The organism is Rhabdaerophilum calidifontis, from assembly GCF_008641065.1.
In the GTDB taxonomy this organism is placed as follows: Bacteria; Pseudomonadota; Alphaproteobacteria; order Rhizobiales; family Beijerinckiaceae; genus Rhabdaerophilum; species Rhabdaerophilum calidifontis.
This window is the reverse complement of sequence record NZ_VTRS01000003.1, coordinates 280,052-336,678: the sequence shown is the minus strand read 5'-3', so window position 1 is coordinate 336,678 and position 56,627 is coordinate 280,052. Positions and strand designations below refer to the sequence as shown.

The window sequence follows — 56,627 nt, the reverse complement described above, 5'->3', positions numbered from 1 at the left end:
TCGCCGGTGCTGTGGCCGGATTTCGACGAGGCGGCGCTCGATGCCGCGCTCGCCGAATTCTCGCACCGCCATCGCCGCTTCGGCGGGCTCTGAGCCCGATGGGCGACGCCGGCATGCGCAGAGACCCGATCCATCCGCCTGCGGCCGGGCCCGGCCCGCTTCCCGCGATCCGGGGCGGCGGCCGATGAGCGAACTCGGCTTGCGGGTCGTCTCGGCCCTGATTCTCGCGGCGGCGGCGCTCGGCTCGGCCTATTGGGGCGGTACCGTGTTCGCGCTCGTCTGGGGGGTGCTGGCGCTGCTGGTGCTGCAGGAATGGCTGTCGGTGGTGCGCGGCAAGCCCGGCTTCGCGCTCTGGGGCGGGGCGGGGGTCCTCTATGCCGTGGCGCTCTATTATGCGGTGCTGATGCTGCGCGCCGATGGCGAGCGCGGCCTCCTCGCCATCCTGTTCCTGTTCGCGATCGTCTGGTTCACCGATATCTGCGCCTATTTCGCCGGCCGTGCGATCGGCGGACCCAAGCTCGCGCCGAGGATCTCGCCGAAGAAGACCTGGTCGGGCATGCTCGGCGGGGTGACGGGCGGCGTCGGGGCGGGGCTCGCGCTGCTCGCGGCAGCGGGGCAGGGGGTGCGTCCGGCGCATGCGCTTGTGGCGCTGGCGCTCGCGCTCGCCGCCGTGGCGGGGGATCTCTTCGAATCGGCGTTCAAGCGCCGGTTCCGGGTCAAGGATTCGGGGCGGCTCATTCCCGGGCATGGCGGCTTCATGGACCGGCTCGACGGTTTCGTGGCGGCGGCGATCCTCGCGGCGGCGATCGGCCTCGCGCGGGCAGAGGATGGTGCCTCGGCGGCGCGCGGGCTGCTCGATTGGTGAGGCGGGCTGGTGACACCCGGCCTTAACCATGCCCGGTGAAAGGCGCGGCCGCCGCCTTGTCTTGGCCGCAACTCGGTGGCACCCAATATTAAGACTTCCTTAACCCTTGCGATGCGCGCGTGCCGCGCGGCGCCCCAACGAGAGCAGAGGCCCCCTTGTCCAGCGTCCTCCAGGGTAGTTTCGACATCGTCTCGGGCCTTTTCGGCTATCTCCTGCCGTTCCTGTTCGTGCTGGCGATCGTCGTTTTCGTGCACGAGATGGGGCATTTCCTCGTCGGCCGGCTCTGCGGGGTCAAGGTCGAGACCTTCTCGCTCGGCTTCGGGCCGCGGATCGCGCGATTCTACGACCGCAGGGGCACCGAATGGGCCATTTCGGCGATTCCCCTCGGCGGCTATGTCAAGTTCAAGGGCGATCTCAACGCCGCGAGCGTGCCGGACCATGCCGGCATGGCGGCGATTCCGGCGGATGAGCGCGGCGATTCCTTCCCGCACAAGCCGGTGGCGCAGCGCGCGGCGATTGTTGCGGCCGGGCCGCTGGCGAATTTCGTGCTTGCCTTCGTCATCTTCACGCTGAGCTACATGCTGGTCGGCCGGACGCTGATCGCGCCGGTGATCGGCGCGGTCAACGAGGGCTCGGTCGCCGCCGCCACCGGCTTCCAGGCAGGGGACCGGGTGCTGGCGATCGACGGCGAGCCGGTCGGGAGCTTCGACGAGATCGCCCGCAAGGTCTCCGTCAGCGAGGGCCAGCGGCTGATCTTCCGTATCGAGCGCGCCGGGCGGGAGATCGAACTCGCGGGCGAGCCGGCCATCATGTCGCGCAAGACCGTGCTCGGCACCGACCGGCGCCCGGTGATGGGCTTCGTCGCCTCGCGCGATCCGGCGCATTTCTTCCGCAAATATTACGGCCTCGGCGAGGCCTCGACGACGGCGATCGGCGAGATCGTCTTCGTCATCGACCGCACGGTGCATTACGTGTCGGGCCTCGTGGCCGGGCGCGAGCGCGCCGATCAGCTCTCCGGCCCGACGCGGATCGCCTATATCTCCGGCAAGGTCGCCGAATCCGGCATCGCGCCGCTGCTGATGCTGGCCGGCATTCTCTCGATCTCGATCGGGCTCATCAACCTGCTGCCGGTGCCGATGCTCGATGGCGGGCATCTCGTCTTCTATGCGATCGAGGCGATCTTCGGCCGGCCCGTGAGCCCGCGCGCGCAGGAGATTAGCTTCCGCGTCGGTTTTGCGCTGGTCATCATGCTGATGCTGTTCTCGACCTGGAACGATCTCGTCCACCTGACCGGTTTCGCGCTCTGAAGCCGGGCCACGACGAGGACGGGCCGGTGCACGCCCCGGTTTTGTCCGTTGCGGAGGTGTCACGGAGATTAGGAAATCGTAACCGATCATGGCCTTGCCGGTTGCAATGGCGGGATGATTGGCTAGAAGCATTGCCTGGTGGTGGTGTGCCTTCGGGCGCGGGCATCCTTTCTGTGCGCCCTTTTTCGGAAGGGTTTGCCCGGAAACGCCGATAATCGGGGTAGGTCTACGGAATGTCTGGTTTCTCTGTTCGCGGCGGCTTGATGGCCCATATCCGGCTTGTCCTGTCCGCCATCGCGGCTCTGGTCCTGGCCGTTTCGCTCTCCGTTCCGGCGGCCGCGCAGAACGTGACGGTGCAGGGCAACCAGCGTGTCGACAGCGAAACGATCCGCTCCTTCGTGCGCCTGGCACCCGGCGACAGCTACACGCCGGCGCGAATCGATCAGGCGATCAAGGACCTTTTTGCCACGGGCCTGTTCGCCGATGTGAAGATCCGCCGCGCCGGTTCGGGCATCGTGGTTTCCGTCGTCGAGAACAACCAGGTCAATCGCGTCACCTTCATCGGCAATTCCAAGCTCAAGACCGAGGTGCTGACCGGCGAGGTCCAGACCCGGTCGCGCGGGCCGTTCAGCCAGTCGATCGTCGATCAGGACGTGGCGCGCATCCGCGACATCTACGGCCGCACCGGCCGCGCCGCCGCGACTGTCAATGCCGAGGTCACGCCGCTTGCCGACGGGCGCGTCGATGTCGTCTTCCGCATCAAGGAGGGCGACAAAACCGGCGTCAAGGCGATCAATTTCGAAGGCAACCGCGCCTTCTCGGCCTCGAAGCTGCGCGGCGTGATGCAGACGACCGAATCGAACTTCCTGAGCTTCCTCAAGAGCTCGGATATCTACGATCCGGAGCGCCTCGCTGCGGATCTCGAACTGATCCGCCGTTTCTACCTCAAGAATGGCTACGCCGATTTCCGCGTGGTCTCGTCCAATGCCGATTATGACGCGGCGCGTGGCGGCTATATCGTCACCATCGTGGTGGATGAGGGCGAGAAATATTCGGTCGCCGGGGCCGATGTCGAATCGCGCATCGCCGATGTCGACGTCACCCGCCTGCGCTCGCAGGTCCGGACGCGCGTCGGCTCGACCTATAACGCCGAGGATGTCGAGAAATCGGTCGACGCGATCAACCGCGAGGTTGCGCAGCGCGGCTATGCCTTCGCGCAGGTCCGCCCGCGCGGCGACCGCGACCCCGCCTCGCGCACGGTCCGCATCGTCTATTCGGTCGAGGAAGGCCCGCGCGTTTATGTCGAGCGCATCGTCGTGCGTGGTAATACCCGTACGCGCGACTACGTGGTGCGCCGCGAGTTCGATATCGGCGAGGGGGATGCCTACAACAAGGCGGCGGTCGATCGCGCCGAGCGGCGGCTGCGCAATCTCGGCTTCTTCAAGACCGTGAAGATCACCAACGAGCCGGGCTCCGCGCCGGACCGGGTGGTCATCAATGTCGATGTCGAGGATCAGGCGACCGGTTCGTTCTCGATCGCCGGCGGCTATTCGACCTCCGAAGGCTTCGTCGCCGAGGTCTCGCTCCAGGAAACCAACTTCCAGGGCAAGGGCCAGTTCGCGCGCATCTCGGTTTCCAACGGCCAGCGGTCGCGCGGTGCCGAGTTCTCCTTCACCGAGCCGTTCTTCCTTGATCGGCGTCTCTCGGCCGGGTTCGACCTGTTCTCGAAATTCACCGATACCACCGATTACACGCGCTACGAATCGCGCACTGCCGGCTTCACGCTGCGCATGGGCGTGCCGGTCACCGATGAATTCACGGTCGGCCCGCGCTATTCGTTCTACCAGCAGGAGATCAAGATCCCGAATTCGGGCTCGCGGCTCTACGCGGATTGCGCGGCCGGCGCGCTGGCGGGTGATTCCTGTATCGCGAATGGCGAGGCCTCGGTCGCCATCAAGGAAGCGCGCGGCACGCGCACCACCTCGCTCGTCGGGCTGACCTTCACCTACAATACGCTCGACAACAACCAGAACCCGACCAGCGGCATCTTCGCCGATCTCAAGCCGGAGATCGCGGGTGTCGGCGGGGATTCGCGCTTCGTGCGCGCCGTGGCCTCGGCCCGCTACTACTACCCGATCACCGACGACATCGTCGGGTTCGTGAAGGTGCAGGGCGGCCATCTCTTCGCCTATGGTGGCGAGAAGCTGCGCGTGCTCGACCATTTCTACCAGGGGCCGGATCTGGTCCGCGGCTTCGCACCCTCCGGCATCGGTCCGCGCGACAAGAACGGCGATTCCGGCGCGAACGCGGTCGGCGGTACCACCTATATCGGCGCCACCGCCGAGGTTCAGTTCCCGATCTTCGGCATCCCGCGCGAATTCGGGCTGCGCGGCGCGGTCTTCGCCGATGCCGGCACGCTGTTCGGCTATCGCGGCAAGAAGGTTCTCGACGTCAACGGCGACGGGCTGATCAATGGCGGCGCGGGCTGCGTGACCGGGCTTGCGCAATCGGAATGCCTCGATGTCCGCGACGAGAACCAGATCCGCTCGTCGGTCGGCGTCGGCCTGCTCTGGGCTTCGCCGCTCGGGCCGATCCGCTTCGATTACGCGCAGGCGCTCTCCTATGTCCGCGGCTCGGGCGGCGATCGCAAGCAGGCGTTCCGCTTCTCGGGCGGCGCTCGCTTCTGAGTACGGGGGCGGCTCGCCGCCCCGGTGCCGCCCCCGATGACTGGGCCGATGTTCTTTCCCGTTCCCGCGCCGATGGCGCTCGGCGCGCTTTCCGTCGCGCTCGACGCGGCGCTCGCCGACCCGGCCATGGCCTCGCGGGAGATCGTGGGGATCGCCCCGCTTGAGAGCGCGGGGCCCGGCGATCTCGCCTTTCTCGACAATGCGGCCTATGCGCGTTTCGCGACCGAGACGCGGGCTGGCGCCTGCCTCATCGCCCCGAAATTCGCCGGGCGGCTGGCGCCGGGAACGGCGGCCCTGATCACCGCCGAACCCTATCGCGCCTTCGCGCGGGCGACGGCGCTGCTCTTTCCGAGCTCGACGCGGCCGCAGAGCGTGTTCGGCACCATCGGCATCGCGGCAGGGGCCTTCGTCCATCCGACGGCGCGGCTCGAGGCCGGCGTCACGGTCGATCCCGGCGCGGTGATCGGCCCCGGCGCCGAGATCGGCCGGGGTACGCTGGTCGCGGCGCATGCCGTGATCGGGCCGGAGGTGCGGATCGGCCGCGATTGCGCCATCGGCCCGCATGCCTCGATCACGCATGCCCTGATCGGCAACCGGGTGATCATTCATGCCGGCGCGCGGATCGGGCAGGACGGTTTCGGCTTCGCGCTCGGGGCGCGGGGGCATCTCAAGGTGCCGCAGATTGGCCGGGTGATCCTGCAGGACGATGTCGATATCGGCGCCAACACGACGGTGGATCGCGGCGCCAACCGCGACACGATCATCGGCGAGGGGTCGAAGATCGACAATCTCGTGCAGATCGGCCACAACGTCGTCATCGGCCGGCATTGCGTGATCGTCGGGCAGGCGGGGGTCTCGGGCTCCAGCGTGCTTGAGGATTACGCGGTGCTGGCCGGGCAGGCGGGGATCGCCGGGCATGTCCGTATCGGCATGGGCGCGCAGGTCGGCGCCAAGGCCGGGGTTATGGCGGATGTCCCGGCGGGTGCGCGCATCATCGGTGCGCCGGCGAAACCCGTGAAGCAGTTCTTCCGGGAGGTTGCCACGCTCGAACGCCTGGCGCAAAAGGGCCCGGATACCAGGGAAAAACCGGATCAGGCGGGCGGGACAGACCCGGCCGGCGCCTGAACCCTGCAGGGGTGAGACAATGACGGAACAACACGGGGGTGCCGCCGCTGCGGGCGGCGCCGCGAGCGGTGCGCAAGGCGGTGGCGGAGCGGGCGGCGAGGTGCTTAACATCACCCGGCTGATGGAGGTCCTGCCGCATCGCTATCCTTTCCTGCTGGTCGACAAGGTGATCATGCTCGACGGCACCAACCGCATCCTCGGCATCAAGAACGTGACGTTCAACGAGCCGCATTTCGCGGGGCATTTTCCGGGGCAGCCGGTGATGCCTGGGGTGCTGCTGATCGAGGGCATGGCCCAGACGGCGGGCGCGGCCTGTGTCGGCTCCGGCGCCGCGAAGGGCCGGGCGAAGCTCGTCTATTTCATGACGATCGACAAGTGCAAGTTCCGCAAGCCCGTGACGCCCGGCGACCGGGTCGAATATCACATGACCCAGCTCAACCATCGTCGCAACATGTGGTGGTTCCGCGGCGAGGCCCGGGTCGATGGCCAGCTGATGGCGGAAGCGGAACTCTCGGCCATGGTGGTGCTCGAGTGACCGGCGCGATGGAAACGGACATCCATCCGAGCGCGGTGGTCGATCCTGCTGCCAATCTGGGTCGTGGCGTGCGTATCGGGCCGTTTTGCATGGTCGGGCCGGAGGTCACGCTCGCCGACGGGGTGGAATTGAAGAGCCATGTCGCGGTGGCGGGCCGGACTACGATCGGCGCCGGTACGCGGGTCTTTCCCTTCGCCTCGCTCGGCCACGAGCCGCAGGACCTCAAGTTCCGCGGCGAGGCCTCCCGGCTCGAGATCGGCGCGCGCTGCACGATCCGCGAAGGCGTGACGATGAATCCCGGCACCGAGGGCGGCGGGCTTCTCACCCGTGTCGGCGATGATTGCACCTTTCTCGCCAATGCCCATGTCGCGCATGATTGCATCGTCGGCAATCATGTCGTGTTCTCGAACAATGTCATGCTGGCCGGGCATTGCCGGGTGGGCAATTACGTCATCATCGGCGGCGGTGCGGGCATCCACCAATTCGTTCGCATCGGCGATCATGCCTTTATCGGCGGGCTCGCGGGGCTCGAGAACGACCTGATCCCCTATGGCATGGCGCTCGGCAATCGCGCCGCGCTCGCCGGGCTCAATATCATCGGCCTGCGCCGGCGCAATTTCACGCGCGAGCAGATCCACGAATTGCGCCGTGCCTATCGGCTGCTCTTCGCGCCGGAGGGCACGCTCAAGGAGCGCGTGGAGGATGTGGCGCTCGAATTCGACAGCCTGCCGCTGGTGCACGAGATTCTCGATTTCATCCGCGCAGGCGGCGACCGCGCGATCTGCATGCCGCGCGAGATGCGGCCGACCGACCCGGCGGAATAGGCGATGCGGCAGCCCCTCCGGCTCGCGATCGTGGCCGGGGAGGCATCCGGCGATATGCTTGGCGCGAGCCTGCTCGGGGCGCTCGCCGCGCGCGGCGTTGCGGTCGAGGCGATGGGCGTCGGCGGGCCGGCGCTGACGGAAGCAGGGCTCGCGACGCTGTTCCCGCAATCCGAGATCGCGGTGATGGGGTTCGGCCCGGTGATCCGCCGGCTGCCCTTGCTCATCCGGCGCATCCGCGAGACGGCGGAGGCGATCGTTGCCGCGCGGCCGGACGCGCTCGTGACAATCGACGCGCCGGATTTCTCCAAGCGCGTCGCGCGGCGGGTCCGAAAGGCGTCGCCGGATATTCCGACGCTCCATTGGGTCTGCCCCTCGGTCTGGGCCTGGCGCCCCGGCCGCGCCCCGGCGATGCGCCCCTATATCGACCATATCCTCTGCCTGCTGCCCTTCGAACCGGAGGCCCTGCATCGTCTCGGCGGACCGGAGGGGCATTATGTCGGCCATCCGCTGGTGGAGCGCATCGCCGAGATGCGCCCGGCCGGCGCGGCCGAGGCGGCGCGGCGGGCGGGGGGTGAAGCGCCGCTGGTGCTGCTGCTGCCGGGCTCGCGCATGGCTGAGATCCGCCGCAAGCTGCCGCTCTTTCTCGATGCGGCGCGGATCGCCGGGGCGGGAAATGGGGCGCACTTTGTCCTGCCGACATTGCCGCATCTCCTCGCGAGCGTGCGCGCCATGGTCGCGGCGGGCGGCCTGCCGGTCGAGATCGTGACCGGCGAGGCGGCGAAATACGCGGCCTTCCGCGCGGCGCGGGCGGCGCTCGCGGCCTCGGGCACCGTGACGCTTGAACTGGCGCTGGCCGGCATTCCCACCATCGCCGCCTATCGCGTCGCGGGCTGGGAGGCGGCGATCGCGCGGCGGCTCGTCACCGTGCCCTCGGTCATCCTGCCGAACATCATCCTCGGCGAGAAGGCGGTGCCGGAATTCCTCCAGGAAGAGGCGGTGCCGGAGCGGCTCGGCCCGGCGCTGCGCGCCCTGCTGCCGGACGGCCCCGCGCGGAATGCGCAGCTCGCGGCGTTCGAGCGGCTCGAGGCGCGCCTGCGCGCGGGCGGCGAGGCCCCGAGCGCGCGGGCGGCATCGCTCTTGCTTGACGTCGTGGCCAAAGCCCGCGACACAGGAGCCCGATGAGCGAGCCCGTCCACCAAAGCGACCCCGCCCTGCCGGCCCCGCCTCCGCGCGGGCTGAGCGGCCGGCAGCGGCTGCGCAATTACTTCCTGACCGGCGTGATCATCAGCGGGCCGCTGGTGATCACGGTCTATCTCTCGCTGTGGATCATCAATCTCGTCGATGGCTGGGTCAAGCCGCTCATTCCTTCGGTCTATCTGCCCGAGACCTATCTCCCGTTCGCGATCCCCGGCTTCGGCATTCTGGTGCTGGTGGTCGGGCTGACGATGCTCGGATTCCTGACCGCCAATCTCGTCGGGCGGACGCTGATCGAGCTTGGCGAAAGCCTGCTTGCGCGGATGCCGGTGGTGCGCGGGCTCTACCGCTCGGTCAAGCAGATCTTCGAGACGATCTTCTCGCAATCGGGCACATCGTTCCGCACGGTGGCACTGGTCGAATATCCCTCGCCGGGATGCTGGTCGATCGTCTTCCTCTCCGCGCCGCCGAGCGCCGAGATCGCCGCCGGCCTGCCGCGGAGCGAGGATTTCGTCGCGGTCTTCCTGCCCTGCGCGCCGAACCCCACCACCGGGTTCTTCTTCTACGCGCCGCGCCACAAGGTGATCGAGGTGCCGATCTCGGTCGATGACGCGGCGAAGGTCGTGATGTCGCTCGGCCTGCTCCGCCCCGGCGAGGAGGAGCCGCGAAAGGCTGCGCTCGAGGCGGTGGCCCTGCTCAACGGCCGCAAGAAGGGCAAGCCGTCGCCCGCGGCGGATGCCGCGCCGCCCTCCGCCTGATCCGCCCGACCTGACGTCACCCGGCGCCGATGAGGCGGATCGCCTCGTCGCGCTCGAAGAGATAGAGCAGGCGGCGGATAGCCGCGCCGCGCGGCGTCTCGAGCCGCGGATCGCGCGCGACAAGCAGCGTAGCGTCGTCGCGGGCGATGCGCAGCAGGTCCTGGTGCCGGTCGAGCCGGGCGATGCGGAAGCCGGGCATGCCGGATTGGCGGGTGCCGAGCACGTCGCCCTCGCCGCGCAGGCGCAGATCCTCCTCGGCGATGCGGAACCCGTCCTCGGTGCTGCGCAGGATCTCGAGCCGGGCGCGCGCCGTCTCGGAAAGCGGGCCGCGATAGAGCAGGATGGCGCGTGATTGCCCACCGCCGCGCCCGACCCGGCCGCGCAGCTGGTGGAGCTGGGCGAGGCCGAAGCGCTGCGCCTCCTCGATCACCATGACATTGGCCGCCGGGATATCGACGCCGACCTCGATCACCGTCGTCGCGACGAGCACGGCGAGATCACCGGCTGCGAAACGGGCAATCACCTCATCCTTCTCGGCGGCCGCCATCCGGCCATGGACGAGCCCGACCCGGCCGGGAAAATGCCGGGCGAGATCGGCGTGGCGCGCCTCGGCGGCGGCGGCGTCGATCTTCTCGCTCTCCTCGACGAGCGGGCAGACCCAGTAGATCCGCGAGCCGGCGGCGATGGCGCGGCCGAGCCCTTCGATCATCTCGGCGAGCCGCTCCTGATTGACGAGCCGGGTGTCGACGGGCTCGCGGCCGGGAGGCTTCTCGTCGAGCACGGAGATGTCGAGATCACCGAAATAGGAGAGGACCAGGGTGCGGGGGATCGGCGTCGCGGTCATCACCAGGAGATGCGCCGCCGGGCCGGCGCTGCCGCCCTTGTGCGCCAGCGCTAGCCGCTGATGTACCCCGAAACGATGCTGCTCGTCGACGATCGCGAGCGCGAGATCGCGGAAGACCACATCGTTCTGGAAGAGCGCATGCGTGCCGACGACGATGTCGAGTTCGCCCCCGGCCAGAGCGGCGAGCGTCGCGTTGCGCTCGCCGCCGGCGGCGCGGCCGGTCAAGAGGCCGAGGCGGATCCCGGCGGCCTCCGCGAGCGGGGCGAGGCGCTCGTGATGCTGGCGCGCGAGGATCTCGGTCGGCGCCATCATTGCCGCCTGATGCCCGCCCTCGACCGCGATCGCCATGGCGAGCGCGGCGACGATGGTCTTGCCGGCGCCGACATCGCCCTGGAGCAGGCGGAGCATGCGCTCCGGCCGCGCGAGATCGGCCTCGATCTCGGCGATCGCGCGTCTTTGGGCGCCGGTGAGGGCATAGGGGAGATGCGCGAGGATCGCCCGGCGCAGCCGCCCGTCGCCATGAATCGCCCGGCCGGCCTCACCCTGCTCGCGGGCGCGCAGCAGGCGCAACGCCACCTGCCCGGCGAGCAATTCGTCATAGGCGAGGCGGCGCCAGGCCGACGTTTCCTCCGGCGGAATGGCCTGGCGCGGCTGGTGCAGCGCGGCAAGCGCCGCGGTGAAATCCGGCCAGTTCTCGCGGGCGAGAAGGGCTTCGTCCTGCCACTCGGGCAGGGGGCGCAGCCGCGCCAGCGCCGCGCGCGCCGCCGCATTGACGCGGCGATGCGAGAGCCCTTCCGTCAGCGGATAGGCCGGCTCGAATGCCTCCGCCGGATCGTATTTCGCCGGCGGGAGGATGCGATCCGGATGCACCATCTGCCGCAGGCCGTCGAAAGGCTCCATCCGGCCCGAGACGATGCGCGTCGCGCCGAGCGGCAGCATCGCCTCGATCTGCGCCTGCGGCAGGCGGAAGAAGACCAGCGTCACGTCGCCGGTCTCGTCGCCGAGGATGACGCGATGGGGCGCCTTGGCGCGGCCGGGCGGGGCGGGGCGATGCGCCTCGACGGTGCCCCGCACGGTCGCGATCCCCTCCATTGGCGCGGCGGCGATCGTGGCATGCAGCGACCGATCGGTGACGGCGAGCGGGAGATGGAACAGCAGATCGAGGATCCGCGCCGGGCCGCCGCGGCCGGCAAGGTGATCGAAGAGCGGCGCGAGCTTGGGCCCGATGCCCGGCAGCCGCGCCACCGGCGCGAACCAGGGATCGAGATCGGAGGGCCGGAGCGACATGCTCCCAGCGATAGCAAGCGCGCGGCCGAACGCGAAGCGCCAATCCTGCCGGGCTCGCAGGCCCGGCATGCGGGCCGGCGCTTGACTTCGCGCGCGCCAGTGCCTTCTAAGCCCGGATACGCGGCCGAGCCGCCCTTCCGGAGCCTCTCATGACCGGCCTTTCCCGCACGAGTGCGGATCTCGATCCGCGTCGCAAGCGCATCCTGTTCCGTGCCTGGCATCGCGGCACGCGCGAGATGGACCTGCTCATGGGCCGCTATGTCGAGAGCGCCGTCGCCGCGCTGGCGGAGCCGGAGCTTGCGATTCTCGAAGCGCTGATCGAAGTGCCAGACCGCGACCTCTTCGCCTGGCTGACCGGTGCCGAGCCGGTGCCGGAGAATTACGACAGCGCGGTGTTCCGGGCGCTGAAGGCGTTCCACAGCCATGATGCGCCGCTCGATCTCTGAAGGCCAGTGATGACGGGGACGCTGCTGAAGGGCCTCGCGGCCCGTGCGCTCGGCGAAGCGCTCGAGGCGCGCGCGCCGGTGCTGCTCGGTGATGTCGCGGACGGCGCCATCGCGCTCGCCCTGGCCGAGATCGCGGCGCTTCGCTTCGCGGCCGGCGCGGACCTGCCGGCGCTCGCGGTGTTCGTGGCGCGCGACGGGCTGCGGCAGGCCGAGGTGCAGGGCGCGCTCGCCGCCTTCCATCCGGCGGTGGAGGTCTTGTCGCTGCCGGCCTGGGATTGCCTGCCCTATGACCGCGCCTCGCCGAACCCGGCCATCCTGGCACGGCGCATGGAATGCCTCGCGCGGCTCGTGCGTTCGCGGGGCGGGGAGCGGCCGCGCGTGCTGGTCACCAGCGTCAACGCCGTGCTGCAGAAGCTGCCGCCGCGCGACTTCGTCGCGCGGCAGAGCTTCTCCGCCGCGCCGGGCAATGCGCTCAATCTCGGCGAGGTCGCCGCCTGGCTCGATGCCAATGGCTATACCCGCGTCTCGACCGTGCGCGATGTCGGCGAATACGCCGTTCGCGGCGGGATCGTCGATCTCTTCCCGCCGGGCTTCGCCGATCCGGTCCGGCTCGATTTCTTCGGCGATACGCTCGAATCGATCCGGTCCTTCGACCCCGAGACCCAGCGTTCGGCGGCGCAGCTCAGGGCGCTCGACCTCGTGCCGATGAGCGAGTTCCAGCTCACCAGCGCCGCGATCGCGCGCTTCCGGCAGGGATATCTTGCGGCCTTCGGCGGCAATCTGCGCGGCGACACGCTCTACGAGCATGTGAGCGAGGGCCGGCGCCATGTCGGCATGGAGCATTGGCTGCCGCTCTTCCATGCCGGTCTCGACCCGCTCGACGCCTATGTTCCGCAGGCAAGCTTCGTCTTCGACCATCAGGCCGATGCCGCCGCCGAGGAGCGGCTCGCGCAGATCGCCGATTATTTCGAGGCCCGTCGCGGCGCGGCGGAGGAGGGGGGCGCCGGCGTGCCCTACCGGCCGCTGCCGCCGGACACGCTCTATCTCGGCCGCGCCGCCTGGGAGGGCTGGCGGAAGGTGGGGTCGGTCGCGCTTTCACCGTTCACGCTGGCACCGGGCGGGGCGGGGCCCGTCCTGTCCTTCGGCACCCGGCGCGGGCGCGATTTCGCGCCGGAGCGCAACGATCCGAACGCCAATGTCTTCGAGGCGGCGGCGGCACATGCCCGCGCGCTTGGCCAGGAAGGCAAGGCGGTCATCTTCACCGCCGCAAGCGAGGGCGCGTGCGACCGCCTCGCCGGTGTGCTCGCCGATCACGGCCTCGCCGGGCAGCGCGTGCTGCGCGGGCTTGCGGAGGCGGCGACGCTCGCCGCCGGCGAGATCGGGCTGATGCGCGTACAGCTCTCGGAAGGCTTCGAGGCCGCCGACCTCGCCGTGCTTTCCGAGCAGGACCTGCTCGGCGAAAGGCTCGGCCGGCCGCGGCGCGCGGCGAAGCGCGCCAAGGATTTCATCACCGAGCTTACGAGCCTCAAGGCCGGCGATCTCGTCGTGCATATGGATCACGGCATCGGCCGCTTCGTGGCGCTCACGGCCGTGACCGTGACTGGCGCGCCGCATGATTGCCTGGAGATCCATTACGCCGGCGGCGACAAGCTGTTCCTGCCGGTCGAGAATATCGAACTCCTGACGCGCTACGGCTCCGAGGAGACCGAGGCGACGCTCGACAGGCTCGGCGGCGGCGCCTGGCAGGCGCGCAAGGCCAGGCTCAAGGCCAAGATCCGCGACATGGCACGGGCGCTGATCAAGGTCGCGGCGCAGCGCATGACGCGCGAAGCACCCCGGCTCGTGCCGCCCGAAGGCGCCTATGAGGAATTCGTCGCGCGCTTCCCCTTCGACGAGACCGAGGACCAGCAGAGCGCGATCGACGCGGTTCTCGACGATCTCGCCTCCGGCCGGCCGATGGACCGGCTCGTCTGCGGCGATGTCGGCTTCGGCAAGACCGAGGTGGCGCTGCGCGCGGCTTTCGTCGCGGCCATGGCGGGCAGGCAGGTGGCGGTGGTCGTGCCCACGACCCTGCTGGCGCGCCAGCATTTCCGCACCATCCAGAACCGGTTCTCCGGGCTTCCCCTGCGGGTTGCGCAGGCCTCCCGGCTCGTCTCCGCCGCCGATCTGAAGCGGACGCGCGAGGAAATGGCGGAGGGGCGGGTCGATATCGTCGTCGGCACGCATGCCCTGCTCGCCAAGGGCGTTCGCTTCAAGGATCTCGGCCTGCTGATCATCGACGAGGAGCAGCATTTCGGCGTCGCGCACAAGGAGCGGCTCAAGGAACTCCGTGCGGAAGTGCATGTGCTGACGCTTTCCGCGACGCCGATCCCGCGCACGCTGCAACTGGCGATGACCGGGGTGCGCGAACTCTCGATCATCGCCACCCCGCCGGTGGACCGGCTGGCGGTGCGCTCCTTCGTGGCGCCGTTCGACCCGCTCGTCGTGCGCGAGGCGCTGCTGCGCGAACGCTATCGCGGCGGGCAGAGCTTCTATGTCGTGCCGCGCATCGACCAGCTCGGCGAGGTCCGGGCCTTCCTCGAAAAGAATGTGCCGGAGGTGCGGGTCGGGATCGGTCATGGCCAGATGGCGGCCGCCGATCTCGAACAGGTGATGGGCGATTTCTACGACGGTAAGTTCGATGTGCTGCTCTCGACCACGATCGTCGAGAGCGGGCTCGATATCCCGACCGCCAATACGCTGATCGTCCACCGCGCCGACATGTTCGGCCTCGCCCAGCTCTACCAGCTGCGCGGCCGTGTCGGCCGCTCGAAGACGCGGGCCTATGCGCTGTTCACCCTGCCGCTCAACCGCACGCTCACCGCCACCGCCGAGCGGCGGCTCAAGGTGCTGCAATCGCTCGACAGCCTGGGCGCCGGTTTTCAGCTCGCGAGCCATGATCTCGACATCCGCGGCGCCGGAAACCTGCTCGGCGACGAGCAATCCGGCCATATCCGGGAGGTCGGTTACGAACTCTACCAGCAGATGCTCCAGGAAGCGGTCGCGGCGCTCAAGGCCGGGATCGAACTGCCGGATGAAGAGACCTGGTCGCCAAACATCGCGCTCGGCACGCCGGTCCTGATCCCCGAGAGCTATATCGCCGATCTCGACATTCGGATGGGGCTTTATCGCCGTCTGGCGCAGGTGGAAAGCGAGGCCGAGATCGAGGCGTTCGCGGCCGAGATGATCGACCGTTTCGGGCCGTTGCCGCCCGAGATCGACCAGCTGATGAATGTCGTCGGGATCAAGCTGCTGTGCCGGCGCGCCAATGTCGACAAGGTCGATGCCGGACCGAAGGGCATCATCATCGGCTTCCGCAACAATGCCTTCGCCAATCCGAACGGGCTTGTGAAATTCGTCAGCGAGAAGGGCAGCACCGCCAAGGTCCGGCCCGATATGCGGGTGGTGTTCGCCGGAGATTTCGCCGATCCCGCGCTGCGGCTCAACGCCACGCGCAAGCTGATGGCCGAGATCGCCCGGATCGCCGCCAAGCGCGGTTGAACAGGACGCGCGGCTGAACGAGGAGGGCGCGCGGTCAGGCGGCCTTGCCGGCCGGGTTTTCCGTACGGTTCAGCAGCCGGGCGGCGGCGAACCCGCCGAAATCCTCGCCCGGCGCGGCGGGGATCGTCAGGAACGGCTGATCCTCCGGCAGGATCGTTTCCATCGGATGCGGCAGTGCGGCCGGCAGCGCGAGCCGGCCGTCAACAGGCCAGCGCCGCAGCGGCGCGAGGCCGCGCTCGTCGAAATCGACGATCAGCGCGCAATCGAGCGGCCCCGGCGTCAGGATCGCGGCCTCGCGTCCCTCCGCCCGCGCCAGGGCGGCGATGCCGGCAAGATTGCCGAGGCGCTGCGCGCCGAGCGCCTCGGGGCGCAGCCAGGCGGCGAAATGATCAGGGCAATAGAGATGCGCGGTCGGCGCCTCGTCGAGGATGACGGCAAGCAGGGCGGAATCATAGGGGCCGGCGAGGCGGATCTCGGCGCCGGCGAAGAGCGGCAGGATCAGCGCCCCTGCGACGCTTGCCGCCGCGCCGGGATGCATGAGCGAGACGAGGCCGCGTCGGCCATCGAGCCGCAGCACCGAGGAGATTGCCAGCGCCTCGGCGATCATCTGCCCCTCGCTGCGCAGCGCGGCGGCGAGCGTTCCCCCGGCGCGGGTGAAGGTGATGAGGCCAGCATCCGCCTGCCGGCGCGCGGCCTCGGTGAAGGGCATCACATCGTCTTCCGCCCAGCCTTCGAGTGAGACGAGTCCATCCGGCAGATCGAAGCCGAACCCGGCCGCCACCCGGACCGACATCACCTTGGCCGCGACCTGCCGCGCCTTTTCGCCGAGCGCGATCTCGCCGACCCGTGCCATGGACAGCACCATCACCGCGCCGCAGCGCTCGGCGGCATTGCGCAGCCGGTCGATAGTGTCGTCGGCGGGCGCAAGCGCGGGAACGGCGCCGGCGAGCTGGCAGGCGAGGATCGACAGGCCGACTTCGACGACATTGGGGAGGATGATCAGCACGGCCTCGCCGGGGCGTATGCCGAGCGTCACGAACTGGGCGGCGAGGAAACGGGCGCGGCGGAGAAATTCGTCGCAGGTCAGCGCCCGCGGTTCGACGCCGTTCCACGCCTCGCGCCAGGGACAATCACGGATCAGGATGCCTGCCGGCCGTTCCATCGCGGCCTTGATCGCCAGCGCCTGCATGGTCAGGCTCGTCCAAGGCTCGGGCAGTTCCGGCCCGTTCGGCCTGCTCATCCTGCGCAACTCCCCAAGGGCCGACCGCGCGCGCCTCGCGCCGGCTCAGGCCCACCGCGCCCCATTGTCACCGATTCGGCGCGAACCAGAAACTGTCGATGGGGATATCGTAACGTGCAAGCCGATCCGGCCGCGCGATATGCCGCCAGCGCGCAACCCAGCGCTCGGGCAGATGATAGAGCGGCAGCACGTAATGCCCGGCGATCAGCAGCCGATCGAGCGCGCGGACGGCAGCGAGATACTCCGGCTTGTCCGTCGCGGCGAGCAGGGCGGCGATGGCGCGATCGACCGCGGCCGAGCGCACCCCGGCCCAGTTGAGCGAGCCCGGCCGCTCGGCGGCGCGGCTCGACCAGCGGTTCGCCTGCTCCTGGCCGGGCGAGGGGCCGACGACATAGCCCTCGATGATCATGTCGAACTCGAACTGCCGGAGTCGCGCCCAATACTGGCTGGAATCGACGAAGCGGATCGCCGGGAAGATCCCGACCTGCTTCAGCACATCGGCGAAGGCGAGGGCGATGCGCTCCTTCTCCCGGTTCGTGACCATGATCTCGAAGGCGAGCGGTGCGCCGGTGTCGCGCCGGACCATGCGCCCGTCGCGGATCGCGTAGCCGGCGGCGTCGAGCAGCGCGATCGCGCGGCGCATCACCGCCCGGTCGCGGCCCGAGCCGTCGGTGACGGGCGGGCGCCATTGCCCGTTGCGCACCGTTTCGGGCAGCCCTTCCAGCGCCTCGCCCAGGATCGCCGCCTCGCGGGCATCGACCGGATGGCCGCGGAACGACAATTCGCTCTCATCGAAGAAGGAGCCGGTGCGGCGGTAGATGCCGTCGAACAGGCTGCGGTTCAGCCATTCGAAATCGAACAGGTGCAGCAGCGCCTCGCGCAGGCGCGGATCGGCGAAGACCGTGCGGCGCGTGTTGAAGATGAAGCCCGACATGCCTTTCGGCGCCCCGATCGGGATCGTGTCGCGGATGATCCGGCCGTCGCGCACGGCGGGAACATCATAGCCCTCGCGCCATTTCGTCGGGTCGATCTCGACGCGGTAATCGAGCAGGCCCGTTTTCAGCGCCTCGAACATAGCATTGGAATCGCGGAAGAATTCGAGGGCGATCGTGTCGAAATTATAAAGCCCGCGATGGATGGGCTTGTCCTTCGCCCAGTAATCCGCCCGGCGCCGCAAAACCACCCGCGTCCCCGGCACCAGCTCCTCGAGCAGATAGGGGCCGGAGCCGGTGAAGGCGGTGAAGCCGGGATTGGCGAAGGTCTCGGGATCGGTTGCATGCGCCGCCAGCACCGGCAGAAGCCCCAGGATCAGCGGCAATTCGCGGTCGCCGGCGGATTTGAAGGTGAAGCGGATCGTCATGGCGTCGCGCAATTCCACACGCTCGATCTTGCGTGCGGTTTCGATATGCCGGCCTTTGGTCGAGAACAGGGTCCAGGAGAACAGCACGTCGCGCGCCGTCACCGCGACGCCGTCCGAGAAGCGGGCGCGGGGATCGATGCGGAACTCGACGAAGCTCCGGTCCTCGGGCACGGCGATCGTTTCCGCGACGAGGCCATAGAGCGTGAACGGCTCGTCCATCGAGCGCATCATCAGCGGCTGGACGATGTAGGGAACCATGGCCGGCGGCGAATTGCCGCGATAGATCATGGTGTTGAGGCTGTCGAACGAGCCGGCGATTCCGTAGCGCAGCGCGCCGCCTTTCGGGGCATCCGGGTTGACATAGGGGAGATGCGCGAAATCGGCCGGCAGCGCCGGCTCGCCATGCATGGCGAGCGCATGGCGGTGCGCCGGCGGCTCGCTCTCCACCGCCTGCGCCGGTGCGGCAAGGCTTGCCACCAGACCAAGAACGGCCAGCCAGATACCGGCGCGACGGACCGCGCTCCTGCAGGGAGCGATGATTCGTGTTGTCATCATCGGCTCCAGAATAGGCAAGCCGGCGTCCCCGCACCATGGGGGATGCCGGTTTCGGCGGTGATGACCGGGCGGCGACATCGCCCGGTCACGCTTTGGCCGCATTCGCACCGGACGAGGCGAAGGGTGAAATTCCGGTTTCCACTTTGGCGCGCGATGCTCTAGAGGGATCGGGTTCGCCGGCCTCGCGCCGGTTCCGGGGATAGAATGATGAATTCGGCTCACAAGAGAGCGTGGCACGCCATGAAGGCATTTGGTTCTGTGAAGGCCCTTCGTCTGATGACCGGCGCGGCGCTCGCGCTCGCGGCCGGCTTTGCCGCTCCGTCCCTCGCGCAGCAGCGCCCGCCCGCCAGCCAGCCCGCGCCTGCCGCGCCGGCGCCGGCCGCGCCGCAGGGCGGCATCAAGGTGGCGCTCAAGGCCGCCCCCGAGCAGGCGGATTGGCTGAAGGTCTGCGGCGAGGATCCCGCGGTCAAGAAGCAGATCTGCTACACGACGCGCGATTTCGTCGCCGAGAACAACCAGCCGGTGATGGCGGTGGCGATTTACGCGATCAAGGACGATACGCGCCGCTTCGCGCGGTTCCTCGTGCCGCTGACCTTCATGATCCAGCCCGGCATCCGCTTCTCGGCGGAAGGCATGCAGCCGGTCAACGCGAAGTTCCAGATCTGCCTGCCGCAGGGCTGCTTCGTCGAGGGCGAACTCAACGACGCGATCATCGCCAGCCTCAAGAAGGGCACGGTCCTGCGCATCGACATGCAGAACCAGCTCGGGCAGGAGGTGAATTTCCAGGTTCCGCTCGCCGGTTTCGCCAAGGCGTTCGATTCCGCCGGAATCGATCAGGAGACGCTGCAGAAGATGCAGCAGCAGGCTGCGCAGCCGCAACAGGGCGGTGCGGCCCCGGCGCCGCAGGGCGCGGACGATCTCAAGCGCCGCGCCGAGGAAATGCTGAAGCAGCGCCAGGGCGGCGCCGCAGCGCCCAAGCCGTAACTGCTGGCCGGAATCGGCCCTGCCAGAGACAAAGCCCGGCGCAAGCGCCGGGCTTTTGCTGTCGATGGGGCGCGCTGTGGCCGTCGCGATGCCGCCGATCAGCTCAGTTCAGCAGCGCGTTGTTCTTCACCGCGAACTGGCCGTCGGCGCCCGGCTCGAACAATTCCTCGATCTGCGGGTGACGCAGCGGCAGGCCCGACCGGTCCGGAAGCAGGTTCTGCTCCGAGACATAGGCGATGTATTCGTTCTCCTCGTTCTCGGCGAGGAGATGGTAGAAGGGCTGGTCCTTGCGCGGGCGGACATCCTCGGGGATCGAGAGCCACCATTCCTCGGTATTCGCGAAGACGGGGTCGACATCGAAGATTACGCCACGGAACGGATAGACCCGGTGGCGGACCACCTGACCGATCGTGAACTTGGCCTGACGCGGTTTCATGCTCTGCACTCCAGAGACATAAAATAATCGCTTTTCGCGCTGCCACAAGGGTTGCGACGCCGCACCGCCATACCGCCATGCCTGCCAAATCTGCTGGCGCGGTTTCAACGCTCCCAACGCCGGTGGCCCCACATCCATTGTTCGGGCCGCGCCCGGATCGAGGCTTCGAACGCGGCCTGGATTGCAGCGGTCGTCGTCCGGAGATCCGCCTCGCGGTCGCCGGTGCGGGCGACGGGGATTTCGAGCGTCCGCACGGCAAAGGTCGCCCCCTGTTCCCGCAGCACCGCGCCGGCGAAGAGCGGCACGCCGCGCCCGCGCGCGAGCAGCGCCGGGAAGATCGTCGAGGGCGCCGGCCGGCCGAAAAAGGGCACTGCGACCCCGGACAGGTCGCGCAGATCGGCCATGATCGTCACCGTGCCGCCATCGGCGAGGATGCGCAGTAATCGCCGTGCGGTCTCGTGGCCTTTCGAGAACAGGCCGAGCCGGTAGAAGGGTGCCCGCGTGCGCGCGGCCATGGCATCGACCAGCGGGTTGCGCAGCCGCTGATAGACGCCCGCCACCGGCAGGCCGAGCGCGTCGAGGAGCGGCGAGGCGAGCTCCCAATTGCCCTGATGCAGGGAGACGAACACCGCGCCGTGCCGGCGCGCCGCCCGGACGGCCTCATGCGTCGCTTCGTCGATCACGAAACGCTCCTGCTCCGCGACGAGCCGGCCGAGATGGAAGGCCTCGGCCGAGGTCCGGCCGAGATTGTCCCACATGCCGGCGAGGCAGGCCGCCACGGCGTCGTCCGGCAGATCCGGCAGACTCGCCCGCAGATGCGCCCGCGCCCGCGCATGCCGCTTGTTGAGCGGCGCGAGTCGCCGCCACAGCAGGCCGGAGAGCGCGCCGGCACGGTCCGGCCCCAGGGCGCGGATCAGCCCGGCCGCGGCCGCGAACCCCGCCGCCTCGGCCCGGACTTGCAGCGCGGAGAGAAGGGCGGGTGCGGGCAAGGCTTTCCCCGAGAGCCGGACGCGGTCTTTTCTCTGGACGGCGGCGGCGAAGCTGGTAATCGAGGGCCTTGTTTCTGCTCCGGCGGCGTCCGTCAAGCGGCGCGCCCTGTCAAGGCCGTCTTTCCCCGCCCGCGATGAGCCCCGTTGTCACGCTCGCCTTCCCGTTCTTCGGCCTGATCCTGCTCGGCTTCGCCTGCGGCCGGCTGATGAAGATCGCCGAGCAGGGCCTCGCCTGGATGAATTTCTTCATCGTTTATGTCGCGCTGCCGCCGCTGTTCTTCAAGCTGATCGGGGTGACGCCGATCGAGGAACTCACCAACTGGCGTTTCATCCTGACGACGACGCTGTGCACCTATATCGTCTTCGTCCTCTCGTTCGGCATCGGCCTTCTTGCCTCGAAGGGCCATGTCCGGGAGGCGACGATCCAGGGCGTGTTCGGCGCCTATTCGAATGTCGGCTATATGGGCCCCGGCCTGACGCTTGCCGCGCTCGGGCCCGGCTCCTCGGTGCCGACGGCGCTGATCTTCGTGTTCGATTCGATGCTGCTGTTCACGCTGGTGCCGTTCCTGATGGCGCTCGGCGGCGCCGAGAAGGTGCGGTTATGGGCGACGACGCGGCTCGTGCTCACGCGCATCTTCACGCATCCGTTCAATGTCGCGACATTCTGCGGTGTGGCGGCCGCCTATTTCCACTGGCAGCCGCCGGCGGCGCTCGACACGATGTTGGTTCTGCTCAAGAACGCGGCGGCGCCGGTGGCGTTGTTCGCGCTCGGCGTCACGGTGGCGCTGCGGCCGCTGACGCGCGTGCCGGCGGAGATGCCGGCGCATCTCCTCGTGAAGCTCGTCCTGCACCCGATGCTGGTTTTCACCCTGCTGAGCCTGCTTGGCGGGTTCGATCGGATCTGGATCCTGACCGCGACGCTGATGGCGGCGCTGCCGCCGGCGCTCAATGTCTATGTGATGGCGCGCCAATACGAAACCTATGTCCAGCGTGCCTCCTCGGGCGTTCTGGTGGGGACGCTGGTCTCGATCGCGACGGTCACCGGCCTGCTCTGGCTGATCGCCGGGGACAGGCTCCCCGTCTGGTGATCAGCGCGTGCCGGCGCCATCCGCCCCGACCGCGGAGCCGAAAGGCGGGTTCCAGCCGCCGATCCGCATCGCCAGCCGGCGCAGCGGCGCGAGGTCGCGCAACGCCGCGAGGCCGAGGGCGCGGGCGAGATCGACGGGGAAGCGCCCGGCGATCAGCGCCGAGTTGAGGAGATCGACGCCGGCCGAGCGCAGTTCGACATCCATCCGCCGCGCGCGGGCATAGGCGGGCAGTGCCGCCGCCGGATCCTCGCCCCGCGCATGGGCGCCGGCCAGCATGCCGACCAGCGCCTCGACATCCTTGAGGCCGAGATTGAGGCCCTGGGCGCCGATCGGCGGGAAGGCATGCGCCGCCTCGCCGACCAGCGCGACGCGCGGCGCGGTGAGACGGTCCGCGACGAGCTTGCGCATCGGCACGGCCGCGACCGGCCCCTCGATCGTCACCGCCCCGAGGATCGACATGGCGGCGCGGGTGATCCGGGCCGCGAATTCCGCGCGCGACAGGGCGAGCATCGCCTCCGCCTTTTCGGGCCGCATGATCCAGACCAGCGCCGAGCGGCGCTCGCCCACCGGCACGAAGGTGAAGGGGCCCTCGCGGGTGTGGAATTCGAGACTGACATCCTCGTGATCGCGCGGATGTGCGAGCCGGCAGGTGATCGCCGCCTGCGGATAGGGCTTCTCGCGGAAGCCGATCCCGGCGGCGGCGCGGACGCGCGAGCGCTGCCCGTCGGCGCCGATGACGAGCCGTGCCGCCATCTCCCCGCCGCCGGCGATGCGCAGACGCGCCTCGCCGCCATCGACCTCGAACCCGTCCAGGAGGGCTGCGGAAACGGTCAGGCCCGGAATCGCGCGCGCGGCCTCGGCAAGCACCGCGACGATCGCGGCGTTGGGGATGTTCCAGCCGAAGCAATCCTGCCCGAGTTCAGCGGCCTTGAAGGTCACGGTCGGGGCGCGGACCAGCGCGCCGGTGACGTCGATCAGCCGGATGGCGCGCAGCGGTGCGCCCCTGGCCCGCAGCGCGTCCCCGACCCCGAGCCGGTCGAGGAAGGCAAGGCTCGATTCGAACAGGGCGGCGGAGCGGCCGTCGTCATGTGGGCTATCGGGGACGCCGAGGACGAGCGTCCGGAGTCCGGCCTGCGCGAGCCCGATGGCGCTCGCGAGCCCTGCCGCGCCGCCGCCGACCACCGCCGTGTCGAATTGCCGTTCCATGCGGACATCAAGCGCCAAAGCCCGCCGCGCGCAAGCCGTTTCAGCGTCGCATCCGCCGCGCGAGCCCGATCAGCGCGCCGAGCGCGAGCCCGACCAGGATGCCTTCCATCAGGTCGCGCAGGATCGTGACGAGGAAGGTTGCGGTGAAGACCAGCGCCGCGCCGCGCTCGTCCCGGAACAGGGCCACGACCTTGTGCCGCTCGGCCATGTTCCAGGCGACGAAGGTCAGGATCGCCGCGAGGCTCGCGAGCGGGATCATCGCCAGAAGCGGTGCCGCGATCACCATGAAGGCGAGCAGGTAGAGCGCGTGCAGCATGCCGGCGACCGGCGAGCGCGCGCCGGCGCGGACATTGGTCGCCGTGCGCGCGATCGTGCCCGTCGCGCAGATGCCGCCGAACAGCGCCGTGCCGATATTGGCGATTCCTTGCGCGACGAGTTCGGTGTTGGAGCGGTGCTGGCGGCCGCTCATCCCGTCCGCCACCACGGCCGAGAGCAGCGATTCGATGCCGCCGAGCAGCGCGATGGTCAGCGCGTCCGGCAACACCGCCAGCAGCCGCGCCTGGTCGAAGGCCGGCAGGGCAGGGGCGGGCAGCGCGGCCGGAATGCCGCCGAAGCGGCTGCCGATCGTCTCCACCGGCAGGCCGAGCAGGTGCACCAGCCCCGCCCCGAGCAGGGCCGCGATCAGGAAGCCGGGCCAGAGCGGGCGCCAGACGCGCAACAGCGCGATCAGCGCGATGCTGCCCGCGGCGAGCGCGAGGCTCGTGATATTGAGGCTCGGCAGCGCGCCGGCGAGCGCGCCGAGCTTGGGAATCAGGGCCGCGGGCTCCTTGCCCGCGAGCGTGAGCCCGAGCAGGTCGCGGATCTGGCTCGCGAAGATGATCACGGCGATGCCGGCGGTGAAGCCGATGATCACCGGATGCGGGATGTGGCGGATCAGCGTTCCCAGCCGCGCAAGCCCGAAGGCGAGCATGATCAGCCCGGCGAGGATGGTCGCGAGCAGCAGGCCGTCGACGCCGTGGCGGTCGATCGTCGCCGCCACGAGCACGATGAAGGCCCCGGCCGGGCCGCCGACCTGGAATCGCGAGCCGCCGAGCAGCGAGATCAGGAACCCGCCGACAATCGCGGTATAGAGCCCGCGCTCCGGTGCCGCGCCGCTTGCGATCGCGATCGCCATCGAGAGCGGCAGCGCGACGATCGCCACGGTGAGCCCGGCGATCGCATCGTGCCGGAAGTCGGTGGCCGAGTAGCCTTCGCGGAAGGTGGCCACGAGTTTCGGGGCAAAGGGCGAATTCAGATATTGCATGGTGCGGCCGGCGGGGAAGTGGGAGGATCGGACAGGGACGGAAAATCGGAGCGGCGAAGGTGGTCCGGTCCATGATGGACCCCGCCTGTCCCGCTTGCCAAGCCCGTGCGGCAGGGGATGGGCCGGGTGACGGGCGAGCGAGCCGCTTGAAATCGCCGGCGAATGATGCAGGTTCTCCGGCCAGGAAGGCGGGCAGGCCGCCGCAACCGGGATCGGAGACGGACATGGTGAAGGTGGTGCGGATCGCCGCCCATGGCGGACCGGAGGTGCTTGCCATCGAGGAGCGCGCGGTGCCGCCGCCGGGCCCCGGCGAGGTGACGATCGCGCAGAAGGCCATCGGCCTCAATTACATCGACGTCTATTTCCGCACCGGGCTCTATCCGGCGCCTGCGATGCCGTTCACGCCCGGCAACGAGGCTGCCGGCCTCGTCACGGCCCTCGGCCCCGGCGTCAGCGGCCTGCGCGTCGGCGACCGGGTCGCCTATGTCGGGCAGCTCGGCGCCTATGCCGCGGCGCGCAATATCGCCGCCGCGGCGCTGGTGAAGATCCCCGCCGAAATCTCCTTCGAGGCCGCGGCGGCAATGATGCTCAAGGGCTTGACGGCGGAATATCTGCTGTTCCGGACCTTTCGGGTGAAGAAGGGCCATGTCGTGCTGGTCCATGCCGCGGCGGGCGGCACCGGGCAGATCCTGACGCAATGGGCGCGGGCGCTCGGCGCCACGGTCATCGGCACCGTCGGCTCGGAGGAGAAGGCCGCGATCGCCCGCGCGCAGGGCTGCCATCACGTCATCAACTACGCGACCGAGAATTTCGTCGAGCGGGTGCGGGCGGTGACCGAGGGCGCGCTGTGCCATGTCGTCTATGACGGGGTCGGCAAGGCGACCTTTCCCGGTTCGCTCGATTGCCTGCGCAAGTTCGGCATGTTCGTGAGCTTCGGCAATGCTTCCGGCGCGGTCGAGGCTTTCAATCTCGGCCTGCTCGCGGGGAAGGGCTCGCTCTATGCCACGCGCCCGACGCTGTTCACCCATATCGCGGATCGCAGGACCTATGCCGCCATGGCGCGGCGGCTGTTCGCGGCGGTCGCGGCCGGAACGCTGGCGATCCCGGCCAGCAACCGCTTCCCCCTCGATCAGGTCGCGGAGGCGCATCGCGCGCTGGAGGCACGGCTGACGACCGGCTCGACCATCCTGGTGCCGTGAGGCCGGGCATGGCGCCGCGCGTCGAACTGGTCGGCATCACCCGTCGCTTCGGCGCGCTCACGGCCAATGCCGGGGTGGATCTGACGCTCGAATCCGGTGTCATCCACGCGCTGCTCGGCGAGAACGGCGCCGGAAAATCGACGCTGGTGAAGATTCTCTACGGCCTGCTGCAGCCGGATGCCGGCGAGATCCGCATCGACGGCCGCCCGGTGCGGTTCGACTCGCCCCGCGCGGCGCGTGCGGCGGGGATCGGCATGGTGTTCCAGCATTTCTCGCTGTTCGAGGATTTCACCGCGCTCGAGAACATCGCGGTCTCGATTCCCGGCGCGGTGGCGGATCGGCGGCTGCGCGCGCGGGTGGCGGCCAAGGCGGCGGAATTCGGGCTCGCGATCGATCTCGACCGGCCGGTCCATTCGCTTTCCGCCGGCGAGCGGCAGCGGATCGAGATCCTGCGCGCGCTGATGCTGGATCCGCGGGTGCTGGTGCTCGACGAGCCGACCTCGGTGCTGACGCCGGCGGAAACCGAGCTGCTGTTCCGGACGATCGAGGCCGTGGCGCGCGCGGGCGCGGCGGTGCTGTTCATCTCCCACAAGCTGGAGGAGGTGCGGCGGCTGTGTTCGGCGGCGACGATCCTGCGCGCCGGCCGCGTCGTGGCGCGGGTCGATCCGCGCGCGACGCCGGCCAAGGCGCTGGCGAGCCTGATGGTGGGCACGGGGATCGCCGATCTGCGCGCCGCGCCGGCGCATGCGCTGGGCGCGCCCGTCCTCGTGGTGGAGGGGCTTTCGGTCGCGCCGGAGGGGGCGCACGGCATCGCGCTCGAGCGCCTCGATCTTGCCGTGCGGGCGGGGGAGATCGTCGCGATCGCCGGGGTCGCCGGCAACGGCCAGAGCGAATTCTATGCCGCGCTCTCCGGCGAGGCCGGCGCGGTGCGGGCCGGGCGCATTGCCATTGCCGGGCTGGACGTGACCCGCGCCGGCATCAATGCCCGGCGGCGCGCTGGCGCGGCCTTCGTGCCGGAGGCGCGGCTCGGGCAGGCGACGCTGCCGCAGGCGAGCCTCGCCGAGAATGTCGCGCTCTCCTGGCATGCGACGGAGGATCTCGGCCAGCCTCTCCTCGATCGCGGCCGGCTCGGCGCGATCGCGCAGGCGGTGATCGGCGCCTTCGATGTCCGCCCGGCAGCGCCGGCGGCGCCGGCGGCGGCGCTTTCGGGGGGCAATCTCCAGAAATACATCGTCGGGCGCGAGATCGCGCGCGAGCCGGCGCTGATCGTGATCGATCAGCCGAGCTGGGGCGTCGATGCCCGCGCCGCGACGCATATCCGCCAGACGCTGATCGATCTCGCCGGGCGCGGCGCGGCGATCCTGGTCATCACGCAGGATCTCGACGAGGCGCTGGACCTCGCGGACCGCATCGCGGTGATGCGCGGTGGCCGGCTTTCCGTGCCGATTCCCGCACGGGGCGCGAGCCGGGAGACGATCGGCATGATGATGACCGGGGCACCAGCCGCCGAGGCGGTGCCGGCATGACGCCGCTTTTCGTGCTGACGCCGCGCCCGTTCGTCTCGCCGCTGCGACGCGTCCTGACGCCGGTCTGCGCGCTTGCGGCGGCTCTCGCGATCGGCGGGGTGATCGTGGCGCTGCTCGGCCGCTCCCCCGCGGCGGCGTTCCGCGTCTTCCTCGTCGAGCCCTTGACCGATCCCTGGGCCGCGCAGGAAGTGCTGCTCAAGGCGACGCCGCTGGTGCTGATCGCCACCGGGCTGCTGTTCTGCTTCCGCGCCAGCCGCTGGAATATCGGCGCCGAGGGCCAGTTCCTCGTCGGCGGCCTCTGCGGCGGCGGCATCGCGATCCTGACCCATGGCATGACGGGCGCGTGGATCCTGCCCGCGATGATGCTCGCGGGCGCGTGCGGCGGGCTCGCCTATGCCGCGCTGCCCGCGCTGCTGCGCGTCCGGTTCGGGATCAGCGAGATCCTGACCTCGCTGATGCTGGTCTATGTCGCCGATCTCTTGCTCGATTACCTCGTGCGCGGGCCGTGGCGCGACCCGAAAGGGTTCAATTTTCCGCAGAGCGTCGCCTTCTCGGATGCCGCGCTGCTGCATCCGCTTCTCGAAGGCGGGCGGCTCCATGCCGGGATGATCCTCGCGCTCGCCGCCGCGCTGGCGGCGGCGCTGGTCTTCCGGCGCACCCTGTTCGGCTTCGCGATCGCGGCAAGCGGCGAGGCACCCCGCGCCGCCAATTTCGCCGGGTTCAACGAGGGGCGGATCACGATTCTCGTGTTCCTGATCTCCGGCGCGCTGGCCGGGCTCGCGGGGGTGATCGAGGTTGCGGGGCAGGTCGGGCAGTTGCGGCCCGGATTCGGGCAGGGGCTCGGGTTCACGGCGATCATCGTCGCGTTTCTCGGGCGGCTGTCGCCGCTCGGCGCGGTGCTGGCGGCGTTGGTGATCGCGGTGCTGCTGATCGGCGCCGAGAGCGCGCAGGTGAGCCTGAAGCTGCCCCTCGATCTCGCGCGCTTCTTCATGGGGCTCCTGCTGATCTGCATCCTGCTCGGCGAGAGCCTCGAACGCTACCGCATCCGCTTCCGCCGCGCCGAGAAGGAGCGCCCGGCATGACCGAAACCCTGCCGCTCATCCTCGCGACGATCCTGACCGCGGCGACACCACTGATGATCGCGGCGCTTGGTGAGCATGTCGTCGAACGCGCAGGCGTGATCAATCTCGGGGTCGAGGGCATGATGATCGTCGGTGCCGCGAGCGGCTTCGCCGTCGCCGTGCTGGCCGATTCGAGCCCGCTCGGGCTTCTCGCGGGGCTGCTGGCCGGGCTTGGCCTTGCGGTGGCGTTCGGCCTCGCGGTGGTGGTCTTCGCGACCAACCAGGTCGCGACCGGGCTGGCGCTGACCATCCTCGGCCTCGGCCTTGCCGGGCTGGTGGGGCAGGGTTTCGTCGGCCAGCCGCGCGCGGCGATGGCGCCGCTGGCGATTCCGCTCCTGGCCGAGATCCCGGTTGTCGGTCCGGCGCTGTTCACCGGCGATCCGGTCTTCTTTCTCTCGCTGGGGCTCGTCGCGCTCGTGGCCTTCGTCCTGTCGCGCACGCGGCTCGGGCTGCTGCTGCGCGCGGCGGGCGAGAACCAGGATTCGGCGCATGCGCTCGGCCTGCCGGTGATGCGGCTGCGCTTCGCCGCGATCCTGTTCGGCGGCGCGATGGCGGGGCTCGCGGGTGCGTATCTTTCGCTCATTTATACGCGGTTCTGGTCGCCGGGGATGAGCGCGGGGCGGGGCTGGATCGCGCTGGCGCTCGTCGTTTTCGCGGGCGGGAAGGTCTGGCGGCTGGTCTTCGGCGCCTATCTGTTCGGCGGCATCACGGTGGCGCAATTGCACGCCCAGGCCGGCGCGATCGGGCTTCCCTCGCAGCTTCTTTCGGCGCTACCTTACGTCATGACCATCGCGGCGCTGCTGGCACTCTCGCTCGGCGGGAGGAAGGGTCAGGGCGCGGCGGGCTCGCTCGGCCAGCCTTTCGTGCCGGAGCGATGATCGGCCCGGAAGCCGTGGCGCGGGGCTTCCGGCATCGCGCAGGCCGCGCCGGATGACAGGCAGGATCGGGGACGCATATGGTTCGCATTTCCACCAGGCTCGCGGCTTTCGCGCTGGCGCTCGGCCTTTCCGGCGCGGCGGGCGCGCAGGAGAAGCTCAAGGTCGGTTTCATCTATGTCGGACCGGTCGGCGATTTCGGCTGGTCCTACCAGCATGATCAGGGCCGCAAGGCGATCGAGGCGGCGTTCCCGGGCAAGGTCGAGACGAGCTTCATCGAGAGCGTGCCGGAGGCGGATTCGGAGCGCGCGATCGAGCAGCTCGCCCGCACTGGGCACAAGCTGATCTTCACGACCTCGTTCGGTTATATGGAGCCGACGCTCAAGGTCGCGAAGAAATACCCGAACGTGATGTTCGAGCACGCGACCGGCTACAAGCGCGACAGGAACGTCGCCACCTATTCGGCCAAGTTCCACGAGGGCCGCTACATCATCGGCAAGATCGCCGGCCGGATGACCAAGACCAACACGATCGGCTATGTCGGCGCGGTGCCGATCCCGGAGGTGATCGCCGGCATCAACGCCTTCTATCTCGGCGCGAAAAGCGTCAATCCGGATGTGAAGATCAAGATCACCTGGGTCAACGAATGGTTCAACCCCGGCAAGGAGAGCGATGCCGCCAAGGCGCTGATGGACCAGGGTGCGGATATCATCACCCAGCACACCGACAGCCCGGCGCCGCTCCAGCAGGCGGCGGCGCGCGGCAAGTTCGCCTTCGGCCAGGCATCCGACATGACGCGCTTCGCCGAGAAGCATATCCTGACCTCGATCATCGACGATTGGGCGCCCTATTACGTGGAACGCACCCGCGCGGTGCTCGAGGGCAAGTGGCAGAGCCAGGACGTGTTCGACGGCCTCGCCAAGGGCAAGGTGAAGATGGGCCCTTACGTCAACATGCCCGACGACGTGAAAAGGCTCGCCGAGGAGACCGAGAAGGCGATCATCGCCGGCACGGCCGATCCGTTCCTGTGCCCGGTCGTCGCCCAGGACGGCAGGACGATCGAATGCAAGGGCGGGAACCGGCTCTCGGACGAGCAGGTCGTCGGCATGAACTATTTCGTGCAGGGCATCGAGGGCACGATCCCGAAATAGCGTGACGCTGCATGCCGGGGCGGGCGGGACCGTTCCCGCCTGCCGGATTGGCCATGACGCGCTTGGGCGCCGACCGGCCCGTAGGCCCGGGAACATGAACAATTGCTCATTTGACGGAAGGATGTCTCCCGAGCCAAACCGGTGCCGTTCTCTCCGCCCGGGGCCGATTCATGAAACCGCTGCTGCTCCGCCTGCACCGCTGGACGACGATTGTTTTTGCGGTTCCGCTCGCAATCGTCATCGTGACGGGCCTGATCCTGTCATTCGAGCCGATCCTTCAGGATACGGCCGCACGCGGGCTCACGCTGCCGGCGAGCCGGATCGTCGCGCTGATCGCCGAGCACGACCCGGAGGGCAAGGCGCGTGGGCTTGCAATCCGCGCCTACGAAGACCGGCTGGTGATCCAGGGTGTCGGAGAGGGCGGCTCCAAGGATATCGCGCTGTCAACCGGCCGAGAGGTCGATGACGGCGATCGCTTCATGCTCTCCGACCTGTTTGGCGAGTCGCGCTATATCCACGAGCATCTCTTGTTCGACCAGCGCTGGCTCGTGACCGCCACGACCATCGCCATGGTGGTGCTCATCGTGCTGGGCCTGTTGATGGGCTGGCCGCGCATCCGCAACACGATATCGGGCTGGCACCAGGCGACGGCGTGGTTTCTCCTCCCGCTCGTGATCCTCTCGCCTGTAACGGGGTTGATGATCGCCTTCGGCGTCACCCTTGCCGGACCGCAGCCGATTCAGGACCGCGCCGCATTGCCATCCATCCGCGAGGCCGTCGAGATGCTGGGCAGGGATCGCGATCTGGCCGGGCTTATCTGGCTGCGCAACCGCGGCGGGCGGTTGCTGGCCCGGGTCAACGAGGGGGGGCGGTTCAGTGTCTATCAGGTGAGCCGCTCGGCTGTCCGGGCGAGTCCGGCCAACTGGCCCCGCGGGCTGCATGAGGGCAACAGCTTCGGCCTGATGACGGGGATCATGGTCGTCGTGACATCCCTCGCCCTGATCGGGCTGATGGTCACGGGGCTGACACTCTGGGTTCGGCGGACATTCCTGCGGAAGCGGCACCGGAATCGTTTGCCGCCGGCGGGGGCCCCAGCCTAGCTGAATGCAGAAGCCGAGCTGGCCGATCACACGGCGCTGCCGTGGAGATCGTAGGCGTCGGCGCGCTCCACCTTGACGGTGACGATGTCTCCCGCCCGCAATGGCCGTTTCGCCCCGACATAGACCGCGCCGTCGATCTCCGGCGCGTCCCATTCCGAGCGGCCGCGCGCGACGGTCGGACCCGGCTCGTCGATGATCACCCGGATCCTCTTGCCCACCCGGCGCTGGAGCAGCTTCGCCGAGATCGCTTGCTGATGCGCCATGAACCGGTCATGGCGGCTTTTCTTCACCGCATCGGGAACGGCCTCGAGCCCGAGCGCATTGGCCGCTGCGCCGCGCACGGGCTCGTACTTGAAGGCACCGACGCGTTCGAGCCGCGCCGCCGTGAGGAAGGCGAGCAGCTCCGCGAAATCCGCCTCCGTCTCGCCGGGAAAGCCGACGATGAAGGTCGAGCGGATCGCGAGATCGGGGCAGATCGCGCGCCAGGCCGCGATCCTGTCGAGGATCTTCTCGGCATGGGCCGGGCGACGCATCGCCTTCAGCACGCCGGGCGCCGCATGCTGGAAGGGGATGTCGAGATAGGGCAGGATCCGGCCGCCGCCCTCGCTCCGTGCCGCCATCAGCGGGATCACGTCGTCGACATGCGGGTAGGGGTAGACGTAATGAAGCCGGACCCAGACCCCGAGCGTCGCGAGCGCCTGCGCGAGATCGAGGAAGCGCGTGCGGTATTCGCGGTCGCCCCAGCGCGCGGGGGCGTAGCGGAGGTCGAGCCCGTAGGCGCTCGTATCCTGCGAGATGACGAGCAGTTCCTTCACCCCGGCCTTCACCAGCTTCTCCGCCTCGCGCATCACCTCCACGAGCGGGCGCGAGACGAGATCGCCCCTGAGCTTCGGGATGATGCAGAAGGTGCAGCGATTGTTGCAGCCCTCGGAAATCTTCAGATAGGCGTAATGGCGCGGCGTCAGCTTGATGCCCTGATCGGGCACGAGATCGAGGAACGGATCGTGCCGGGGCGGGGCCACCTGGTGCACCGCCTGCATCACGCTCTCGTAGGCCTGGGGGCCGGTGATCGCGGCGACGCCGGGATGCGCAGCGCGGATCTGCTCGGGCTCGGCGCCCATGCAGCCGGTGACGATCACCTTGCCGTTCTCGGCGAGTCCCCTGCCGATTGCCTCCAGGCTCTCGGCCTTGGCGCTGTCGAGGAAGCCGCAGGTGTTGACGATGACGAGATCCGCCCCCGCATGGGTTTTCGTCAGTTCATAGCCCTCGGCGCGCAGCCGGGTGATGATGCGCTCGCTGTCCACCAGCGCCTTGGGGCAGCCGAGGGAGACGAAGGAGATTTTCGGCGCCGCCCTGGTGTCGGCGGCAGAATCGGTCGCAGGGTTCATGCTCACGTTTGGTTGCCCGCCGGTTCCGGGAGCGGCCGGGCCTGGGCCAGGGCCGTCACCGCGACCTCGATCCTGAATTCGGGCCGGGTGAACCCGGCGACGACCAGCGGCGTCGAGGCGAATGCGTTGCCGCCCACATAGCGGGAACGGACGCGGCCATAAACCGGAAAAATGCACCCGATCCGTCACAGGGCCGCAAACCGCGCGAGACGGGCGCCATTCATCCCCGCCTCGGCAAGCCTGGTAGCGATCGGGGCGAAGCGGGAGGCTGGTTGCATGGCGTGGCGGGCCTTGTCTTCCCCCGGACGGGCGTTACGGTCCGGGCGCGCACGGATTCGGCCGTGCCGCGCGGCAAGGCGGCGCCGGACGACGCCGGACCGGATGATCTCTGATGGCCGAGATCCTGTTCTACCATCTTCAGGGCCAGCGGCTCGAGGCTGCCCTGCCGCTCCTGGTCGAGAAGGCGGTCGAGCGCGGCTGGAACGCGATCATCCGGGCCGGTTCGGAAGAGCGGCTCAAGGTGCTCGACGAGGCGCTGTGGAGCTATCGCGAGGATGCCTTCCTGCCGCACGGCACCGAAGCGGAGGGGGATGCCGAGCACCAGCCCATCCTGCTCACGACGCGCGACATCCGCCCCAACGACGCCGAGGTGCTGTTTCTGGTCGATCGTGCGCCGCTGCCGGCCGAGTATCCCTATGCGCGGGTGGTGCTGATGTTCGACGGCGAGGATCCGGAAGCGCTCGATGCCGCGCGCGCCGCGTGGAAGACCGTGCGCGCGCTCGGCCATCCCGCGACCTATTGGCAGCAGGAGGGCGGGCGCTGGACGAAGAAGGGGTAGGGCGCCGGTAGGGGGCCGGAACGGCCCCTTGCGCACCCGCCGCCCGGCTCAGGCGGTGCCCTCGATCTCCGCCATCACCTTGAGCCATTCCTCCTCGGCCGCGGCGATGCGCTCGGCAAGGGCGGCGCGGTCCTTCGCGATCTGCCCGGCGCGCCCGGGGGATTTTGCGAAGGTCTCCGGATCGGCGAGCGCCGCGTCGGCGCGGGCGAGAAGGACGGCATATTTCTCAAGCTGTTCCTCAAGAAACTTCGCCTTCTCTCTGAGAGGTTTTGTATTCTGTCGTCTCTCTGCTGCCTGCCGTCGCGTATCGGGCTCGGTGCGGGCGCCGCGTGGGCGCTCGTCTGAGGCACCGCGCGCGGACATGACAAGAGCTTCGTAATCGTCGAGATCGCCGTCGAAGGTCTTCACCCCGCCCTCCGCGACGAGGAGCAGCCGGTCGCAGGCGGCATCGAGGATCGCGCGGTCATGGCTGACGATGATCACCGCGCCCTTGTACTCCGCCAGCGCCTCGACCAGCGCGTCACGCATGGGGATGTCGAGATGGTTGGTCGGCTCGTCGAGGATCAGCAGATGCGGGCCGTGGAAGGCGGCGAGCCCGAGCAGCAGCCGTGCCTTCTCGCCGCCGGAGAGACGGGCGACCGGGGTATCCGCCTTCTCGCTTGGGAAGCCGAGCTGCGCCGTCCGCGCCCGCACCTGCGCCTCGCCCGCCCCCGGCATGCGGCGGCGGACAAGCTGAACCGGCGTTTCGCCTGCGTCGAGTTCGTCGAGCTGGTGCTGGGCGAAATAGGCGATGTCGAGCTTCGCTGCCCGCTTCACCGCGCCGGCGAGCGGCTCGAGGCGCCCGGCGATCAGCTTGACGAGCGTCGATTTGCCGTTGCCGTTCTGGCCGAGCAGCCCGATCCGGTCGTCGTCGGAGATGAAGAGATCGAGATTGCGCAGCACGACGCGCTCGCCATAGCCCGCCGCCGCGCGGTCGAGCCGGATGATCGGCGGCGAGAGCGGCGTCTCGGGGTCCGGCAGGTGGAGGCGGGCCTCCGCCTCCGCGGCGAAGGTTGCGACGGGGCCGAGCCGTTCGAGCTGCTTGACGCGGCTCTGCGCCTGCTTCGCCTTCGAGGCCTTGGCCTTGAAGCGGTCGATGAAGGCCTGGAGATGCGCGCGGCGCGCGGCGATCTTGCCGGCTTCCTTCTCGGCAAGCAGGGCCTTCTCGGCGCGCTGGCGGGCGAAATTCGCATAATCGCCGCGATAGAGCGTGATCTTTCCGTGATCGAGATGGAGGATATGGTCGCAGACCGCGTCAAGGAAATCGCGGTCATGGCTGATGACGAGCAGCGTGTGCGGATAGCGCCTGAGATGCGTCTTGAGCCAGATCGCCCCCTCGATATCGAGGTAATTGGTCGGCTCGTCGAGCAGCAGCAGGTCCGGCTCCAGGAACAGCATGGCCGCGAGGCTGACCCGCATCCGCCAGCCGCCCGAGAAATCCGCGCAGGGCCGGGCCTGATCCTCGTGGCTGAAGCCGAGTCCGGCGAGGATCGCCGCCGCGCGCGCCGGTGCCGCATGCGCGCCGATATCGGCGAGCCGGGTCTGGATCTCGGCGATCCGCGCCGGATCGGTCGCGCCTTCCGCCTCCGCAAGCAGGGTGGTGCGCTCCCTGTCGGCGGCGAGCACATAATCGAGCAGGCTCGCCGGGCCGCCCGGCGCTTCCTGCGCCACATGGCCGATCCGCGCGTTGCGGGGCAGGGTGAAGCTGCCGGATTCCGGCGCGATCTCGCCGAGGATCAGCCGGAACAGCGTCGATTTTCCGCAGCCATTGCGCCCGACAAGGCCGCAGCGCGCGCCTTCCGGCAGCGCGGCGCTGGCATTGTCGATCAGGAGGCGCGGCCCGAGCCGGTAGGTGAGGGCGGAGAGGGAAAGCATGGGCGCGCATATGCGCCAGCGGGCGCGCGCCTGCAAGGCGGAGCGCGCAACAGATGCAAAACACGACAAAAGGGGCGCCGGAGCGCCCCTTCCCGTGCCATGCCGGCAGAGCGCCGGGTCAGGCTGACTGGATCACTCGGCCGCCTGCTGCGCACCTGCCGCCGCGGCGACGGCCGCGCGGACCCCCGCACCGTAATCGGGATGGACGGCATCGAAGAGCCGGCATTGCCGCTCGACGATCTCCGCCGGCACGCCGCCCATCGCGGCGGCGATATTGGCAAAAAGTCGCGCCTTCTGGCCGGCATCGAACAGGTTGAACAGCGCGCGGACCTGCGTGAAATCATCGACCTGCTGGCCCGCACCGCCCTTCTGGGCATAGCGGTCGGCATCGCCCGAGATCTTGAGCGGCGGCTCCTTGGCCGCCGGGCTCTCGACTGGGCCGTTGACGCTGTTCGGCTCGTAATAGGCGTCGGGGTTGCCGGATTGCAGGCCGCCCATCACGTTCATCGCCCCGTCCTTGTGGTAATGATGGACCGGGCAGCGCGGACGGTTGACCGGGATCTGCTCGTAATGCGTGCCGAGGCGGTAGCGATGCGCATCGGCATAGGAGAAGATGCGCGCCTGGAGCATCTTGTCGGGGGAGAAGCCGATTCCGGGCACGATGTTCGAGGGCGAGAAGGCGGCGTTCTCGATTTCCGCGAAATAATTGTCCGGATTGCGGTTCAGTTCGAGGATGCCGATATCGATCGGCGGATAATCCGCGTGCGGCCAGACCTTGGTGAGGTCGAACGGGTTGTAGGGCGTCTTCTCGGCATCGCGTTCCGGCATGATCTGCACCTGCATCTTCCAGCGCGGGAACTCGCCCTTCTCGATCGCGCCGTAAAGCGCCTCCTGATAGCCCTCGCGGGTCCGGCCGATCACGGCCTCGCTCTCGGCATTGGTGTAGTGCCGGTGGCCCTGCAACGTCTTGAAATGGAATTTCACCCAGTAGCGCTCGCCCCGGTCGTTCCAGAGCGAGAAGGTATGGGAGCCGTAGCCGTTCATGTGCATCGGCGTCACCGGCAGGCCGCGATCCGACATCAGGATCGTCACCTGATGCAGGCTCTCCGGCGAGAGCGACCAGAAATCCCACATCGCCGTCGGCGAGCGGAGATTGGTCCGGGGATGGCGCTTCTGGGTGTGGATGAAGTCCGGGAACTTGTAGGGATCGCGGACGAAGAAGACCGGCGTGTTGTTGCCGACAAGGTCCCAATTGCCTTCGGAGGTGTAGAATTTGAGCGCGAAGCCGCGCACGTCGCGCTCGTGGTCGGCGGCGCCCAGCTCGCCGGCGACGGTGGAGAAGCGAGCGAGCATCGGCGTCTCGGCGCCCGGCTGGAGAACCTTGGCCTTGGTGTATTTCGAGATGTCGCCGGTGATCTTCAGAATGCCATGCGCGCCCCAGCCCTTGGCATGCACGACACGCTCGGGGATGCGCTCGCGGTTCTGGTGGGCGAGTTTCTCGATCAGCTGGTAATCCTGGAGCAGGACCGGCCCGCGCGAGCCGGCGGTCAGCGAATTCTGGTTGTCCGGAACCGGCGCGCCGGCGGTGGTGGTCAGCGTCGTGCGGGACATCGTGCCTCTCCTTCAGGGCCGGGCGGGATCGCCCATTTGAGACCGGTTCCAGAAAGCGGGCGGCAGCGATAAAGTCCAATTGTAATTATTTCAAAATCCGATAGGAAATTCTTATGTCTATCACCTTGCGGCATCTCCGCTATCTCCAGGCGCTGGCCGGCACCGGGCATTTCGGCCGTGCCGCCGAGCGCTGTGCCGTGACGCAGCCGGCGCTTTCCGCGCAGATCCGCGATCTGGAGGCGATCATGGGCCAGGTGCTGGTCGAGCGGCATCCGGGAGGGGCGCGGTTGACCCCGTTCGGCCGTCAAGTCGTCGCCCGCGCCGGGCCGATCCTCGACGAGGTCGCGGCGCTGGAGCGGCTGGGGCGGGACCGTGCGCCGGTGCTTTCGGGTGATTTCGCGCTGGGGATCATTCCCTCGATCGCGCCCTACCTGCTGCCGGACCTGCTGCCGCGGCTCGATGCCGATTACCCCGAACTCGTGCTGCGCATCCGCGAGACCGTCACCGCCAATCTCGTCGCCGAGCTGATCGCGGGAGGAATCGATCTCGCGCTGCTCAGCCTGCCGCTGGGCGAGGCGGGGCTTGTCGAGGAGCCGCTCTTCGAGGACCCCTTCCTGCTCGCGGTGCCGGAAGGGCTGCCGGAACCGCCGGACGGCGCCTGGATCGGCTATGCCCGCGATGCGGGGCGGCTGCTGCTGCTGGAAGACGGGCATTGCCTGCGCGACCAGACCGTGGCGGCCTGCGGCGCGGTGCTCGGCAATGCCGGCCGCGCCTCGGGCGTCGCGAGCCTCGAGACGGTCTGGCAGCTCGTCGCGGCCGGGCAGGGGATCACGCTGGTGCCGGCGCTGTTCGTGGCGCGGCTCGGCGCCGAGCGGGCGCGCGGAATCCGGATCGTGCCGGCCGGGGAACCGCCGCCGGCGCGGCGGGTCGGGCTCGCCTTCCGCGCCTCGGACCCGCGTCGCGCCGACCATGCCGCGCTCGCCGCCGCGATCCGCGCGGTCGCGCCGGGCGGTGCCGCCATTGCGCCGCGAAATTTCGACGCCGCGCACCATTGAGCAATGCCTGTCCCGCCGCTATACGGTCCGCGACCGAACCCCAGCGTAACGAGGCAGGCATGACGACCCAGCGCACCTTCTCCATCATCAAGCCGGACGCGACCGAGCGCAACCTGACCGGCGCGGTGAACGCGGTGATCGAGGAGGCCGGGCTGCGGATCGTCGCGCAGAAGCGCATCCAGATGACCCGGCGCGAAGCCGAGACCTTCTACGCCGTCCACAAGGACCGGCCGTTCTTCGGCGAACTCGTCGCCTTCATGACCTCGGGGCCGGTCGTCGTGCAGGTTCTCGAGGGTGAGAACGCCGTGGCGCGCTACCGCGACGTGATGGGCGCCACCAACCCGGCCAATGCCGCCGAGGGCACGATCCGCAAGAAATTCGCGCGCTCGATCGGCGAGAATTCCGTCCATGGCTCGGATTCGGTCGAGAATGCCGCGATCGAGATCGCGCAATTCTTCTCGGGCAACGAGATCGTCGGCTGATCCTTCGCCGCCGCACGGAACGCGCCGGGCCGCGAGCCCGGCGTTTTCGTGATCGATCGGCCCACAATTATTCATTGGTCACGGCCCGGCCGGCGCGGTTACATCGCGCCATGAGCAAGCCGTGCCGCATGGCGTTCCGGTCTTCGCCGCGCCGTTGCGGCAGGACCGGGCGAGTTTTCCAGGGCATGGCTGTCCCGACCACCGCGCATGCGGCCGCACCCGACGCGTCCCGCTTCGCGCCGGCGCGGTGAACCCGGAAAGACCGCCCTTGTCCCTGCGCGATACCCTGCTCGCCCTGCTGGTGATGATGGTTTGGGGCGCGAATTTCGTCGCGATCAAGATCGGCGTGGACAGCGTGCCGCCGCTGCTGCTCACCGGCTTGCGCTTCGTGTTCACGGCGCTGCCGGCGCTGGTCTTCCTCCGGCGGCCGGCCGCGCCCTGGCATCTCATCGCGCTGTTCGGCTTCCTGCTCGGGGTGGTGAAGTTCGGCATGGTGTTCAGCGCGGTGAAGCTCGGCATGCCGGCCGGGCTCACCTCGCTGCTGATGCAGCTCCAGGTGTTCTTCACGCTGGGGCTTGCCGCACTCGTTTTCGGCGAAAGGCCGAGCCGGATGCAGGCCCTTGGCGCGGCAATCGCGTTCTGCGGCATCGGGATCTTTGTCGCCGAGCGTGTGCAGGGCGCGCTGCCGATGCTGCCGTTCCTGATGGTGATCGGCGCCGCCTTCGCCTGGGGCTGCGCGAACATGGCGATCAAGAAGGCCGGGCGGGTGGATATGCTCGCCTTCCTCGTCTGGTCGAGCCTGTTCTCGCCGCTGCCCCTGTTCCTGCTCTCCTATCTGATCGAGGGGCCGGCGGCGATGCTCGCGGCGCTGGCGCCGCCGCGGCTCGATGCGGTGCTGGCGCTCGCCTTCATCGTCGGCCCCTCGACGCTGTTCGCCTTCGCGATGTGGAACGGGCTGCTGGCCCGCTACCCGACGAGCCAGGTGGCGCCCTTCGCGCTGCTGGTGCCGGTCTTCGGCATCCTGAGCGGCGCGCTGCTGCTCGATGAACCCTTCACGGGGCTTGCGATGCTCGGCAGCGGGATTGTCTTTGCCGGCTTGCTGATCAATGTTCTGGGCGACCGGCTCGCCGTGAGGTTGCGGCGGTCGCGAGCGATGGTGGCGCCCGAATGAATGTCCATGCCGGAACGATTTCCCGTCCGTCGGTCTGCCCGCATGATTGTCCGTCGGCCTGCTCGCTCGAGGTCGAGCTTCCGGGCAACAACCGGATCGGGCGGGTGCGCGGGCTTGCCGCGCAGACCTATACCGATGGGGTGATCTGCGCCAAGGTTGCCCGCTACGCCGAGCGCATCCACCATCCCGAACGGCTGACGGAGCCGCTGCTGCGGGTCGGGCCCAAGGGCAGCGGGCAGTTCCGGCCGATCGGCTGGGACGAGGCGCTGGACCGCGCGGCCGAGGCGTTTCTCGCCGCCGAGGCGGAAAGCGGGTCGGAGGCCGTCTGGCCCTATTACTACGCCGGCACGATGGGGCTGGTGATGCGCGACGGCATCCACCGTCTGCGCCATGCCAAGCGCTATTCCGGCATGTTCGACACGATCTGCACCAATCCGGCCTGGACGGGCTATGTCGCGGGAACCGGCCGGCTCGCCGGCGTCGATCCGCGCGAGATGGCGAAATCCGATTGCGTGGTGATCTGGGGCACGAATGCGGTGCATACCCAGGTCAACGTGATGCATCACGCGATCAAGGCGCGCAAGGCGCGGGGGGCGCCGATCATCGCGGTCGATGTCTACATGAACGACACGATGAAACAGGCGGACATGCCGCTGCTCGTCCGCCCCGGCACCGATGCCGCGCTCGCCTGCGCCATCCTGCATGTCCTGCTGCGCAAGGACCTGGCGGACCGCGCCTATCTCGCGAAATACACCGATTTCTCGTCCGAGATCGAGGCCCATCTCGCCAGCCGGACGCCGGATTGGGCCGAGGCGATCTGCGGCGTTCCGGCCGGCGAGATCGAGGCCGCGGCGCGGCTTCTCGGCGCGCGCCCGCGCGCCTTCTTCCGGCTGGGCTACGGCTTCGCGCGCCAGCGCAACGGCGCCGTCGCCATGCATGCGGCGCTCTGCATCCCCACGCTGCTCGGCGCCTGGCAGCATGAGGGCGGGGGCGCCTTTCATTCCAATTCCGGCACCTACGGCATCTCGAAGCGGATGATCGAGGGGCTCGACCTGTTCGATCCCGCCGTGCGGATGCTCGACCAGTCGCGGATCGGCGCGGTGCTGACGGGCGATCCCGCGGCGCTGAAGCACGGGCCGCCGGTCAAGGCGATGCTGATCCAGAACACCAATCCGGCGAATGTCGCGCCGGATCAGGCCAAGGTCCGGGCAGGCTTCCTGCGCGAGGATCTGTTCACGGTCGTCCACGAGCATTTCATGACCGATACGGCCCTGCTCGCCGATCTCGTGCTGCCGGCGACGATGTTCCTCGAACATGACGATCTCTACCAGGGCGGCGGCCATACGCATCTGATGCTGGGGCCCAAGCTCGTCGAGCCGCCGGGGCAATGCCGCTCGAACCACGAGGTGATCTGCGATCTTGCGCGGCGTCTGGGCGCCGAGCATCCCGGCTTCGCGATGAGCCCGCGCGCGCATATCGACTGGGCGCTCACGCAATCAGGGCGCGGCTCGCTGGCCGAGATCGAGCGCGAGGGCTTCCTCGATACCGATCCGCCCTTCGCGCGCGCACATTTCCTCGAAGGGTTCGGGCATCGGGACGGACGGTTCCGCTTCGCGCCGGACTGGACGCGGGTGCCGCTCAAATCCGACGGCCTGATGGGGCCGTGGCAGGATATGCCGCGGCTGCCCGACCATTGGGCGGCGATCGAGGCGGCGACGCCGGACCTGCCGTTCCGGCTCGTCACCGCGCCCGCGCGCTCCTTCCTCAACTCGACCTTCTCGGAGACGCCGGGCTCGCGCAAGCGCGAGGGTGCGCCGCGGCTGCTGATCCATCCCGAGGATGCGGCGGCGCTCGGGCTCGCGCCCGGCGAGACGGCGCGGGTCTCGAACGCGCGCGGGGCTGTCGAGATCGCGGTCGAGCCCTTTGCCGGGCTCCGGCGCGGCGTCGTCGTCGCGGAGGGGATCCATCCCAACGGCGCGCATCGCCGGGGGGAGGGGATCAACATGCTGACGGGCGCCGATCCCGTGGCGCCGCGCGGCGGCGCGGCCTTCCACGACAACGCGGTGGCGATCCGCCGGCTTGCGGATCAGCCCTCGGGATAGAACCGCGCCCGCATCCGCGCGACATAGGCGTCGAGAACCGGGTAGCGCGCCGCGATCTCCGGGCACATGCTCTCGAAATGCGGGCAGAGCAGGCCCTGCACGAAGGCGAACAGCGTGGCATCGGCCCCGCAGGGCGCATCGCCGCCGGCGAAGGCGCGGCCTTCGAGAAGCGCGGCGATCGCCCGGAAGGCGCGATCGACCAGCAGGCGCCGCTCCGCTTCGGTGAAGCGCCCGATTCCCTGCCCGTGCAGCGTCTTCTTCAGCCGGCGGTGGACCATCCAGACGATGAACGGGCGGATGAGCGCCGGCGCCGCCTTGAAGAACTGCTTCGGCCCCTTCTCGAAATTGGCGGGATGCGCCCAGCGCTCCAGGATCATCAGCCAGTAGAGGTGATCCTCGCACATCTTCTCGGCCGCCCAAAGCGCGCCGGCCTCATAGGGCATGAGGCCGGAATCGAAATCGACGCCGTATTTCCGTTCGAGATGGGCGCGGATCAGTGTCGAATCCGGGACAAGGGTGCCGTCGTCGTCGAGATAGGGGATCTTGCCCTTCGGCGTCTTGCGGAAATCGGCCGGGCGCTTCTCGTAGGGCTGGCCGGCGAGCTTGAGCAGGATCTCCGCCTTGGTGACGAAGGGACTCGGATCGGGCAGCCCCCACATCGGCGCGGCGCCGTAAAGAATGATCATCGCGATACCTCCCGTGTTGCGATGGCGCTTGCTGATAGCGCGCTTTGCTGACAGTTTCTGTCAGGAGCGGCAGGATATCGCAGCCCGCTCCCGGAGGTTGACGATGGCCCGCTCCGACCGACTGATCCAGCTCACGCAGGTGCTGCGCCGGCACCGCCACCCGGTCACGGCGGCGGTGCTCGCGGCCGAGACCGCGGTTTCCGAGCGCACGATCTACCGCGACATCGCGAGCCTTCAGGCCTCGGGCGTGCCGGTCCGGGGCGAGGCGGGGATCGGCTACGTGCTCGAAAGCGGGTTCGACCTGCCGCCGCTGATGTTCACGGCCGAGGAGATCGAGGCGCTGATGCTCGGCGCCCGCTTCGTGCGTGAGCGCGGCGACCCGGCGCTCAAGCGCGCGATCGACGATGCCGTCGCCAAGATCGAGGCTGTCCTGCCGGAGAATCTGCGGCTCGCGCTCAACGAAGCCTCGTTCTTCGCGCCGCTCTTCGGCAAGATCGCGCCGGATTCGGTCTCCTCCGACGATCTGCGCCGTGCATTGCGTGAGAACCGCAAGGTCCGGATCCGCTACCGCGACCTTGCCGAGCGCGAGACGGAGCGGGTCGTCTGGCCGGTGCTGATCGGGTATTTCCAATACGCGCGCGGGCTGGTCGGGTTCTGCGAATTGCGCAACGATTTTCGCCATTTCCGCACCGACCGGATGATCTCTCTGGATGTGCTCGATGCCCATCCCCCGCGTCGCCGCGCGGTGCTGATGCGGGAATGGGAGCGCTCCGCCGAGCGCGAGGCGCTGCTCTGCCAGCGCGAGCCGCCGCGCCTGCCGCGGCCGGGCGACCCGGCGCTCAGGCCGGCAGCCGAATGACGCGGTTGCCCTCGATCCGCAGCCGGCCGGCGGCGAGCAGGCGCAGGGTCTCGGGATAGAGCCGGTGCTCCTCGGCGAGCACCCGCGCCGAAAGGCTCGCTTCGCTGTCGTCGTCGAGCACCGGCACGGCGGCCTGGGCGATGATCGGCCCCTCGTCCATGCCGGGGGTCACGAAATGGGTCGTGCAGCCATGGAGCTTGACGCCGGCCGCGAGCGCGCGGGTATGGGTGTCGAGGCCCTTGAAGCTCGGCAGCAGCGCGGGGTGGATGTTGATCATCCGACCGGCCCAGGCCGCGCAGAAATCCGGCGTCAGCAGTCGCATGAAACCGGCGAGGCAGACGATCTCGACCCCGCGCCGCTCCAGCTCGGCCTGCATCGCGGCGTCGAAGGCGGCGCGGTCCTTTCCGAAGGGCCGGTGATCGATGCAGGCGGTGGCGATCCCGGCGGCCGCGGCGATCGCCAGCCCTCCGGCCTCGGGGCGGTTCGACAGGACGAGCGCGATCTCGGCCGGGAAATCCGCCGCGCGCGCCGCCGCGATCAGCGCCGCCATGTTCGAGCCGCGTCCGGAAATCAGGATGGCGGTGCGCCGGCGCGTCACAGCGCGAGGCTCCCGCGCGGCCGGACGCGCGGCCCGGTTCCGGCCTCGATGATCCGGCCGATCACCGTCACCGCCTCGCCCTCGGCGCGCAGGCGCGCGGCGATGGCCTCGGCGCGCGCGGGATCGACGGTGAGCACCATGCCGATGCCGCAATTGAAGGTGCGCAGCATCTCCGTCTCGGCGATTCCGCCGGTGCGGGCCAGCCAGGCGAAGACCGGCGGCGGCGCGATGGCGTCGAGATCGAGCTCGACGCCGAACCCGTCCGGCAGCACGCGCGGGATATTCTCGATGAAGCCGCCGCCGGTGATATGCGCCAGCGCCCGGATTCCATCCCCTTCCGGCGCGCGCAACGCGGCGAGCAGCGACCGGACATAGATCCGCGTCGGCGTGAGCAGCGCCGCGCCGAGCGTGATGCCGGGCGCGAAGGGGGCGGCGTCGCCCCAGCCGAGGCCCGCCTCGGCGACGACGCGGCGGACGAGCGAATAGCCGTTGGAATGCACGCCGGAGGAGGCGAGGCCCAGCAGCGTATCGCCCGCCGCCACCGCCCCGGCGCGCGGCAGCAGCGCCTCGCGCTCGGCCGCGCCGACCGCGAAGCCGGCGAGATCGTAATCGCCGCCGGCATAGAGGCCCGGCATCTCGGCGGTCTCGCCGCCGATCAGCGCGCAGCCGGCCTGGCGGCAGCCCTCGGCGATGCCCTTGACGATGCCGATTCCCACCGCCGGCTCCAGCTTGCCGGTGGCGAAATAATCGAGGAAGAACAGCGGCTCCGCGCCCTGCACGACGAGATCGTTGACGCACATCGCGACAAGGTCGATGCCGATCGTGTCGTGGATGCCGCTTTCGATCGCGATCTTGACCTTGGTGCCGACGCCGTCATTCGCCGCGACGAGGATCGGGTCGCGGAACCCGGCGGCGCGGAGGTCGAACAGCCCGCCGAACCCGCCGATCTCGGCATCCGCGCCCGGCCGGCGCGTGGCCCGCACCAGCGGCTTGATCGCCTCGACCATGGCGTTGCCGGCATCGATATCGACGCCGGATTCGGCATAGGTGAGGCCGTTCTTTCTCGGGGTATCGCTCATCGGCTGCTCCCGGCGCGGGGCTCGGATCGCGCCTTCCGGCCCGAACAACCGCATCGCCGGGAAAAATGCAATCCGCGCCGGCGGCCGGGCCGGGCGGGGCGTGCGCCTTTCAACATGACAAATGCGCCGCGTCGGCGTTCAATGTGCGCCATCCGCGCAACCATTCCTCCCGGGAGGCGGCCCGGCCGGGCCGCTCGGTCATGACCATCGCCAACGCGCTGACGCTGCTGCGTCTCTGCCTCATTCCCCTGATCGTGGTGATGATCCACGAGGGGCGGTTCATGCTCGCCACCATCGCCTTCGTGATCGCCGGGGTGACGGACGCGCTCGACGGCTACATCGCCCGCCGCTTCGACCAGAAAACCGAGATCGGCGCCTATCTCGACGCGCTGGCCGACAAATCGCTGATCGCCGCGGCCTTCATCGCGCTGCTGATGGCCAAGCTCGTTCCCTATTGGCTGGTGGTGCTGGTGATCTTCCGCGACCTGATGATCGTCGGCGCGGTGGCGATCGCCTGGCTGCTCGACAACCCGATCCCGATCGAGCCGCTGATGGTCTCGAAGGCCAATACCGCCGCGCAGCTCGTGGCGCTGGCGACGACGCTCGCCGCCAAGGGCTTCGGCCTGCCGGTGCCGGAAATCGCCTTCGACGCCCTGCACGCGCTGGTCGCCGCCTTGACCGTGGCCTCGGTCGCCGCCTATTTCGCGCGCTGGTTCCGTCACATGGCGGAGTAGCGGGGGCTGCGATGACGCTGCAACGACAGATCGGCTTCTGGAGCGCCTGCCTCGCCGGGCTCATCCTGTTCCTGTGGCTGTTCTCCGGCATCCTGATGCCCTTCGTGGCCGCGCTGATCCTTGCCTATCTGCTTGATCCGCTTGTTGATCTCATCGAGCGGACCGGGATCGGCCGCCTCGCGGCGACCTGCTTCGTGCTCCTGGTCTTCGTGCTGTTCTTCATCCTGATGCTGATCGCGGCGGTGCCGTTGCTCGGCGAGCAGATCACTGCACTCTCGGCCAAGCTGCCGGGCTCTATCGCCCGTCTCCAGAGGCTCCTGGCGGAGCAGGGCGGGCCGCTCTTTGAGCGGTTCGGCGGCGCGGAGCGGCTGCAATCGATGCAGGCTTCGCTCGCCGCCTCGGTGGGCGATGCAGCAAAATGGCTCGCCGGGCTGCTGACCTCGCTGCTGACGGGCGGGCAGGCGATCCTCGGGCTGCTCTCGCTGCTGGTCCTGACCCCGGTGATCGCCTTCTACATGATCCTCGACTGGGATCGGATGGTCGCGACGGTCGATTCCTGGCTGCCGCGCCAGCATCGGGCGGTGATCCGCGAACTGGTGGGCGAGATGGACCAGTCGGTCGCCGGATTCCTGCGCGGGCAGGCGACGATCTGCGTGCTGCTCGGGCTGTTCTATGCCGTCGGCCTGTCGCTTGTCGGCCTGCATTTCGGCTTTCTCATCGGGATCATCGCCGGGCTGATCAATTTCATTCCCTATGTCGGGTCGCTGACCGGGCTTGTCCTGTCCGTCGGGGTCGCCTTCGGCCAGTTCTGGCCGGAATGGTCGATGATCGTCGTGGTCGCGGCGATCTTCGCGGCGGGGCAGTTCATCGAGGGCAATGTGCTGCAGCCGAAACTGCTCGGGAAGGCGGTGGGGCTGCATCCGGTCTGGCTGATGTTCGCATTGCTCGCCTTCGGCTCGCTGTTCGGTTTCGTGGGGGTGATGCTCGCGGTGCCGCTCGCGGCGGTGATCGGCGTGCTGGTGCGCTTCGCGCTGCGGCAATATCTGGCAAGCCGCCTCTATAGCGGCGGGCGCGGCGCGGCGGTTGCGCCGCCATCGCCCGCGCGGGATACGGATTCGTGAGCGGGGCCGGCCAGCTTCCGCTGCCGCTCGATACCGCGCCGCGCTACGGGCGGGAGGATTTCATGGTCGGGCGCGCCAATGCGGCGGCGTTCGATCACATCCTGCGCTGGCCGCACTGGCTTGCGCCGGCGGCGATCATCACCGGGCCGGAGGGCAGCGGCAAATCGCATCTTGCGGCGATCTTCGCCGCCGAATCCGGCGCAACCATGCTGCGCGCCGCGCATCTCGATGCCGCCGCGGTGCCCGATCTCGCCGCGCGGCCGGCGTTGGTGATCGAGGATTGCGACAATGTGTCGCTCGACGAGGCGGCATTGTTCCACCTGCTCAACCTCGCGCGCGAGCGCGGTTTCTTCGTGGTGATGACGGCGCGGCGCCCGCCGGATGCCTGGGCGATTCGTATTCCGGATCTCCGCTCCCGGCTCAGGGCGCAGCCGCTGCTGGTGCTCGAGGAGCCGGACGACGCGCTGCTCGGCGCGCTGTTCGTCAAGCATTTCGCGGATCGGCAGGTGACGATCGATGCCGGCATCGTCGCCTATGCGCTGGCGCGGATCGAGCGCTCCTACGCTGCCGTGCAGCGGCTCGTCGCGGCGCTCGACCGGCAATCGCTGATCCTCAAGCGGCCCGTGACCCGCGCGCTCGTCGCCGATCTCCTGGGTCGAGAAGCCCCTGATCCCGCTCAGGAATGATGCGCCGGCGCCGCCCGCTTGGCGGCGATCTCCTCGGCGAGATCGAGATAGGCGTTGCCGATATCCTCGAGCAGCGCGCCGAGCGCGGCGACATCATCCAGATTCGCGAGGCAGGGCGAAAGATCGGCCAACAGCACTTCCATGGCCTGGACCTGGATGAGCTGCGTCAGCATGACCTTGCGCGCGACCTCCGCAACGCCCGTTTCCGGGCTGTTGGCTATCATTTCTGCGTGACTCCGAGCGATTCTCGAGCATGTCCCATTCTCAGAGTAATGCGCATCGTTTAATTGATACATTGCGTGTTTTTGAAAGGATATGTGCGCCAGATGCACAGCTCACTCCCGCGACGGTTGCCGCTGGAAGAGATCCAGGCCTTTGTCGAGGTGGCGATGGCGGGCTCGTTCTCGGCCGGGGCCGAACGGCTCAGCCTCTCGCACAGCTCTCTCAGCCGCAAGGTCGCCCATCTCGAGGACCGGCTCGGTGTCCGGTTGTTCGAGCGCAAGGCGCGAGGCGTGCAGCTCACGGTGGAGGGGGCGGCGCATTTCCTGCGTTTCCGCGACGCGCTCGATCTGATCGGCGGCGCGCTGCGCCAGGGCAGCCGGGCCCAGCCGGATACGGTGCGGCTGTCGCTTCTCTACAGCTTCGCGGAGGATTGGCTGTTTCCCCGCCATACCCGGCTCGCCGCGCGCACCAACGGCATCCGCGTGCGCTATCTGTTCGACCGCCGGCCGATCGATTTCACCGACGGCACCGATCTTGCGATCCGCTATGGGCTCGGAATCTGGCAGGGAACGCGGGGCATCGCGCTCGGGGAGGAGGATGTGCAGCCGATGGCGGGGGCCGCGATTGCGGCCGAGATCGGCCCCGAGGCCATTCTGCGGTATCCGCTGGTGCATGTCGGCTCCGAACAGACCTGGCGGAGCTGGTTCGAGGCGCAGGGGCATGTCTATCGGCTGCGGAGCATCGACCATGTGTTCGAGGAACAGCCGATGGTCGTTGCCGCGGTGCGGCACGGGCTGGGGATCGGGATGAGCCGGCCCGCCGGGCGGCATCTCGTGGATGGCGTGACGCTGGTGCATGTCTCGTCGCATGTGCTGCCCTTGCAGGCGCGGTTCCATCTCGTGCGCGATGCGGTGCGGCCGCTGCGCCCGGCGGCGCGGCTTTATGCCGAGGCGCTGCTCGCCGAAGCCGGCTTGGCGCAGGAACGGATCGACGGCTTCCTGAACTGAGCGCCGCCCCCTCTTTCCCTGTCGTCGACTTGTCATATTCTGCCGGCATCAGGGGATGAGCCGGCATCGGGCCGGCGGAAAGGGCGCGGGGGCCGGATGATGTCGATTTCGCAGGATGTGAGCGGGCTTTCGCCGGAGGATCTCACTTCCCACCCGTCCCGTTTCATCAACCGCGAATTGTCCTGGATCCAGTTCAACCGGCGGGTGATGGAGGAGGCGGGCAATGGCGACCATCCGCTGCTCGAACAGCTCCGCTTCCTGTCGATCTCGGCCAATAATCTCGACGAATTCTTCATGGTTCGGGTTTCGGGGCTGATCGAGCAGACCATCGCCGGCGTGATGACCCCCTCGGATGACGGGCTCTCGCCGGAGCAGGCGCTGGAGCTGATCACGGCCGAAATCGAGGCGCTGACCGCCGACCAGCAGGATCGCTGGCGCAAGCTGCGCGCCGCGCTCGAGGCCGAGCGGATCATCGTCGTTCCGCCGATCGATCTCGCCGAGGGCGACGAGGCCTTCCTGCGCGAGCATTTCATCACTTCGATCTTCCCGACGCTGACGCCGCTGGCTATCGACCCGGCGCATCCGTTCCCGTTCATCCCCAATCTCGGCTTCAGCCTCGCGCTGTCGCTGGCGCGGCAGAGCGACGGGCGGACGCTCAAGGCGCTGATCCGCATGCCCCAGAAGCTCGAGCGCTTCATCCGGCTGCCGGACCGTAACGGCGCGGCGCGCTTCATCCTGCTCGATCAGGCGATGACGCTGTTCATCCCGACGCTGTTCCCCGGTTATGTCGTCAAGGGGATCGGCGCGTTCCGCATCATCCGCGACAGCGATATCGAGATCGAGGAGGAGGCGGAGGATCTGGTCCGCACCTTCGAGACCATGCTCAAGCAGCGCAAGCGCGGCGTGGTCATCCGGCTGGAGCTGGAGGCCTCCATGCCGGAGGATCTGCGCGCCTTCGTCGCGCGCGAGTTGCGCGTCAAGCCGCGCGAGGTCTTCGTCGTCGACGGGATGCTCGCGCTCAACGATCTCAGCCAGCTTGTGGGGGTGGATAGGCCGGACCTTAAGTTCGTGCCCTATGCCCCGCGATTTCCCGAACGCGTTCGAGAGCATGGCGGTGATTGCTTTGCGGCTATCCGCCAGAAGGATCTCGTCGTTCATCACCCTTACGAGAGCTTCGATGTGGTGGTGAACTTCCTCGAGCAGGCGGCGCGCGACCCGGCGGTCGTCGCGATCAAGCAGACGCTCTACCGCACCTCGTCCAACTCGCCGATCGTGCGCGCGCTGTCGGAGGCGGCGGAGGCGGGCAAGAGCGTCACCGCGCTCGTCGAGCTCAAGGCGCGCTTCGACGAGGAGGCGAATATCCGCTGGGCGCGTGACCTTGAACGCGCGGGGGTGCAGGTCGTCTACGGCTTCATCGAGCTGAAGACGCATGCCAAGCTGAGCCTTGTCGTTCGCCGCGAGGCGGCCGGGCTCGTGACCTATTGCCATGTCGGGACCGGCAATTATCACCCGATCACCGCCAAGATCTACACGGACCTCTCCTATTTCACCGCGGACCCGATCATCGGCCGCGATGTCGCGCGGATCTTCAACTTCATCACCGGCTATGCCGAGCCGGCCGAACTCGAGCGCATGGCGGTCTCGCCGGTCACGGCGAAGAAGCGGCTCATCGAGCATATCGAGGCCGAGATCGGCCATGCCAGGGCCGGGCTGCCGGCGCAGATCTGGTGCAAGTGCAACAGCCTCGTCGATCCGGTGATCATCGACGCGCTCTACCGCGCGAGCCAGGCCGGGGTGCAGATCGAACTGGTCGTGCGCGGCATCTGCTGCCTGCGGCCGGGGATCCCCGGCTTCTCGGACAATATCCGCGTGAAATCGATCGTCGGACGCTTCCTCGAACATGCCCGGATCTATGCCTTCGGCAATGGGCACGGCCTGCCGCATCCGAAGGCCACCGTCTACATCTCCTCCGCCGACCTGATGCCGCGCAATCTCGACCGGCGCGTCGAGGCGCTCTGCCCGATCATGAACGCGACCGTGCACGAGCAGGTGCTCGGCCAGATCATGCACGCCAACATTCTCGACAACCAGCAGAGCTGGCGGGTCTTGCCTGACGGCTCGTCGTTGCGCATAAGGCCGGCGGAGGGCGAGGAGCCCTTCAACGCCCATCAATATTTCATGACCAATCCGAGCCTTTCCGGTCGTGGCACATCGCTCAAGATTTCCCGCCCCCGCCCGCTCTCGAAGAAGCGCGTCGCCGCGGAGTGATTCCCCGGCGCGGGGCGGGTAGGATGCCGCCCTTCTCGCTGACGCAGGGCCCGGTCGCGGTCATCGATATCGGGTCGAATTCCGTGCGGCTCGTCACCTATGACCGGCTGACGCGCGCGCCCGTGCCGATGTTCAACGAGAAGAGCCTGTGCGGGCTCGGGCGCCAGGTTGCGGTCACCGGGCTTTTGCCGCGCGACGGCATCGCCGAGGCGCGCGAGGCGCTGAAGCGCTTCCGCGTGCTCTGCGACCTGATGCGGGTCGAGAAGACCTTCGTGCTCGCCACCGCCGCCGCCCGCCGCGCCGCCAACGGCCCGGATTTCATCGCCGAGGTCGAGGCGATCCTCGGCGAGAAGGTCGCGGTGCTCACCGGCAACGAGGAGGCGCGGCTCGCCGCGCTCGGCGTCGTCGCCGGGCTCTACCGCCCCAACGGCCTCGTCGGCGATCTCGGCGGCGGCTCGCTCGAACTGATCGATGTCGAGGATGGCGGGCTCGGGCAGGGGACGAGCCTCGAACTCGGCGGGCTCGCGCTGCGCGATGCCTCCGGCAAGAGCATGAAGCGCGCGGCCAGGATCATCGCCGACGCGCTCGACGGCGTGCCGGGGCTGGCCCGCGCCAGGGGGCGCGACATCATCGCCATCGGCGGCACGTGGCGCGCTGTGGCGCGGCTCCACATGGCCAAGACCGGCTATCCGCTCAACGTGCTGCACGGTTACAGCGTGCCCGCGCGGGCGATCGCGGAATTCTGCCGCGACATCCAGAAGGTCGATCTCGATCAATTGCCGGCGATCGGCGAGATCGCACGCGAGCGGCGGCCGCTGCTGCCCTATGGCGCGGCGGTGCTCGAGCAGGTGATCCTGCGCTCCGAGGCCGCGCGCTTCGTGATCTCGACGAGCGGCGTGCGCGAGGGGGTGCTCTATTCGCAATTGCCGCAGGTGGCGCAGGCGCAGGATCCGCTGCTGGTCGGCGCGCGGGCGCTGTCGGACCTGCATGCCCGCGCGCCGGACCACGCGGATGAGCTGATCGCCTGGACCGATGCCTTCGCGGCCTCGGGCTTTCCGCAAGAGAGCCCGGAAGAGCGACGCATTCGCCACGCGGCCTGCCTCGTCTCCGAAGTCGCCTGGCGGGCGAATCCGGATTACCGCGCCGAGGAGGCCGCGCGCGTCGTCGCCTATGCGGCTTTGCCGGCGCTCGACCATCGCGAGCGCGCCTTCCTGGCGAGCGTGCAGCACGCCCGCTACGAGGGCCTGACCGAGAATACCGAGCCGCCGCTGCGGGCGCTGCTCGGCCTTGCCGAGATCGACCGGGCCCGCGCGCTCGGCTGCCTGCTGCGCGTGGCCTACAATATCTCGGCCGGCCAGGTCGGCGCGCTTCCGCATGCGCCGCTGCGGGCCAGCGGCGGGCGGCTGGTTCAGACCCTGCCGCAACACCTCGCCAATCTCTCCAACGAGCGGCTGGCCGGGCGCCTCAAGCAGGCGGCGCGGATGTTCGGGCTTGGCTTCGAGGTCCGGATCGCCGGCTGACACGGCCTGCAATCCGCCGTTCTTTGAAAAGTCTTAAGCAAGATCTGCGAGCTTGGCTCCAAATCGTCGCGACCATCCGGAGCCCGACATGGCCTTTCGTCGCCTTAGTGTTTTCACCGCCTCACTGCGCATGCAGCTTGTCACCGTTTCGATCCTGCTGACCGTTCTTGCGGTCGGCGCGACCACGCTGGTCGGATTGCACCGCCTCAACCAGAAGATTGCCGAGGATATCGAGGTCCGGACGCTGACCTCCCTGCGGGTGGCGGCGCGGATCACCAATGAACGGATCCCGATCTTCCAGGTCGAGCCGAACGCTGCGGGCGAGCCGGAGATCATGAAGGTGATGACCTCGGCCTCGCTGATCGATGCCATGTCCGCGCACGAGCTGACGCAGATCGTCGACGCGATCTCGGAGATCAACAAGGGCACGGCGACCATCTTCCGCTGGAACGAGGAGAAGAAGGATTTCGTCCGTATCGCGACGACGGTGAAGAAGCCGGACGGTACGCGCGCGGTCGGCACCGTGCTCGGCCAGAACGGGGTCGTCTACCCTTACATGATGCGCAAGCAGGCCTATCGCGGCATCGCTCATATCCTCGGCGAGCCGTATCAGACCGGGTATCTGCCGATGATCGACACCGCCGGCAAGCCGGTGGGCGTGCTCTATATCGGCGTCGGCAAGATGTCCGAACTCTCGGCGGTCTCGACCGGGTTCATCCGCGACGTGCTGATCGGCTCGGCTTTCGTCCTGGTGATGGCGGCCCTGCTGTTCCTGTTCGCGACCGGGCGGCTGTTGCGGCCGCTCGACCGCGTCGCCGCCGCGACCAATGCGCTCGCCTCCGGCAGCCGCGACATTTCGGTCCCCCATACCGATCGCACCGACCAGATCGGCCTGATCGCCCAGGCGGTGGAGGGATTCCGCGAGGCCGTTGTCCGGCAGCGCGAGCTTGAGGCCGGGCAGGCGGAAGAGACGCGGCGCATCGCCGAGCGCAAGGCGGAGATGGACCGGATCGTCGCGCAGTTCCGCGAGGCATTTCAGGCCAATCTCGGGCAGCTCAGGCAGGGCGCGGAGAAGGTACGCCTGACATCCGGCGAGATCCGGGCCGTGGTCTCGCAGGCGGGCGAGCGGGTCGCCGAGGGGCGCGAGGCTTCGGAGGCCGGCGCCAGCGCGATTTCCGAGGTCGCCACCGCCACGAACCAGTTCGCGAGTTCGATCACCGAGATCGCCGCGCGTTCGAACGAGGCGGCCGCCATCGTCCGGCGCGCCTCCGAGACCGGGCATCGCGCCGAGACGGTCGCGGGGGATCTGTCGGCAGCGGTCGAGAAGATCTCCACCGCCGTCTCCGTCATCTCCTCGATCGCGGCGCAGACCAACCTACTCGCGCTCAACGCCACCATCGAGGCGGCGCGCGCCGGTGAAGCCGGCAAGGGATTCGCCGTCGTGGCGAGCGAGGTGAAGGAATTGTCGAACGGCACCTCCAAGGCCGCGACCGAGATCGCCGAACTGGTCAAGTCCATCGAGGGGGTCACCCAGGCTGTCACGGGCGCGACGCGCGAGATCGGCGAGGGCCTGACCTCGATCAACGAGACGACGCTCGTCATCGCCTCCGCCGTGACCGAGCAGGAGCAGGTGACCCGCGACATCGCCTCCAACGCCGATTCGGCGGCCCAGCGCGGCGACATCATCCGCAGCGGCTTCGGCGAGGTTCAGAAGGCGATCGAGGAGACGGCCGCCGCGGCCGACGCCCTCGACAACCTCTCGAAGGAATTCGCCACCTCGTCGGACGTGCTCGTCAACGAGATCGAGCAATTCCTCGCCCGCATGGCGGCCTGAGCCGGGCAGTGCATGCCGGCGGAAGCCGCCGGTTCAGCGCGGCACGGTGACGATGCGGCCCTTCTCAAGGCCGATCGTGACCTCGCCGCGGATCAGCTTCAGCGCCGTCTCGCCGTAGATCTCGTGCCGCCAGCCCTGGAGAACCGGCAGATCGTCGCCCGGGGCGGCGGCCAGCCGCTCGATCTCCTCGGCGGAGGCGATGAGCCTGGCGGCGACATGGTTTTTTTCGGCGACCGCCTGGAGCAGCACCTTGAGGAGCTGGACGAGCGCCCCGGAGCCGCCCGGCCGCTCGGCCTCGAAAGGCGGGATCGTCGCCGGATCGCGCGCTCTCCCGCGCTGCACCGCCTCGAGGATCTCGGCGCCGGCGCGGCTGCGCTCGAAGCCGTTCGGCAATGCGCGCAGGCGGCCGAGCGCCTCGACACTCGTCGGCTGGGCCACGGCGATCTCGGCGAGGCAATCATCCTTCAGCACGCGCGCACGCGGCACGTCGCGCGTCTGCGCCTCGCGCTCGCGCCAGGCGGCGAGCTCGATCAGCACTGCGCGCTCCACCGGTTTGCGGATCCGCGCCTTGACGCGCAGCCAGGCATCCTCGGGATGGGTCTCGTAGGTGCGGGGATTTTCCAGGATCGCCATCTCGCCCGCCACCCAATGCGCGCGATTCTGCCGTGCGATGCGCTGGCTGAGCTTGCGATAGATGGTGCGCAGATGCGTCACATCCGCCGCCGCATAGGCGAGCTGCGCCTCCGTCAGCGGCCGGCGCGCCCAATCGGTGAAGCGGGAGGATTTGTCGATCTTCGCGCCGGCGAGCCCCGAGGCGAGGCTCTCGTAGGAAACCTGCTCGCCATAGCCGCAGACCATGGCCGCGACCTGGCTGTCGAACAGCGGATGCGGGATGATGCGGCCCTTCTGCCAGATGATCTCGAGATCCTGCCGGGCGGCGTGGAAGACCTTGGTCACCGCCGGCTTGGCCATGAGATCGAGGAAGGGGCGAAGATCGAGCCCCTCGGCCAGCGGATCGACAAGCACGATCTCGTCGTCGCTCGCCATCTGGATCAGGCAGAGCTTGGGATAATAGGTCGTCTCGCGCATGAATTCGGTGTCGACCGTCACGAATTCGGCGCGGGCGAGGCGCGCGCAGGCCTCGGCAAGCGCGCCGCTCGTGGTGACGAGCGGCGGAACGGGCAGGGCCGCCGGAGCCGGGCCGGTTCCGGGCTCCGCGATCCGGGGCTCGCTGCCGGATCGCTCCGGCGCAGGCTCGGGCGCGGCTGCGGGGGCCTCGCGAAGCGGCTCGGGCGGAGCCTGGGGCGCCGCGCGGCGCGGCGGCGCGGGCGGTTCGGTGATGAAGGCGGGCAGCGAGCCCGCACCGGAATCGTGGTTCGGCATCCGGCGCGCTCTAGCGCAAAACGGGCGAATTGTCCTCCCCCAAACGCGGTTTTCCCTTTCCTTGCTTGACAAGCCCGCATCCGCCTCGCTCATGTCCGGCCCGACCGCAAGGCCCGGCCGAATCCCCGGCCCGTGCCGAGGACCAACCGATCGAATCGCCATGCATCGCTACCGCTCCCATACCTGCGGCGCGCTCCGCGCCTCCGACATCGGCGCCGAGGCGCGCCTTTCCGGCTGGTGCCACAGGATCCGCGACCATGGCGGGGTGCTGTTCATCGATCTGCGCGACCATTACGGCATGACCCAGATCGTGGTGGACCCGGACAGCCCCGCCTTCCGCGACGCCGAGCGCGTGCGCGCCGAATGGGTGATCCGCGTCGACGGCACGGTGCGCCGGCGCCCGGCCGGGACCGAGAACCCGAACCTGCCGACCGGCGCGGTCGAGATGTTCGTCACCGCCCTCGAAGTGCTGGGCGAGGCGAAGGAATTGCCGCTGCAGGTGTTCGGCGACACCGAATTCCCCG

47 protein-coding genes and 1 pseudogene (2 of these 48 running past the window's edge) are annotated in these 56,627 nt (G+C 68.9%); 33 read left to right on the top strand and 15 right to left on the bottom strand.

Annotated elements, in window-relative coordinates; genetic code table 11:
• From FWJ24_RS07970 to FWJ24_RS07930, 9 genes are all read left to right on the top strand, one after another.
• Positions 1-93 carry the 3' portion of an isoprenyl transferase gene (locus FWJ24_RS07970; RefSeq protein WP_150287269.1) on the top strand. The gene continues 669 nt to the left of window position 1, outside the view, so the window shows 93 of its 762 coding nt (coding positions 670-762); the start codon falls outside the window, past its left edge; it ends in the stop codon at positions 91-93.
• 91 nt (positions 94-184) lie between these two features.
• Complete coding sequence (locus tag FWJ24_RS07965) at positions 185-865, top strand: phosphatidate cytidylyltransferase (protein WP_206110811.1); 681 nt, start codon at positions 185-187, stop codon at positions 863-865.
• Between the two features lie 155 nt (positions 866-1,020).
• The gene (gene rseP, locus FWJ24_RS07960) at positions 1,021-2,172 is read left to right on the top strand and encodes an RIP metalloprotease RseP (protein WP_246155603.1); all 1,152 of its coding nucleotides are present in this window, start codon (positions 1,021-1,023) and stop codon (positions 2,170-2,172) included.
• A gap of 263 nt (positions 2,173-2,435) precedes the next feature.
• Complete coding sequence (bamA, locus tag FWJ24_RS07955) at positions 2,436-4,859, top strand: outer membrane protein assembly factor BamA (protein ID WP_246155602.1); 2,424 nt, start codon at positions 2,436-2,438, stop codon at positions 4,857-4,859.
• Between the two features lie 36 nt (positions 4,860-4,895).
• Positions 4,896-5,984 carry a UDP-3-O-(3-hydroxymyristoyl)glucosamine N-acyltransferase gene (gene lpxD, locus FWJ24_RS07950; protein WP_150287266.1) on the top strand — a complete coding sequence of 363 codons (1,089 nt, stop codon included), beginning with the start codon at positions 4,896-4,898 and terminating at the stop codon, positions 5,982-5,984.
• A 19-nt stretch (positions 5,985-6,003) separates the two neighbouring features.
• Positions 6,004-6,519: a 3-hydroxyacyl-ACP dehydratase FabZ gene (gene fabZ / locus FWJ24_RS07945; protein WP_150287265.1), complete on the top strand. Its 516-nt coding sequence runs from the start codon at positions 6,004-6,006 to the stop codon at positions 6,517-6,519.
• An 8-nt stretch (positions 6,520-6,527) separates the two neighbouring features.
• The gene (lpxA, locus tag FWJ24_RS07940) at positions 6,528-7,343 is read left to right on the top strand and encodes an acyl-ACP--UDP-N-acetylglucosamine O-acyltransferase (RefSeq protein WP_150287264.1); all 816 of its coding nucleotides are present in this window, start codon (positions 6,528-6,530) and stop codon (positions 7,341-7,343) included.
• 3 nt (positions 7,344-7,346) lie between these two features.
• The gene (gene lpxB / locus FWJ24_RS07935) at positions 7,347-8,525 is read left to right on the top strand and encodes a lipid-A-disaccharide synthase (RefSeq protein ID WP_150287263.1); all 1,179 of its coding nucleotides are present in this window, start codon (positions 7,347-7,349) and stop codon (positions 8,523-8,525) included.
• Complete coding sequence (locus FWJ24_RS07930; RefSeq protein ID WP_150287262.1) at positions 8,522-9,295, top strand: DUF502 domain-containing protein; 774 nt, start codon at positions 8,522-8,524, stop codon at positions 9,293-9,295. The genes lpxB and FWJ24_RS07930 overlap by 4 nt, the downstream gene beginning before the upstream one ends.
• 16 nt (positions 9,296-9,311) lie before the next feature.
• Here FWJ24_RS07930 and recG read toward each other — a convergent pair whose 3' ends face one another.
• Positions 9,312-11,426, bottom strand: coding sequence for an ATP-dependent DNA helicase RecG (gene recG / locus FWJ24_RS07925; protein ID WP_150287261.1), 2,115 nt, complete (start codon positions 11,424-11,426; stop codon positions 9,312-9,314).
• 149 nt (positions 11,427-11,575) lie between these two features.
• On the opposite strand from recG, the gene FWJ24_RS07920 reads away from it, so the two are divergent.
• Positions 11,576-11,872, top strand: a complete 297-nt coding sequence (locus FWJ24_RS07920; RefSeq protein ID WP_150287260.1) for an FAD assembly factor SdhE — start codon at positions 11,576-11,578, stop codon at positions 11,870-11,872.
• A 9-nt stretch (positions 11,873-11,881) separates the two neighbouring features.
• Positions 11,882-15,412 (top strand): transcription-repair coupling factor, encoded by a 3,531-nt coding sequence (gene mfd, locus FWJ24_RS07915; protein ID WP_150287259.1) that lies wholly within the window; start codon positions 11,882-11,884, stop codon positions 15,410-15,412.
• 34 nt (positions 15,413-15,446) lie between these two features.
• Here the strand turns inward: mfd and FWJ24_RS07910 are convergent, their stop codons facing one another.
• Together FWJ24_RS07910 and FWJ24_RS07905 are read right to left on the bottom strand one after the other, a co-directional pair.
• Positions 15,447-16,652 (bottom strand): AMP-binding protein, encoded by a 1,206-nt coding sequence (locus FWJ24_RS07910; RefSeq protein ID WP_150287258.1) that lies wholly within the window; start codon positions 16,650-16,652, stop codon positions 15,447-15,449.
• Between the two features lie 67 nt (positions 16,653-16,719).
• Positions 16,720-18,564, bottom strand: coding sequence for an extracellular solute-binding protein (locus FWJ24_RS07905; protein ID WP_166443631.1), 1,845 nt, complete (start codon positions 18,562-18,564; stop codon positions 16,720-16,722).
• Between the two features lie 261 nt (positions 18,565-18,825).
• On the opposite strand from FWJ24_RS07905, the gene FWJ24_RS07900 reads away from it, so the two are divergent.
• Positions 18,826-19,551 carry an invasion associated locus B family protein gene (locus FWJ24_RS07900; RefSeq protein WP_150287256.1) on the top strand — a complete coding sequence of 242 codons (726 nt, stop codon included), beginning with the start codon at positions 18,826-18,828 and terminating at the stop codon, positions 19,549-19,551.
• 103 nt (positions 19,552-19,654) lie between these two features.
• Here FWJ24_RS07900 and hspQ read toward each other — a convergent pair whose 3' ends face one another.
• A complete protein-coding gene (hspQ, locus tag FWJ24_RS07895) occupies positions 19,655-19,987 on the bottom strand; it encodes a heat shock protein HspQ (RefSeq protein WP_150287255.1) in 333 nt (110 codons plus the stop codon).
• A 104-nt stretch (positions 19,988-20,091) separates the two neighbouring features.
• A complete protein-coding gene (locus FWJ24_RS07890) occupies positions 20,092-20,976 on the bottom strand; it encodes a lysophospholipid acyltransferase family protein (RefSeq protein ID WP_166443630.1) in 885 nt (294 codons plus the stop codon).
• 134 nt (positions 20,977-21,110) lie between these two features.
• On the opposite strand from FWJ24_RS07890, the gene FWJ24_RS07885 reads away from it, so the two are divergent.
• Complete coding sequence (locus tag FWJ24_RS07885; RefSeq protein ID WP_150287253.1) at positions 21,111-22,064, top strand: AEC family transporter; 954 nt, start codon at positions 21,111-21,113, stop codon at positions 22,062-22,064.
• Here FWJ24_RS07885 and FWJ24_RS07880 read toward each other — a convergent pair whose 3' ends face one another.
• Together FWJ24_RS07880 and FWJ24_RS07875 are read right to left on the bottom strand one after the other, a co-directional pair.
• Positions 22,065-23,270, bottom strand: coding sequence for an FAD-dependent monooxygenase (locus tag FWJ24_RS07880; RefSeq protein ID WP_150287252.1), 1,206 nt, complete (start codon positions 23,268-23,270; stop codon positions 22,065-22,067).
• A gap of 55 nt (positions 23,271-23,325) precedes the next feature.
• Positions 23,326-24,573 (bottom strand): annotated as a pseudogene (locus FWJ24_RS07875) (SulP family inorganic anion transporter); the annotation flags it as partial.
• A gap of 224 nt (positions 24,574-24,797) precedes the next feature.
• On the opposite strand from FWJ24_RS07875, the gene FWJ24_RS07870 reads away from it, so the two are divergent.
• The 6 genes from FWJ24_RS07870 (at position 24,798) to FWJ24_RS07845 (ending at position 31,545) form a co-directional block, all read left to right on the top strand.
• Positions 24,798-25,772 carry a quinone oxidoreductase family protein gene (locus FWJ24_RS07870; protein WP_150287250.1) on the top strand — a complete coding sequence of 325 codons (975 nt, stop codon included), beginning with the start codon at positions 24,798-24,800 and terminating at the stop codon, positions 25,770-25,772.
• 8 nt (positions 25,773-25,780) lie between these two features.
• Positions 25,781-27,298, top strand: coding sequence for an ABC transporter ATP-binding protein (locus tag FWJ24_RS07865; protein ID WP_166443629.1), 1,518 nt, complete (start codon positions 25,781-25,783; stop codon positions 27,296-27,298).
• A complete protein-coding gene (locus tag FWJ24_RS07860; protein WP_150287249.1) occupies positions 27,295-28,380 on the top strand; it encodes an ABC transporter permease in 1,086 nt (361 codons plus the stop codon). The genes FWJ24_RS07865 and FWJ24_RS07860 overlap by 4 nt, the downstream gene beginning before the upstream one ends.
• Positions 28,377-29,297, top strand: coding sequence for an ABC transporter permease (locus FWJ24_RS07855; protein ID WP_150287248.1), 921 nt, complete (start codon positions 28,377-28,379; stop codon positions 29,295-29,297). The genes FWJ24_RS07860 and FWJ24_RS07855 overlap by 4 nt, the downstream gene beginning before the upstream one ends.
• Positions 29,298-29,374: 77 nt before the next feature.
• On the top strand, positions 29,375-30,445 hold the full coding sequence (locus tag FWJ24_RS07850) for a BMP family ABC transporter substrate-binding protein (protein WP_150287247.1): 1,071 nt from the start codon (positions 29,375-29,377) through the stop codon (positions 30,443-30,445).
• Positions 30,446-30,615: 170 nt separating this feature from the next.
• Positions 30,616-31,545 carry a PepSY-associated TM helix domain-containing protein gene (locus tag FWJ24_RS07845; protein WP_150287246.1) on the top strand — a complete coding sequence of 310 codons (930 nt, stop codon included), beginning with the start codon at positions 30,616-30,618 and terminating at the stop codon, positions 31,543-31,545.
• Between the two features lie 26 nt (positions 31,546-31,571).
• On the opposite strand, the gene rimO is transcribed toward FWJ24_RS07845, so the two are convergent.
• On the bottom strand, positions 31,572-32,933 hold the full coding sequence (gene rimO / locus FWJ24_RS07840) for a 30S ribosomal protein S12 methylthiotransferase RimO (protein ID WP_150287245.1): 1,362 nt from the start codon (positions 32,931-32,933) through the stop codon (positions 31,572-31,574).
• A 391-nt stretch (positions 32,934-33,324) separates the two neighbouring features.
• On the opposite strand from rimO, the gene FWJ24_RS07835 reads away from it, so the two are divergent.
• Positions 33,325-33,771: a DNA polymerase III subunit chi gene (locus FWJ24_RS07835; protein WP_150287244.1), complete on the top strand. Its 447-nt coding sequence runs from the start codon at positions 33,325-33,327 to the stop codon at positions 33,769-33,771.
• 48 nt (positions 33,772-33,819) lie between these two features.
• On the opposite strand, the gene abc-f is transcribed toward FWJ24_RS07835, so the two are convergent.
• The gene (abc-f, locus tag FWJ24_RS07830; protein ID WP_150287243.1) at positions 33,820-35,685 is read right to left on the bottom strand and encodes a ribosomal protection-like ABC-F family protein; all 1,866 of its coding nucleotides are present in this window, start codon (positions 35,683-35,685) and stop codon (positions 33,820-33,822) included.
• A 132-nt stretch (positions 35,686-35,817) separates the two neighbouring features.
• Positions 35,818-37,296 carry a catalase KatA gene (gene katA, locus FWJ24_RS07825; protein WP_150287242.1) on the bottom strand — a complete coding sequence of 493 codons (1,479 nt, stop codon included), beginning with the start codon at positions 37,294-37,296 and terminating at the stop codon, positions 35,818-35,820.
• Between the two features lie 113 nt (positions 37,297-37,409).
• Here katA and FWJ24_RS07820 point away from each other — a divergent pair, with 113 nt between their 5' ends.
• The 4 genes from FWJ24_RS07820 to FWJ24_RS07805 all read left to right on the top strand — a co-directional run bounded on the left by FWJ24_RS07820 (position 37,410) and on the right by FWJ24_RS07805 (position 42,106).
• The gene (locus tag FWJ24_RS07820; protein WP_150287241.1) at positions 37,410-38,351 is read left to right on the top strand and encodes a LysR substrate-binding domain-containing protein; all 942 of its coding nucleotides are present in this window, start codon (positions 37,410-37,412) and stop codon (positions 38,349-38,351) included.
• 59 nt (positions 38,352-38,410) lie between these two features.
• The gene (ndk, locus tag FWJ24_RS07815) at positions 38,411-38,833 is read left to right on the top strand and encodes a nucleoside-diphosphate kinase (protein WP_150287240.1); all 423 of its coding nucleotides are present in this window, start codon (positions 38,411-38,413) and stop codon (positions 38,831-38,833) included.
• Positions 38,834-39,101: 268 nt separating this feature from the next.
• Complete coding sequence (locus FWJ24_RS07810) at positions 39,102-40,004, top strand: EamA family transporter (protein ID WP_150287239.1); 903 nt, start codon at positions 39,102-39,104, stop codon at positions 40,002-40,004.
• Positions 40,001-42,106 (top strand): molybdopterin-containing oxidoreductase family protein, encoded by a 2,106-nt coding sequence (locus tag FWJ24_RS07805; protein WP_150287238.1) that lies wholly within the window; start codon positions 40,001-40,003, stop codon positions 42,104-42,106. Before FWJ24_RS07810 ends, FWJ24_RS07805 begins: the two co-directional genes overlap by 4 nt.
• On the opposite strand, the gene FWJ24_RS07800 is transcribed toward FWJ24_RS07805, so the two are convergent.
• Entirely contained in the window at positions 42,091-42,792 is a 702-nt protein-coding gene (locus tag FWJ24_RS07800; protein ID WP_150287237.1) for a glutathione S-transferase family protein, read from the bottom strand. The genes FWJ24_RS07805 and FWJ24_RS07800 overlap by 16 nt on opposite strands.
• Before the next feature lie 103 nt (positions 42,793-42,895).
• Between FWJ24_RS07800 and FWJ24_RS07795 the strand changes: the two genes are divergently transcribed.
• Positions 42,896-43,651 (top strand): helix-turn-helix transcriptional regulator, encoded by a 756-nt coding sequence (locus tag FWJ24_RS07795; protein ID WP_150287236.1) that lies wholly within the window; start codon positions 42,896-42,898, stop codon positions 43,649-43,651.
• Here the strand turns inward: FWJ24_RS07795 and purN are convergent.
• A complete protein-coding gene (gene purN / locus FWJ24_RS07790; protein WP_246155609.1) occupies positions 43,632-44,201 on the bottom strand; it encodes a phosphoribosylglycinamide formyltransferase in 570 nt (189 codons plus the stop codon). The genes FWJ24_RS07795 and purN overlap by 20 nt on opposite strands.
• A gap of 44 nt (positions 44,202-44,245) precedes the next feature.
• Positions 44,246-45,328, bottom strand: coding sequence for a phosphoribosylformylglycinamidine cyclo-ligase (gene purM, locus FWJ24_RS07785; protein ID WP_150287234.1), 1,083 nt, complete (start codon positions 45,326-45,328; stop codon positions 44,246-44,248).
• Between the two features lie 200 nt (positions 45,329-45,528).
• On the opposite strand from purM, the gene FWJ24_RS07780 reads away from it, so the two are divergent.
• Genes FWJ24_RS07780 through FWJ24_RS07770 form a run of 3 tightly spaced genes read left to right on the top strand, consistent with a single transcriptional unit; the run spans position 45,529 to position 47,869 of the window.
• Positions 45,529-46,062, top strand: a complete 534-nt coding sequence (locus FWJ24_RS07780) for a CDP-alcohol phosphatidyltransferase family protein (RefSeq protein ID WP_150287233.1) — start codon at positions 45,529-45,531, stop codon at positions 46,060-46,062.
• Positions 46,063-46,073: 11 nt separating this feature from the next.
• Complete coding sequence (locus FWJ24_RS07775; protein ID WP_150287232.1) at positions 46,074-47,183, top strand: AI-2E family transporter; 1,110 nt, start codon at positions 46,074-46,076, stop codon at positions 47,181-47,183.
• Positions 47,180-47,869, top strand: a complete 690-nt coding sequence (locus FWJ24_RS07770; RefSeq protein WP_150287231.1) for a P-loop NTPase family protein — start codon at positions 47,180-47,182, stop codon at positions 47,867-47,869. The genes FWJ24_RS07775 and FWJ24_RS07770 overlap by 4 nt, the downstream gene beginning before the upstream one ends.
• Here the strand turns inward: FWJ24_RS07770 and FWJ24_RS07765 are convergent.
• Positions 47,860-48,093: a hypothetical protein gene (locus FWJ24_RS07765; protein ID WP_150287230.1), complete on the bottom strand. Its 234-nt coding sequence runs from the start codon at positions 48,091-48,093 to the stop codon at positions 47,860-47,862. The two genes, FWJ24_RS07770 and FWJ24_RS07765, sit on opposite strands and share 10 nt — an antisense overlap.
• A 102-nt stretch (positions 48,094-48,195) precedes the next feature.
• Between FWJ24_RS07765 and FWJ24_RS07760 the strand changes: the two genes are divergently transcribed.
• The 4 genes from FWJ24_RS07760 to FWJ24_RS07745 all read left to right on the top strand — a co-directional run bounded on the left by FWJ24_RS07760 (position 48,196) and on the right by FWJ24_RS07745 (position 54,720).
• Positions 48,196-49,098: a LysR family transcriptional regulator gene (locus FWJ24_RS07760; RefSeq protein WP_150287229.1), complete on the top strand. Its 903-nt coding sequence runs from the start codon at positions 48,196-48,198 to the stop codon at positions 49,096-49,098.
• Between the two features lie 99 nt (positions 49,099-49,197).
• On the top strand, positions 49,198-51,366 hold the full coding sequence (locus tag FWJ24_RS07755; RefSeq protein WP_246155601.1) for an RNA degradosome polyphosphate kinase: 2,169 nt from the start codon (positions 49,198-49,200) through the stop codon (positions 51,364-51,366).
• A gap of 23 nt (positions 51,367-51,389) precedes the next feature.
• The gene (locus FWJ24_RS07750; RefSeq protein ID WP_150287227.1) at positions 51,390-52,886 is read left to right on the top strand and encodes a Ppx/GppA phosphatase family protein; all 1,497 of its coding nucleotides are present in this window, start codon (positions 51,390-51,392) and stop codon (positions 52,884-52,886) included.
• An 88-nt stretch (positions 52,887-52,974) separates the two neighbouring features.
• Positions 52,975-54,720 (top strand): methyl-accepting chemotaxis protein, encoded by a 1,746-nt coding sequence (locus FWJ24_RS07745; RefSeq protein ID WP_150287226.1) that lies wholly within the window; start codon positions 52,975-52,977, stop codon positions 54,718-54,720.
• Between the two features lie 33 nt (positions 54,721-54,753).
• On the opposite strand, the gene rnd is transcribed toward FWJ24_RS07745, so the two are convergent.
• Complete coding sequence (gene rnd, locus FWJ24_RS07740) at positions 54,754-56,103, bottom strand: ribonuclease D (RefSeq protein ID WP_150287225.1); 1,350 nt, start codon at positions 56,101-56,103, stop codon at positions 54,754-54,756.
• A gap of 160 nt (positions 56,104-56,263) precedes the next feature.
• Here rnd and aspS point away from each other — a divergent pair, with 160 nt between their 5' ends.
• A protein-coding gene (gene aspS / locus FWJ24_RS07735; RefSeq protein WP_150287224.1) for an aspartate--tRNA ligase crosses the window boundary here: on the top strand, positions 56,264-56,627 show its 5' end (the start). Its footprint extends 1,421 nt past the window's final position; only the first 364 of its 1,785 coding nucleotides appear in the window; the start codon lies at positions 56,264-56,266; the stop codon falls past the right edge of the window.

What these genes read in the sequence shown, in the direction of transcription:
- FWJ24_RS07965 (WP_206110811.1), top strand. Translation starts at nt 185, where the DNA reads ATGAGCGAACTCGGCTTGCGGGTCGTCTCGGCCCTGATTCTCGCGGCG.
- bamA (WP_246155602.1), top strand. Translation starts at nt 2,436, where the DNA reads ATGGCCCATATCCGGCTTGTCCTGTCCGCCATCGCGGCTCTGGTCCTG.
- lpxD (WP_150287266.1), top strand. Translation starts at nt 4,896, where the DNA reads ATGACTGGGCCGATGTTCTTTCCCGTTCCCGCGCCGATGGCGCTCGGC.
- fabZ (WP_150287265.1), top strand. Translation starts at nt 6,004, where the DNA reads ATGACGGAACAACACGGGGGTGCCGCCGCTGCGGGCGGCGCCGCGAGC.
- lpxA (WP_150287264.1), top strand. Translation starts at nt 6,528, where the DNA reads ATGGAAACGGACATCCATCCGAGCGCGGTGGTCGATCCTGCTGCCAAT.
- lpxB (WP_150287263.1), top strand. Translation starts at nt 7,347, where the DNA reads ATGCGGCAGCCCCTCCGGCTCGCGATCGTGGCCGGGGAGGCATCCGGC.
- FWJ24_RS07930 (WP_150287262.1), top strand. Translation starts at nt 8,522, where the DNA reads ATGAGCGAGCCCGTCCACCAAAGCGACCCCGCCCTGCCGGCCCCGCCT.
- recG (WP_150287261.1), bottom strand. Translation starts at nt 11,426, where the DNA reads ATGTCGCTCCGGCCCTCCGATCTCGATCCCTGGTTCGCGCCGGTGGCG.
- FWJ24_RS07920 (WP_150287260.1), top strand. Translation starts at nt 11,576, where the DNA reads ATGACCGGCCTTTCCCGCACGAGTGCGGATCTCGATCCGCGTCGCAAG.
- mfd (WP_150287259.1), top strand. Translation starts at nt 11,882, where the DNA reads ATGACGGGGACGCTGCTGAAGGGCCTCGCGGCCCGTGCGCTCGGCGAA.
- FWJ24_RS07910 (WP_150287258.1), bottom strand. Translation starts at nt 16,652, where the DNA reads ATGAGCAGGCCGAACGGGCCGGAACTGCCCGAGCCTTGGACGAGCCTG.
- FWJ24_RS07905 (WP_166443631.1), bottom strand. Translation starts at nt 18,564, where the DNA reads ATGACAACACGAATCATCGCTCCCTGCAGGAGCGCGGTCCGTCGCGCC.
- hspQ (WP_150287255.1), bottom strand. Translation starts at nt 19,987, where the DNA reads ATGAAACCGCGTCAGGCCAAGTTCACGATCGGTCAGGTGGTCCGCCAC.
- FWJ24_RS07885 (WP_150287253.1), top strand. Translation starts at nt 21,111, where the DNA reads ATGAGCCCCGTTGTCACGCTCGCCTTCCCGTTCTTCGGCCTGATCCTG.
- FWJ24_RS07880 (WP_150287252.1), bottom strand. Translation starts at nt 23,270, where the DNA reads ATGGAACGGCAATTCGACACGGCGGTGGTCGGCGGCGGCGCGGCAGGG.
- FWJ24_RS07870 (WP_150287250.1), top strand. Translation starts at nt 24,798, where the DNA reads ATGGTGAAGGTGGTGCGGATCGCCGCCCATGGCGGACCGGAGGTGCTT.
- FWJ24_RS07865 (WP_166443629.1), top strand. Translation starts at nt 25,781, where the DNA reads ATGGCGCCGCGCGTCGAACTGGTCGGCATCACCCGTCGCTTCGGCGCG.
- FWJ24_RS07860 (WP_150287249.1), top strand. Translation starts at nt 27,295, where the DNA reads ATGACGCCGCTTTTCGTGCTGACGCCGCGCCCGTTCGTCTCGCCGCTG.
- FWJ24_RS07855 (WP_150287248.1), top strand. Translation starts at nt 28,377, where the DNA reads ATGACCGAAACCCTGCCGCTCATCCTCGCGACGATCCTGACCGCGGCG.
- FWJ24_RS07850 (WP_150287247.1), top strand. Translation starts at nt 29,375, where the DNA reads ATGGTTCGCATTTCCACCAGGCTCGCGGCTTTCGCGCTGGCGCTCGGC.
- FWJ24_RS07845 (WP_150287246.1), top strand. Translation starts at nt 30,616, where the DNA reads ATGAAACCGCTGCTGCTCCGCCTGCACCGCTGGACGACGATTGTTTTT.
- rimO (WP_150287245.1), bottom strand. Translation starts at nt 32,933, where the DNA reads ATGAACCCTGCGACCGATTCTGCCGCCGACACCAGGGCGGCGCCGAAA.
- FWJ24_RS07835 (WP_150287244.1), top strand. Translation starts at nt 33,325, where the DNA reads ATGGCCGAGATCCTGTTCTACCATCTTCAGGGCCAGCGGCTCGAGGCT.
- abc-f (WP_150287243.1), bottom strand. Translation starts at nt 35,685, where the DNA reads ATGCTTTCCCTCTCCGCCCTCACCTACCGGCTCGGGCCGCGCCTCCTG.
- katA (WP_150287242.1), bottom strand. Translation starts at nt 37,296, where the DNA reads ATGTCCCGCACGACGCTGACCACCACCGCCGGCGCGCCGGTTCCGGAC.
- FWJ24_RS07820 (WP_150287241.1), top strand. Translation starts at nt 37,410, where the DNA reads ATGTCTATCACCTTGCGGCATCTCCGCTATCTCCAGGCGCTGGCCGGC.
- ndk (WP_150287240.1), top strand. Translation starts at nt 38,411, where the DNA reads ATGACGACCCAGCGCACCTTCTCCATCATCAAGCCGGACGCGACCGAG.
- FWJ24_RS07805 (WP_150287238.1), top strand. Translation starts at nt 40,001, where the DNA reads ATGAATGTCCATGCCGGAACGATTTCCCGTCCGTCGGTCTGCCCGCAT.
- FWJ24_RS07800 (WP_150287237.1), bottom strand. Translation starts at nt 42,792, where the DNA reads ATGATCATTCTTTACGGCGCCGCGCCGATGTGGGGGCTGCCCGATCCG.
- FWJ24_RS07795 (WP_150287236.1), top strand. Translation starts at nt 42,896, where the DNA reads ATGGCCCGCTCCGACCGACTGATCCAGCTCACGCAGGTGCTGCGCCGG.
- purN (WP_246155609.1), bottom strand. Translation starts at nt 44,201, where the DNA reads ATGGCGGCGCTGATCGCGGCGGCGCGCGCGGCGGATTTCCCGGCCGAG.
- purM (WP_150287234.1), bottom strand. Translation starts at nt 45,328, where the DNA reads ATGAGCGATACCCCGAGAAAGAACGGCCTCACCTATGCCGAATCCGGC.
- FWJ24_RS07780 (WP_150287233.1), top strand. Translation starts at nt 45,529, where the DNA reads ATGACCATCGCCAACGCGCTGACGCTGCTGCGTCTCTGCCTCATTCCC.
- FWJ24_RS07775 (WP_150287232.1), top strand. Translation starts at nt 46,074, where the DNA reads ATGACGCTGCAACGACAGATCGGCTTCTGGAGCGCCTGCCTCGCCGGG.
- FWJ24_RS07765 (WP_150287230.1), bottom strand. Translation starts at nt 48,093, where the DNA reads ATGATAGCCAACAGCCCGGAAACGGGCGTTGCGGAGGTCGCGCGCAAG.
- FWJ24_RS07760 (WP_150287229.1), top strand. Translation starts at nt 48,196, where the DNA reads ATGCACAGCTCACTCCCGCGACGGTTGCCGCTGGAAGAGATCCAGGCC.
- FWJ24_RS07755 (WP_246155601.1), top strand. Translation starts at nt 49,198, where the DNA reads ATGTCGATTTCGCAGGATGTGAGCGGGCTTTCGCCGGAGGATCTCACT.
- FWJ24_RS07750 (WP_150287227.1), top strand. Translation starts at nt 51,390, where the DNA reads ATGCCGCCCTTCTCGCTGACGCAGGGCCCGGTCGCGGTCATCGATATC.
- FWJ24_RS07745 (WP_150287226.1), top strand. Translation starts at nt 52,975, where the DNA reads ATGGCCTTTCGTCGCCTTAGTGTTTTCACCGCCTCACTGCGCATGCAG.
- rnd (WP_150287225.1), bottom strand. Translation starts at nt 56,103, where the DNA reads ATGCCGAACCACGATTCCGGTGCGGGCTCGCTGCCCGCCTTCATCACC.